A 45,122-nucleotide genomic window follows, 5' to 3' on the forward strand; every position below is an offset into this window, starting at 1 on the left:
GCGCACATTGGGGGATAGAAAATCAGTTGCACTGGCAACTGGATGTTGGTTTTGGCGAAGACTACAATACCACACGCAACAGGCAGGCCGCTCAAAACCTGGCAGTCGTCAGAAAAATAGCCTTAAATATTCTGAAAGCTGATAAAACCAGCAAGGCCAGCCTGAAGGCCAAACGAAAAATGGCTGGTTGGAACCATAAATTTCTGTTAACGCTTATCGCTAATAAAAATTTCTAATGCGTCAGCCCTGAGTAAAAAAATACTTAACCGATAACATCTGGCCCATTATTTTTTATTTCCAAATTCTGCTTATTTTAGGCTGAAGCTTACGACATGAAAAAAACAATACCAAAATGGTTCTTCATAATTAGCAATGCAGTATATGCTTATGTATCGGCATCAATGATAGTTAGGCTGTTAATTTTTTTATTAAAATCATGCTGGGGTGTTTCGGCAAAACTGCTCACCGGCAACGGCATTAACCCGGTAAAACTGATTTTAACATTTGTATTTATATCGTTACTGGTATTTAACTACTGGCTGTTTTCTAAAATAACGCCACGTGTATGGTTAAGGTTTAGCAGGCGATAGTTGCTGCCAATTTATGGCGATGAGTAGAGTTAAAAGCGTCCGCTTTTGTCCGAAATAGAGTGAGGGCACCTGTGCGGACGGACGGCCTCATCGCTTCCGGGTTTTGCGTTAGGGATAGCAGTGGATACCGGCCCGCGCCTAATGCCTGTGCAGTATGAACGGATGAGCCCGGCCCGAAGGGAACGCCATTGTTATTTCGGATGTGGGAATTTCGATTTCGGATTTATTTTGATTTGCGATTACCTATACTTGCGAAGTTCTGAAAACTTCGCAATTTCCCGCTCTTCCATTCTGCTAATTCTTAAATTCTATAAACGGCGTAGCCTTCTTGAACACCATTAAACAAATACTTCTTGAAAAATTCTGATTCAGACAAATTCCGAAATCGAAATTCCCAAATCCGAAATAAACAAAAAAACTATCTTTGCAGCTATTATGAGCAAATCAACCGACGAACTTTTTAAAAATGTTATATCGCATGCCAAGGAGTATGGCTTTGTTTTCCCATCGAGCGAAATTTATGATGGTTTAAGCGCTGTTTACGATTACGGCCAAAATGGTGCCGAACTGAAGAACAACATTAAAACCTACTGGTGGAAAGCCATGGTGCAAATGCATGACAACATTGTTGGTATTGATAGCGCCATATTTATGCACCCCAAAATTTGGAAAGCCAGCGGCCACGTTGATGGTTTCAGCGATCCGATGATTGACAACAAGGACTCGAAGAAACGTTACCGCGCCGATCAGCTTTTGGAGGATAAGATTGACCGTTACGATAAGGATGGTAAAACCGATAAAGCCGAGCAACTGCAGCACGATATGGACGAGGCCCTTAAAAATGAGGACCTGCCCCGCCTTAAAGAACTGATTATTGAACACGAAATTGCCTGCCCGGTAAGTGGTACCCGCAACTGGACAGATGTGCGCCAGTTTAACCTGATGTTTAGCACCCAAATGGGCGCCGTGGCTGATGATGCCGACCTGATTTACCTTCGCCCGGAGACCGCGCAGGGTATTTTTGTGAACTATTTGAACGTGCAAAAATCGGGCAGGATGAAAATTCCTTTCGGTATTGCGCAAATAGGCAAGGCTTTCCGTAACGAGGTTATTGCCCGCCAGTTCATTATCCGCATGCGCGAGTTTGAACAAATGGAGATGCAATACTTTGTACGCCCTGGCACTCAAAAAGAGTGGTTTGAAAAATGGAAAGCTGCCCGTTTAAAATGGCATCTTGCCCTGGGTACCGATGAGGCCAAATACCGTTATCACGAACACGTAAAACTGGCGCATTACGCCGATGCCGCTTTTGATATTGAGTTTAACTTTCCGTTTGGATTTAAAGAGGTAGAGGGCATACACAGCCGTACCGATTTTGACTTAAGCCAGCACGAAAAATTCTCGAACAAAAAGATGCAGTACTTTGACCCCGAGGTTGACCCGGAAACAGGCAAACCTTATGGCAACTATGTGCCTTACGTTATTGAAACTTCGATAGGGTTGGATAGGATGTTCCTGCTCACGATGATAAACGCTTTTGAAGAGGAAGAACTGAGCACCGAAGAGAAACAGGACAGCCGTACCGTACTGCACCTGCACCCTTGCCTTGCACCGGTTAAAGCGGCTATTTTCCCGCTTACCAAAAAGGATGGCTTGCCCGAGAAAGCCCGCGAAATTATGGACCGTCTGAAGCTTGACTTTAACATACAGTACGAAGAAAAAGATGCCATTGGCAAGCGCTACCGCCGCCAGGATGCTATTGGTACGCCTTTCTGTATCACGGTTGACCATCAGAGTTTGGAGGACGATACCGTAACCATCCGCTACCGCGATACCATGGCCCAGGAACGCGTAGCCAGCGCCGACCTTGAAAAAATCATCGGCGACCAGGTAAGCTGGAAGAATTTGCTGAAGTAAGTAAATATATAACTCCTGTCATTTCGACGAACAGCGAGATGGCATGGGCAATGGGGTGAGGAGAAATCTTATACAAGCGACAAGCGAACACGCAAGTCGTAAAAGATTTCTCCTCACCCCTTTCTTTTACCCACCACCTGTTCGTCGAAATGACAGCTATGTTAATTATAGCAATAATCTTACATATTATGTTTTTGTTAAGTAACACATCATAACCGTTTGTTTGTTTAGTTTTGACGTACAATCATTCGGTTATGAAACAAAAGCTACTCATCGGCTTAGCTATTTTAGCATCGTCAGTTACAACATTTGCCCAAACACCCGGCAAAATAGCCCAAACAGGGCAGGTTTTATTACCCAACGGCTGGAAGCTTAGCCCGGCAGGCACATCCCTGCCCCTGGGCGATTTGCCGCTCAACATCCAGCTATCGGCCTCGGGCAAGCTGCTGGCGGTTACCAACAACGGCCAAAGTACCCAGTCCATCCAGCTTATCGACCCAAAAAACGAGAAGCTGCTGGATGAAAAGGTGATAGCCAAATCATGGTACGGGCTTACTTTCAGCAAAGACGAGAAAAGGCTTTACGCATCGGGCGGTAACGATAACCTGATCTATGTTTTTAATATAACCGGCACTAAACTGGGCAAACCCGATACTATTAAACTGGCGCCAAAATCATGGCCAAAAGACAAGGTATCGCCGAGTGGAATAGCGGTCAATAAAAGCGACACCAGGCTTTATGTGGTTACTAAAGAGGATAGCACACTTTATACGGTTAACCCTAACGATGGTAAAACATTACAACGGCTCAAGCTGCCATCTGAGGGCTATAGCTGCATCTTATCGCCAAATGAAAAAACGCTTTATATTTCTTTATGGGGATGCGGCCAGCTTGGTATTTACGATGTAGCTACCCAAACGCTTAAAACCATAAAAACAGGCAGCAACCCCAACGAATTGCTGCTGAATAAAAAAGGCAGCCTGTTGTTTGTAGCCAACGCCAATGATAACTCGGTATCGGTAATAAACACGACAACGCGCAGGGCGCTTGAAACTATTTCTACAGCCTTATACCCTACCCATCTTACCGGCTCAACTACCAACGGCCTTGCCTTATCGGCCGATGAAAAAATGCTGTACATAGCCAATGCCGATAACAATTGCCTGGCCGTGTTTGATGTAAGCAAACCCGGCAGCAGCCGCAGTATGGGCTTTATACCCGTAGGCTGGTACCCTACCAACGTTAAAATATTGGGTAAAAAAATACTGGTTGCCAACGGCAAAGGTTTTACATCAATGGCCAACCCGCAAGGCCCGCAGCCTGTAAAAAAGGCCGATAACAGCGGCTATCAAAAGGGGGCTATCAATAGCAGGGAACAATACATTGGCGGCTTATTTAAAGGCGCACTGTCGTTTATAAATACGCCAAACCTAAATGAGCTTAAGGCTTATACCAAACAGGTGTATGCCAACACGCCTTTTAACAACAAAATAGCCAAAACAGCACCGGGCGAAGAGGGCAACCCTATCCCCCGCCGGATGGGCGAAAAATCGCCTATTAAGCATGTGTTTTACATTATTAAAGAAAACCGCACTTACGACCAGGTTTTGGGCGATATGCCGCAGGGCAACGGCGATACTTCGTTGTGTATTTTTGATAAAAAAGTAACGCCCAACCACCACGCCATTGCCAGCGAGTTTGTACTGCTTGATAACTTTTATGTAGACGCGGAAGTAAGTGCGGACGGACACAACTGGAGCAACGCCGCCTACGCCACCGATTTTGTAGAGAAAACATGGCCAACCAGCTATGGTAGCCGCGGTGGTAATTACGACTACGAGGGCACCCGCAAAACAGCCTACCCCCGCGATGGCTTTATATGGGATTACTGCAAACGGGCCGGTGTAAGCTACCGCACCTACGGCGAATTTGTTACCGATGGCAACCCGGGTAAGGCCAGCCTTAAATCATTAGAGGGGCATTACTGCACGCAGTCGCCGGGCTTTGACCTGGGTGTGAAGGATATTAAACGCGTAGATATTTGGAAACACGATTTCGATTCGTTACTGGCTATTAACGCTGTGCCCCGTTTTAACAGCGTGAGGATTGGGAACGACCATACCAGCGGGCAGCGCAAAGGTGCCCTATCGCCCATAGCGGCTGTTGGGGATAATGACCAGGCAATAGGCCAGTTTATTGAACACCTGTCTAAAAGTCCCATCTGGAAGGAGTCGGTAGTCTTTATTTTAGAGGATGATGCCCAAAACGGGCCCGACCATGTGGATGCACACCGATCGCCGGTGTTTGTTGCCGGGCCATATGTAAAGCGCAACACGGTGATACATGGCATGTACTCCACATCAGGCGTATTACGCACCATCGAGCTGATATTAGGCCTGCCGCCCATGAGCCAGTACGATGCTGCCGCCATGCCTTTATATGATTGCTTTACCAGCAAAGCCGACTTTAGCCCGTACGTGGCCAAAGCCGCACAGGTTGACCTGGAGCAGCGCAACGTTGCCGTAAATGAAAGCAGCCGCCGGTCTGAATTGTTTAACCTGACCAAGGAAGATGCAGCACCCGATATCGATTTGAACGAAGTGATCTGGAAGTTTGTTAAAGGCGAAACTGCGGTTATGCCAGCGCCAAAACGGAGCGCTTTTGTGATATTGGAGCCAAAGAAGGAAGAAGATGATGATTAGTGGCAGATGAAGGAAGTATGAATTAATAGAAATTAGAAAATCTAACTTTGAAGTAATTCCTGAAATTCAAACAAATCCCTAACTTCGGGTTCTGTCAAATTCTAATTGTTATGATTACCATCGAAAACGAATACCTGAAGGCAAGCATCGATACTAAAGGTGCGCAGTTAAGTTCATTAATTGATAAGGCAACCGGCGTTGAACACATTTGGCAGGCCGATGCCGCCATTTGGCCCTGGCATGCACCCAACTTATTCCCGGTAGTAGGTGGCTTAATTGATAACCAACTGGTGGTTGATGGCAGCAAGTACCCCATGGGCCGCCATGGCTTTGCCAGGCAATCGGAGTTTATAACATTAGATGCTGGTGATGTTTCGGCTAGTTTTTCGTTGCCTTATTGTGATAATACTTTAAAGGCATACCCCTTTAAGTTTGATTACCAGGTACTGTATACGTTGATAGATAACGCCCTCAGGATAACCTACAAGGTAATTAACCTTGATAAAAAAACCATCTACTTTTCTGTTGGCGCCCACCCGGCGTTTAACGTTCCATTTAACAAAGGCGAGAAGTACGAGGATTATTACATTGAATTTGAAACGGATGAACACCTGGAAACAGAACTACTATCGGCCGATGGTTTTTTTAATGGCGAAAGTCACCCGGTAGCCACGCCCAAAAACAGGCTTCAATTAACCCGCGATCTATTTAATGCCGATGCGCTGGTGTTTAAAGAGTTAAAATCGAGGATGGTAACCATAAAAAGCGACAAGCACGGCCAAACACTATCGGTTGAGTTCCCCCATTTTAGCTATTTGGGCATCTGGGCCAAACCCGGTGCCGATTTTGTGTGCATCGAGCCATGGTTAGGCTGCGCAGATACCGCAGGCGAGCAAAAAGACATTAAACACAAAGAAGCTATCCAGAAACTAAGCCCGGGCCATGTTTTTGAAGCACCGTTTTTTGTGAGTTTTTAAGGGTAAGCTGTACTATTTTCCTGTCGTTACACTGGGCACCTGTGGACGGACGGACACCTTTGGCAATCATCATAATTGCTACTGATACCGCTGCCTGACGTCGCAATAGATAGCGGGGCATCCCGAAAGTTGCAACCCCATCCGGAACAAACAAACAGCTACGCTACTGCCAGTTTCTTTAGCTCATCCTTGGTTTTGGCAAACCAAACTTTATTGGCTTTGCGTTCCATAGCGCTTAGCTGGCGTTCTTCGTTCAGGATATCGGCAAAAACCTGGTAGGCATCGTCTGGGCGGTTTTGCCTTATCAGGAACAATCCGTATTGATAGCGGGGCTCAAAGTACGAGTAGCGGCCCTTCATCGCCTTAAATTCCTTTTCGGCTAAATCAACCTGTCCCGTGTTTTCCAGGGCTTCTGCATACTTCATATGCGCTTTTGAGCGGGCAAACTGGGGTAGTTTATAAATTTTCTGCGCTATCGGGATAATCTCCTGGTAACGCTGTTGCTCGTAATAGGCAATAATTAACTGGGCAAGTACATGTTCATTCTCGGCAAAGGCCCCCGTTAGGCTGGCCTGGTATATCTCAACAGCTTTATCGGTAAAACCTGCCTCCAGGTACGCATCGGCCAGCTTTACTTTGTTTGCAAAGGTATCTGTAAAGCGCAGTTCATCCTCCAGCCGTTTTAGTTTTACGCCGGGGTTAAGTACTGCGCCCACATCCACTTTAGGCATGYGGATGGCATGGCGGTTGGTTAAAATTTCTTTATAAATATAATAAAGGCAACCTACAACAGGGATAACAATAAGTATCCAAAGCCATTGTTGTTGGGTACCCCTGCGCAGGCAATGAATAATACAAAAGGCTTCTAAAATAAGTACCAAATAATAATAGCTGCCGCCGCCAAAAAGCATATTCATATTGCAAAAGGTATTAGAGTTGTAGTTATCATCAAAAATAAAAAATTGCAGCGTTCTGTTTAACTTTTTTGAACTAAAATAAAGCTTTCGGCACTTTTGAATTGGTTAGGTAAATAGTGTATTGGAAAATCAAACCTACCATTCCTCGCGCCACTCTTCGGTCACGTCGCCATCATAGAACAAGCCGGCTGCTTCGGCTGCCTTTTGGATAAATTCGGCCAGGTCTTCGCGCTCCGTGGTTTCAATAAAGTAATCATGATCAATATTCAGCTGGTCAAAGCCTTTTACAACGGCTTCAATGGCTTTCCAGACAGTTCGTTCATTAGTAGCGCCCTGTAAGGCGGCAATATAATTATCCAGCAATACATCGGCTGCAGTAATGGCCTCTTCGGTAAAAAATTCGCTGCCGTCATCTAAGTGCGCTTTCCAACCTACTGTCGGCCTTTGGGTTTTTATCGGTTCCATAAGGTTTTGTGGATTTATATGGCCTAAGATAGTTTAATGACAGTGCATTTGCAAAACCTAATAAAGGCATGAAGTACAGGGGGTTGAAAGAGGCCCGTTTCAGTGCGCATCGGGAATTTCTACTTTCCCAACTTTAACCTGTTGCTTTTTTTTGATAGTGAGGATAACCAGCGGAATACAGCAGGCATTTAAAATGGCCAGCAGCAAAAACGCGTCCATATAGCTCAGCAAGAAGGTTTGCCTTACCACCAGCCTTTCAAGGGCCTCAATAGATTGGGCAAGGGCGTGCAGGTAGTTGGCACCATGCGCCATAAAATTGCTGATGTATGATTGTTGCCGGTGTATAGTTAAATCGTCGGCAGCGGTTACGTGGGTTATTAAGGCCATCCGGTTGGCGGCTTCGCGGTGGGCAATATAGGTATTGGTGAGGGCGATGCCAAAAGAACCGCCCATTTGCCGCATCATGTTATTTAAAGCAGCCCCCTGGGGTATGTCGGCAGGTTTAAGCTCCGACACTGCCAGGGCGGTAAGCGGCACAATCAATAAAGCAGCACCCAGGCCCCTGAAAATAAGCGGCAGCAGGAAATTGGCGTCGCCGGATTGCAGGCTATTGCGCGACATAAGATAGCCAAACGCAGCAGTTAACCCAAACCCGCAAATAATCAAATACTGCGGCCGGATGCCGCTCTGGATCATCTTACCTAAAAAAGGCGAGATCATGGCAGCCATTAACGTTCCCGGCAACAGGATGGTACCGGTCTGGAAAGCAGTATAGCCAATAATGCGCTGTGTATACAACGGAAAAACAAATAGGGCACTTAGCAGTCCAAAGCCCAGCACAAATGTCATGACGGCCGAAATAGCAAGCGTACTGCTTTTAAGCACCCGGAGGTTAATAACCGGGTTATCGATAACCAGTTGCCGCCATATTAGCAGGAACAGGCTAATAAAGGCAATAACACTTAAGGCAATGATATAGTTGGCGGCAAACCAATCGTCGGTTTGGCCACGCTCTAAAACTACCTGTAAAGCGCCGATGCCAATTACCAATAATATAATGCCCCACCAGTCGATAGCCTTTTGAACGGCCGGCCTGGGTGTTTCCTTGATGAAAATATAGGATAGGAATGCTGCCGCCAGGCCTATTGGGATGTTGACATAAAAAATCCACTGCCATTGGTAATTATCAACAATAAAACCACCCAGCACAGGGCCTATAGAGGGGCCTATAATGATACCCAGGCTAAAAATGCCGCTGGCGACAGGCCTGTCTTTAACAGAAAAGGTATCAAACAAAATAGATTGTGAGGTAGATAGCAACGCCCCGCCACCTATGCCCTGCAAAAACCTGAAGATAACTAACTCCCATAAGTTGGTCGAGAAACCGCACATAACCGATGCAGCCGTAAACAACAGTATCGACCCGATATAGTATTGTTTACGGCCAAATGTTTGCGCCAGGAAACTGGTCATGGGGATAATAATAACGTTGGCGATAGCATAGGAGGTGATAACCCATGCGGTATCCTCAAGGGTGGAGCCAAGGTTACCGCTCATGGTATTAATTGATACGTTCACAATAGTCGAATCAATAAGTTCGATGATTGTTGATGTGATAATGGTGATAACGATGATCCATTTTCTGAAACCGGTTTCCATACGGCATTTTTTTTGAAACAAAAGTAGATGCAGCTTGCAAAAACGGGCTTATAGAATTCAATCAGATAATTATAAAATTCAAATACACACCGAATCCATTTATAGCTAAACACAAACAATCTTACTTTAAATTGACAAAACAAGCACAAATAGAAAACCATGTAAGCTATAAAAATCAAACAGAAATTTGCAATAATAAAGGCAACGCTTTAGCTTTACATATGCTTACAGAAACCCTGCAGGAATTTTACCAGCGCCACCCCGACGGAACCAACAACCCTTTTAGCATGAACAATGCCGGGCAGGGGCATTTCAACGTTTTTTTGCGCAGGGGTTGCGTTAAACGATCTCCGTTTGGGCGGCGGGATTTTTATAAGATAGCCCTGGTAATAGGCACCGGCATTATGCATTACACCGATAACCATGTTATTATTGACAAACCGGCACTGGTATTTTCAGGACCGTTGGTACCATCGTCATGGGAGCAAAACTCCTTGGAGCAAACAGGCTGGTTTTGCCTGTTTACCGAGGCCTTTATCGAATCGCACGAGCATCAACATGCCATCCGAAATTTCCCGTTGTTTAGGCCCGATACCAACCACATTCTATTCTTGGACGATGCGCAGCTCGCCTTTTTATCGGCTGTACTTAACAAAATGATGCAGGAGATGGATTCCGACTATCCAAATAAATACGATTTATTGCGCAGCTACCTTCAAATTATGCTGCATGAAGCTTTGAAGATACAGCCACCACAAACTGCCGAAAAAAACATCAGTGGGGCTGCAAGGATAACCAGCTTATTCCTGGAGCACCTGGAGCGCCAGTTTCCTATTGATTCGCCGGGGCAGTACCTTAAACTGAAAACAGCCAACGATTTTGCCCAAAACCTGGCTGTACATGTAAATCATTTAAACCGATCTGTAAAAGAGATAACCGGCAAAACAACTACCCATCACATTAGCGACAGGATTTTGAAAGAAGCCCATGCCCTGCTGAAGCACACCGACTGGACCATCGCCCAAATTGCCAATGGCCTTGGCTTTGAAGAACCTGCCTATTTTACCAACTTTTTCAAGAAACACACGGGGGCGTCGCCGGGCGTATCCAGGGCTTTGATTGTTTAATTATATTTTATCGGTAACAAAATGAGCTGGTTAGAGTCATAGGTATATTAATACAAATTACTGCAACCTGCAAGTTTTGCTGAATTATTATTAAAAATTAACCCATTAATAACACCTATCATGGCCACAAAAGAATCATTCTCTATAAACGGAGATATCCTGCTTAAAAAAGTAAAAGACCTGATTGCCGAAGGCAACATCAGAAAAATAACTATAACCGATCATTCAGGCAAAGAACTGATGACTTTCCCTTTGGCAGTAGGCCTTGTGGGCATTTTCCTGGCACCTGTATTGGCGGCAGTTGGCGCAGTAGCCGCGTTAGTTGGCGAGTGTACCATTACTGTTGAACGGGAAGAACCTAAAGAAGCGGAAGAAAAAGAAGAAATATAAAATAACTACCGTAATTTGGCGACGAAAAAAAATGGACATGCCTGCACCCAATATTTCGTCGCCAGATTACGTTAACAGCCTTACATTCGATTATATTGAAACCTATTCGTTTCAGCGCGGCGGCGATTACCAGGTACGGCTCAATGTGATCCTTGCCGAACTTGAGGCACTTAAAACCCGTAGCGAAAACCAAACACTCACTTCCGGCGAGACAGAACGACACATCCACTTGAGCAACGTATATCATAAGGTGGGGTCATACATTATTGACGAAAACGGGCAATTTCATCAATCAGCCATAAAAACAACTACTTTTAAACGACAGACCCCTGAAGTTGATCGCTTAATAACGATATTGAATATCCCGGCTGTTAACATCCCCTATTGGATGTGTTCCCCTGTTTACCGCGACGCGGTGGTATTTTATGACAAGGATAGCAATATCATCTCGGCACTAAATGTGTGCCTTGGCTGTGAATACATGGCCATCCAACCATCCGAGGAAATAAATACTGATGCCGAAACCTACACGTTAATACAACAGTTTTTTATCGGTTTAGGGCACCAGGTTCAAGATGATTACCCCACGGCAACCTGATCATGCCGGTTATATACTGGTGTCGAGATCAAAAACAGGCATTTACGCCTTGTGCTTCGATAAAAAGCTAAGCGGCTATTTTATATTACCGGTACTTTTAAGCGCCCAATACACCAGCACAGGCTGAAAAAACAACCGCGCAAATCGTTTACCATTTGTATCTAATCCAAATGCGCTGCGTTTATTTACATATTGCGAGATATTACCGGGGAATATAGCGGTAAAAAAGGCGGCCGCTATTTTACCTGTAGTTGCCTTGTATTTTTCGGGGGCCAGCACCAATGCACTTCCTAATGTTATTTCGGCAATGCCGGAGTATACCACGGTATCGTCTGTTTTTAATGGCACCCAATCGGGTACTTGCGCCTTAAAATCTTTGCGGGCAAATGTAAGATGGCTGATGCCGGCAAATATTAAACCGGCCCCTAATAATAACCGGGCGGCTGTTTTTATGTTCTCGTCTTTCACGGCAGTTTATTTACAATTTGGTTTAACGATACAAATACCATTCCATCTATAAAATATTACCAGCTGGTAATTGCTTTAGCAGCAAAAAGCAATCTTTATCTGCCCGTTGAATCGAATTCGTCAAAAGTCATTTTAACTTGACAGTTTGACGTTAAATCTGTTTATACAATGGCCTTCACTCCCGGCACCTTAACTAACACAGCCGCCAGCAAAAATGAACCAACAACAGCGCCAGGTGCAACAACTAACAATTTAAAGGCAGGATCGACAGCCCATGGTTTCAGCAACACCGATAACGAGATCAATACCAGCGGGTGAAAAATATAAACGCAAAAAGTTAAGCGCGAGAGCTTTTTAAAAAAAGCGGATTGATTGTTCCATCTTTGGCGGGCTATACCCAACAGGGCAACGATGATAAAAATACCTATAAATTGTTCCCAAAAGGCATACATTAATGACTGCCAGTTGCCATGCCCATTGAGGGTTTCGATAGGGCTTTTGCTGATAGTTACCACGGCGTACAATACCGGAAACAATACTACTATCATGACCAACGCCATTATGGCAAAACTTTTACCCAATTGATAATTTACATTATTAAGCCATCTCCCCCTTGAAGCTATAATACCCAAAGCAAATAAAGCCACATACTGCGCAAAATGCCCCAACTGAAAACCAACCGGTTTCAAGATCCAGCCGACGGGAAAAAGCCATCGCACAAAGTAGCTGGCAAGTGCCAGCACCGTGGTAAATAAAATAATCTTCCAGCCACCCGGTGGCATTGGTTTTACTACACCTGGCTTTTTATCAAACCACAATCTTACTACTACATACAACACGCTGAATAACAATAAAGCCGCCACAAACCACAGCACCCCAAAATTTATCCAGGGATGAAAGCCGCCCAAAAATTGCAGATAGGTAATGTTATTCCCCTGGGCAAATCTATAAACAAGGTAACTTAAAACCGGCGAAAGTATAAACGAATAAAATATCAGCGGGATACCAAGACGTTTCAATCTATCGCCCAAAAACTTCAGAGCGCCCTTTTTATTATATGACGATTCGGTAAAGTATGCCGAAAGGAAAAAGAAGAAGCCCATGAAAAACGCCTGGTTGGTGGCTACAAACAAAGTCATGGGGATAAGTGCAGCCTTAAGCGTGGTCTTTTCGGTAAGATACCAGCCTCCGGGCGCTCCATACGTAATAAATGCATGATGCATGATCACCAATACGGTAAGCACTACCTTTAAATTATCTACATAGCCTATTTTGGGGCTGTTGCTATTTGCTGACGCAGGGATACCGGTTTCTGTTTGCATAAAGCTGTCGATAAACTATATTGTGAAACAGACGGCAATTTTGCCCCCTTGTTACAGCACGCTGCAAAATTATCTGCCTTTATTTTTTTATCTGAATGGCTAATAGTGCACTTTTGCCATCGTAATAAGCATCACAACTACCAACGTTTATCCCCATGCAAATAAGGCCGGCTACAAAACAGGATTACAACTCAATTTGGGAAATATTCTCGAACGTTATACAAAGCGGCGATACCTACGCTTTTGACCCGGAAACACCGAAGGCCGATTTAGACAAATATTGGTTTGGCAACCCTATTGAAACTTTTGTTGCCGAAGAAGATGGCAAAATATTGGGCACCTATATATTAAAACCCAACCAGCCGGGCCTGGGCAGCCACATTGCCAATTGTGGCTACATGGTTCATCCGGATACCCGCGGCAAAGGCATTGGCAGTTTGTTATGCCTGCACTCTATCGACACAGCTAAAGAACAAGGTTACCGGGGCATGCAATTTAACTTTGTGATTTCAACTAACCAAAAAGCTGTTAAGCTTTGGCAAAAACACGGTTTCGCCATCATTGGAACTACTCCCGGCGGGTTCAGGCACCGTCAACTGGGCTTTGTAGATACCTATATCATGTACAGAAACCTGTAAGTTAAACTTATTGCTTTCCTAAAACGGGTGTCGAAGTGCTCAGGTTGGTATTTCTTTTATCTGCCGGAATCTTTAAAAACGCTTTGTAACTGATATCCAGATAACTAACAAGGTTAAAAGCAGCACTAAAATAGTATTTTGTTGACGGGGTATACAGGATCAGAAAATCATCCATATCCTTTCCCTTTAGGGGCAGGTACTTAGCCATATTTTCGGCATTAAAAACCTTTGCTATTTCATCCTGTTGCTGTTGGTTTTTTAAAAAGGCGGCTTGTTTAGCTTTTCGTTTTTCGTCCTTTTTAAAATAGTGTAATCTTATAGCAACGCCCCCTTTATAATATTGAGGATATTTTTCATCGGGCTGGTAAACCACCGTTTGATTATGATAATCTGGCGACTGGAACGAGCCTGTGTGCTTGGCTTCGGTTGCAGTAACATCAACCTGTTTAAGCATATTATGTTCCGGTACCAGGAAAATTTCCATTGGTTTATTGTCGGTTAACAGCACGGTATCTGCCCGGTAAAAACTGCCGCTGAATACCAACACCTCTCCCACTTTACCTCCGATGGTAAATGAGCCGCCTTTATCTGTTATGAAAACTTTATGAGTGGCCTGGTTTTCAATTCTGATGCCTTGTAGCGTTACACGCGTTTTATTTTCAAATACAACCCCGGTTTGAATAGTTTGCCCAATGGCCAATGCCGGAATTACGCTGCCCAGTAGTAATAAAAGTAGATGTTTAAGCATGTTTAAAAATAAGCATAAATCCTATCTGTAACTGCAACGAAATTGCATTTTAACTAAAATTAACATTTAACTATAAATACGTATACCTCAGATACTTAAAAGTCATTTTATTGAAAAAAGATAATTTTTAAACTAACTTTTAATTTAAAAAAGTAATTATATTTGATTCCAGTTTTTAAACCAAGTCCCTCTTTACTTTGATTTTGAATACGCAGTTACAAACTTCCGGAACCTTTGCTGAGGGCAAGTCATTAGCTGTTCATAATCTGTATAATAACTACGCAGCCATGCTATTGGGCTATATATTTGAGGTTGTAAAAAACCGATCAGAAGCCGAGCAATACCTCATTGCTGTTTTTACCGATGCCCAAAGCCAGATTGACGAATTTTATAAACCGGGTGTAAATGCGTTTTGCCGCCTGCAGCTGATGGCCCGTAAAAAGCTGGCAGATTTTTTTTTAAGTATCGGGGAATGTAACATTGGTGGCAGCCAACACCAGCAGCCGTTTACAGGTAAAAATAAGTTTATCCAACAGATGGATACCCAACAACAATTTGTTTTTTGTGGGTTGCACTGGCATGGCAAAACGATTGGTAAAGTTGCAGCAGAATTAAACAAGACTGAAAACGACATCAGAAAAATATTGAAGGAGTGTTTTACGATTATCAGGAACAGTAAATGAGGATTGAGGATTACATAGAGAGCGGAATACTGGAAACCTTTGTAACGGGCGCTGCATCTGACGATGAGGTTAAGGAACTGATGTACATGAAAGCCATGTTCCCGGAGGTTAATGAAGCCTTGCTACAACTGGAACTGGATATGGAGCGTATAGCTCAAAACATGGCCATTACGCCTCCGGCTGATACCTGGAATAAAATAGAGCAGGAAATAAGCGATATTATTTTACGCGAAGCCACCCAACCCGAAAAATACGCCAGGCAAAGTAGTGAAGAGAAATTCGATGGCAACAAAAATTACAACAACAAACATCATTATATAGAAGTAGAAGCCGAAGCCGAATCGAGTCACATAAAAATACACAAAAACTGGAAATGGGTTTTTGCAGCAGTTTTTGTATTGGGCAAGATATTTTTAGGCTGCGCTATTTATTTTTATTTGGAGAACAGGCAGGCACAACAACAAATACAAGAGTTGAAAACCGAGCTTAAACAGGTGAAAAAATAATACCAACTTGCTGGTATATGATGATGTTGGCTGATGTAATATATTTGACCTCCTTACCTTTATTATGGACCAGCTTATTAATGCTAACTCATTTGAGTACAAGTACGAACGACTTGCAAGCTCAGAACTTATCGCTATTATCCGCAATTCAAGAAACTTTCAGCCTCTTGCTGTCGAAACGGCGTACATCGAACTTCAGCGCAGGGACTTGCCCCCCGAACAGTTTAAAGAAGTAAATGACGAATTTAACCTTTACCTGAAGCGTAAAGTTACCAAACAAACACAGGAGCTAAATTCGCCAAAACCTGAGCAAGCAAAAAAAGTCCCCTTAAATCAGCAGTTCTTTTCGGCAAAACGGGTAATCGGCATCGTTTCGTTAACCGTTTTAGCCGTGTATTTTATTACGCTTGCCCAGGGCGACACCGCCGTTTTACGAATGATTACCGAATCCAGCTCGTACCGCCCGTCCTTTTTGTTTGTAGTAATACCTTATTTAATGTTGCCATTGGGTGCCATTGGTTTTGGTTTGAGAAAACAATTAGGATGGATAATGCTGTCATGGGCCGTAATGTATAACGCGCTCAAACAGGCTTTTTTTTTTAAAAAGGACCTTGATATTAAATTAAACGACCGTTATACCGATATCATATCAACAGACGAAGTTATCCGTAACGCCATTGTTATCGGTTTTTTTGTACTGATATCTGTAATAGTCTGTCTGCCCGGAATCCGTGCCAAAATGAAAACCGGCATACTAACCATGGTGTTAACCATAGTTGCGGCAATTGGCTTTTTAGCATTGCAGGTGATGAAAGTTATTTAGTTTGGTGGAATTAAACACAAATGGCGCATCGAAGGGTGCGCCATTTGTGTTTACATGGATGTTGATTTAAATTTCTTAGCCCTTGAAGCTACTGTGTGTACACATCTTTAAAACAAAAGAAAATGTCATTTCGAACGAACCGGAGGTGGATTTAAGCAGCAGGGTGAGGAGAAATCTTTAACGATTTGCATCAACACAAACATATCGGAATGCGGGGCGTACAAGATTTCTCTTTCGCGCCCCGCTTTTTCCCACTCAAGCTCTATCGAAATGACATTCATATTAAAAAGATGTGTCACACACAGTAGGCTTTTGAAGCGACATGCCGGTTTACCAACTACTCACTACTCACCACTCACTTTTCCGCCACTCATTGCCCCACCTTCTTCATTGGCTTTTTGCAATTTTTTAAGCATTTCGCTGCCAATTAAGGCATCTATAATACCATTGCCACCGCCTTCCTTGCCGCTTACCATTATTTCTGGTACCAGTTTAATACCATTGCTGGCAAGGGCTTCGGCTACACGCACAATGGCGTATTGTTCGGTACCCATGGCTTCGGTTTTTTGTTTGGTAACTTCGGCTTCGGCCATACCTATGGCTTTAATTTTAGCACCTTCGGCCAAACCATTCACTTCGGTGGCGTTTGCATCAGCTTTGGCGTTCACGGTTTTGGCTTCGGCATCGGCCTTGGCAATCGTGATCCTAACTTCGGCATCCGCTTTGGCGTTAATGGTTTTGGCTTCGGCCTCTCCACGTGATGCAGCAACCCTTGACGCAGCCATCTGTGTATTTATCTCAACCTGGCGGGTCGATTTTACAACCTCTGGCTGCATATCGGCACCGGCACGGGCGCTTTCAAATTCCTTACGTTCAATTTGCGCGTGGCGTTGTATCTCGTAAGTTACTTTTTCCTGTTCGGCTATTTTACGGTCGGTTAAGGTTTTCATCAAAGCAGCTGGTGGCACTATATCGCCAATCAGGGTATCTACACCTATTACATTGTAACTTTGCAGCACGGTGCTAATGTGTTCTTTAGCATCGTTTTGCCTTTCAATACGGTTGGCTAAAAAGCCGATAACATCACTCCGTTGGGCCGAGTTACGGAAATAGTTGGCAATGGTGGGCTCCAATACCTGCGATACCAGGTTTTTCATTTTACCAAAACGGGCTATCACTTTTGGCGCTTCGTTACGCGGAACGTGTATAATTTGTGACACATCCAGGTTGAATGTAAAACCATCTGATGACCTTACCGTAATAGTACACAGGTTTTTATCAAGCTCATGTGCTTCGGTACGGCTATCGGCCCAGTTTAGCACGATGTTGGTGGTAGGCACAATTTCAACCGCATGGGTATAAATGTTCACCGGGTGTTTACCAGGGTCAAGCGGTTCGTCCCAAACGCCTTTTTCGTTACGTTTTACAATATTACCATGTTTAAAGGCATCACCGCTGGTATCCTTACCTTCGGGGCCTACAAAGGAGTTAACAACGCCTACATAACCAATGGGTATGTATATCATATCTACCTGCTCTACAATTACAAACCAGGGGTTAAGGTAATAAGTACCGGCCAGGATAACATCCTCCTGCAAGCCCTTGCGGCCGCCGGCGTTAATAAACGCTATAGGATCCTGGTAGTTTTTATGCCCATCAACCGAGTAACCGGCAATCTCGCCTTTTGCCAGGGGCTCACCATCCAGCGTGGTAATAATACCTACTTTGTTTTCCTGTATCTGGGTAATAGGCACCGTTACAATCTCGAACAAGAAAGTATTGATACGGTAACTACCCGGCGTAAGGAAAGCCGCCTGCGGGCCTTTTTGGCCATTGTTGTCAAGGAATGCAATAGCATCCTGGAACTTATCACAGTTTACCGGTTTACCCAGCACACGGCCTGTATCAAAGGATGCACCGTCCTTTGCTTTTACCAGCCCGAGCTTGTTTTGCTCAATAATGGTAAAGGGCTCCATGGTAATACCATACTGCCAGGGCCACATACCCCAGTACAAGCCCGGCGCAAGCGCTTTGGCCTGCATACCGGCCTCGCCATTAGTGGCAATAATCCTGCCATCGGGCAACCGCGACTTACCCGATAGAGTAAACTTTTTAACCACCAGGCCAATACGGTCGTCAGGGACGATCACCATCCCAAAGAATACGCGTAAAACAAATTTGTACAGCACCAATAATAAAATTACGGGCACGGCATAAAAAAGCATAACAATTGATTTGTCCATTTTTTTAAGATTTAGAATTTAATTTTTTTTTGATTTTTTTAACGGAACCCTTAAGGTGCGGGCCCTCACAATACTAAGTAGCATACCTTTTGGAAGGGAGTCCTTGGCTATTTAGTGTCATTTAGACAGTTACGGTTATAGGTTGTTACAACAATTTTAAAAAATATTTTTGGATTTGGGAATTCGGATGTTCGATTTCGGATTTGGCAGGATTTCCCTATCTAATCAATTCCTCAGCGGTCATTTTAAAACCCGCCTTAAAATTGACGGTTGCGATACCTTCTGATATCCCCAGCTTACGTTTTGGCTTGATAAATTGCGATGCAGAAAGGAAATAGCCAATAATTTGCGTGTTATTTCTATCGGCAATTGCAAAACTCAGTCCATCTTTAACTTTCTTCAATATCTCGGCAAAATGAGTTTTCAACTCGTCTACAGTAATTGTTTCTATGTCAGGTTTCATGTTATAATAATACATTTTACTTGTCAGGTTATCAAGCGAATATCCCCGTGATACTTTAAATAATTGTAAACAAATTTCAATCTCCATGAGTTAAGATAGTAACGTTACTAAAACCTCACTATCATGGCAACATCATCATATAGCAAAACCGGACGCAAAAAGGCTGAAGTTAACGCTGCTAAACCTGCGGGCGAAGAATTGAAAACCGACTTCCCTATGAGCGAAAAGGACGAGGTAAAAAAAGCCGAAGAACGAATGAAAAAACAAGCGAAGGGCAAATAATTTTCTGTTTATTTTGGAAGCAATTTTATAGCTTAGGCAAACAATTATCCCCCATCATGATTAAACATAGCTTTTTATTGTTTGCTATTGTATTGCTGTTCATCACCGCGTGCAAGCCCTCGGTTTCGGTTACCACCCTTACCGGTAAATGGAAATATGTAAAGGTAGAGCACCCCAATGCCAGCCCTCCCGATACGATGAAAAAGGCCGATTTGGATGAAGTGGCACCATACATTCAATTTACGCCCGAAATGAAGTTTTTGATTGTGTGGGGTGGTAAATTCCTCTCGCATGGAACTTTCCCGTTAGATGGCGGCAATATGAACATAACCGAAGCCCTGCCCGATGGTAAAACACGCAGCTATGTTTTCACCGTATCGGAACTTACGGAAAACAAGATAATTTTTGAAACTATCGGTGTTGATGGATCAAAGGTAACTGCGTTAAGGGCGAGTAAATTCTGAGGTCAGTTGCCTGTGGCGAGAGGCGTGGTTCGGCTTGTGTGCGGGAGGTTCGGAATACCTGAAAATCATTGAATCTTTTTTCAAAAATTTTTCTTCAAAAAAGGTGATATATCTTCCCTAACTTGCACATAGTAATAAACAGTAAACAATGGATACAGTTAAATTACAGGAGCAGGCGCAGCAAAGACAGGAGCTTTTTGTAGGGCTATATAAACAGGTATTCCCTGCTGTGGCAAAGTACGTGGCCCGCTGCGGGGGCTCATTTGATGAAGCTAAAGATGTTTTCCAGGATGCCTTATTAAGCTATTACGAAAAAACAGCACAGGTCGGGTTATCGGTTAACAATAGCGACGGAGCTTATATTTACGGTACCGCCCGGTATCTGTGGATAAAACGTTATAAAGAAGGCGGCCAAACCTCGCCGTTAAATGAAGCTCTTATAGTTAACACTGCGGAAGAAAACATCAGTTTACCCGATGGTAACAAACTACTCTACTTTTTGGAATCTGCCGGCAAGCGCTGTATGGAACTGCTCCGCTCGTTTTATTATGATAAGCTGCCGATGACCCAGGTTGCCGAAACATTTGGCTTCTCGGGTGTACGATCGGCAACCGTGCAAAAATATAAGTGCATAGAAAAAGTAAGGGAAACAGTTAAACAAAAAGCACTAACCTATGAGGACTTCCTTAAATAACATAGCCCGGATAGAAGCACACCTGCTTGGCAGCCAAAAGCCCACTGATGCTTTACTGTTTGAAGCCATGCTGTTGCTGGATGATAGCCTGCATGTTGATGTATCTGCCCAAAAACAAGTATATAGCCTGGTACAGCAATACAGCCGCAAACAATTAAAACAAGAGATAGAGGCGGCTCATGAGCAACTATTCAACCAACCCGAACATCAGAGTTTCAAACAGAAAATAACCCGGTTATTTTTTAAGTTTTAAGTCGAAAGTTCTAAGTCTTAAGCCCGGAGTCTTGATAGACAAAAAACAGGACTTATGACTTAAAGCTCACTACTCACCACTCACTACTTCAAACCATGAATATTGATAAACAGGAATTCCGCAAATACGCGGTCATGCACCATGCTATTGCCGGTTCGCTGGTAGACAGCTACATCTCAGGAGTCGAAAAAAGTGCATTGCCAACGGCCATGACACCCTATATTACCGAAGAGCGCGAAATGCGCGTAGCCCAGATGGACGTATTCTCGCGCCTCATGATGGACCGCATCATTTTTATGGGCCAGGCCGTTGACGATAACGTAGCCAACATTATCCAGGCGCAACTGCTTTTTCTGCAGTCTACCGATGCTAAAAAAGATATCCAGATGTACATTAACTCGCCCGGTGGCTCGGTATACGCCGGCCTGGGTATTTACGACACCATGCACTTCATCAGCCCTGATGTGGCTACCATTTGTACAGGCATTGCCTTATCCATGGGCGCGATATTGTTATGCGGCGGCGCAGCCGGCAAAAGGGCTGCCTTAAAACATTCGCGCGTAATGCTGCATCAACCATCAGGAGGGGCGCAGGGCATGGCATCAGATATCCAGATAGCAGCACAACAGATATTGCTAATGAAACAGGAATTGTATGAAATAGTTGCTAAACACAGCGGCCAGCCTTACGAAAAAGTTTACCAGGTATCTGACAGGGACTATTGGATGATAGCCGCCGAAGCCAAAGAATTTGGGATAATTGATGAGGTGCTGATGTAGGCAGATGTGCAGATTTCAAATTTCAGATGTGCAGATGGGGGGGCAGATCTTAGATCGGTGGCAATGTTGAGTTGTAAAAAGGGTTGTCATGGTGAGCCTGTCGAACCATAGCGGGCGAAGGTCTGTCCACGCGAGTCTTCGACAGGCTCAGACTGGCAGGCCTCTTCCTTCGAAAAACTTTCAATGCGCCGCCACTGCCGCACCGGCCACTGCTTCCACCTTATTCTTAATAAACCGCTTTCCTACAAATAATACTACAAAAGCCACAACCGAGGATGCTGCCATTACACCGGCCATCGGCAACGTGCCTTGGTTTTGAATAAGTGTGATGCCGTATGATGCAAGCGCACCTATCGCCATTTGCAGCGCGCCCATTAATGCCGATGCCGAGCCTGCGTTTTTGGTAAATGGCGCCAACGACAAGGCGGATGCATTGGGGCTTGAAATGCCCACACAGCACAAAACACCAAATATCATAACGATTGTACCAGCCATACCAAACCAGCCATTTAATGATCCGGTTAAAAATATCGCCGAAATTATAACCAGGCAAACCACGGTAACATTTATAATTCGCTCGCTTTTATAATACCTAACCAACAGGCTGTTTACCTGGCTTGCTCCAATAAAGCCAATAGATAGGCCGCCAAAAACCCATCCGAACGCACCTTTGCTTACCTTAAAAATGCCGATAAAAACAAGCGATGACGATGCTACATAGGTAAACAAACCGGCGAATATAAAAGCGCCGCTTACTGCGTAAGTAAAAAATTGAGGCTCTTTTATAACCGCCCAAAAGTTAGTGATGATGGGTACAGGCTTAAGCGAATAAGTAGGATCGGGTTTGTAACTCTCGGGCAGGAAGAAAAACACGGCAATAAATATCAGTACAGCAATCACAGTAAGTACTAAAAATATCGCCTGCCATTCAAAATGGTTAACTATAGCGGTGCCGGCGGTTGGTGCAAGCATGGGCGAGGCGCCCAACACCAGTATAAGCAGGGCAAATACCTTGGCATTGTCTTTTACCGGGAATAGGTCGCGCACCATGGTCATTGCTGCTACCGTTGCAGCACAGCCTCCAATGGCCTCAAAAAAGCGCATTCCCACAAGCATCGGTAGTGATGTCGAAAAAAAACATCCTACCGAAGCAACGATGTATAAAACGAGTCCGAAATAAAGGGGGCGTTTGCGTCCAAACCTGTCAAGTAACGGCCCATATAATAGCTGACCAGCCGATATACCGATAAAAAAGCTCGACATCGTCAGCGTCATCTGCTCAGGGCTGGTATGTAAATACGCGGCAATGGTATCAAAAGCCGGCAAATACATATCTATTGAAAATGGCGCCAGCGCTGTTAGCGAACCTAATATAAGGATAAGGAAGAAGTATCTTTTTTTAGTCATGTAATTTTGCGGTCAATAGTCGATAAACCATTGTTTATGGATTTTGTTAATCAGAAACCTGTGGGCAAAGATAGTACTAACAACAGATAATGGTTGCCAGGGCATCATTAAAGGTGCTTTTATTACCATAGGATAACATCATAAATTATCAACCAGAGATTACCTGTCTACTAAGACCATCACTATGGTCTATATAGACCATTGACCATAGACGTCTCAACTAAAACGTCTCGCCCAAATTCAGATTAATTGACGAATAGTTACGGCTTACACCATAATCAAGGCTAATATTAGTACCAGATTTTTTATTGAACTTAAACCTAAGGCCGGTGCCCCCCGCGGGATGCCAATAGGTAAATTTATAGGTATCTGGTTCGGTTACCGAGTTCACGTTGGCAAATAAAACAAAACCCAGCAAGCCGTTGCGGGTAATATCGCGGCGGTATTCGGTTTCAAAATAAGCCAGTCGTTGGCCGCGGTAACGGTTTTGTTGAAATCCCCTGCCCGACCGCTGGTACGGCTCCCAGCCTAAACTGGGCAGGTTTAAATAAGGAGTGCCTGGCGTAAGCGATGTCCAGTAATACGTCCAGAATGCCAATACATTTTTGGGGCCCGAATTAGTTAACGAAACATACTTACGCAAATCGATGTATAACGATTGCCAATTGGTATGGCTTCCCAGCACTTTAGTATTAAACCGGTACGACACGTTAGCATAAACCCCGGGCAAAGGGTCAATTGAGTTTCTGCGTGTATCATATAACAAATTCAGGGTGGCTCCCGATGAAAATGCATCCTGGCCAGTTGCGGTACCATACTTGTACTTGGTAAAATCGCGCAGGGTTTGTTCACCCTGGCTATCTATATCGGCATAATAATCAAGATTATACCCCACGCCGGCATAAAAATAAGGCTTTATTCTTTTTAGCACAGTTTGGTAAAGGCGTATGTAATTATAATCAACCAAAAATTTGTCGTGGTTGTTCATATTGCCCCCAAGGCCCCAGGTATATTGGGGGTAAACCAGTAAACGAATATCGCCTATAACGTTCCACTGATTATCTTTAAGCCAAACACTTGAACGAATCGGCAAGCCGTACCGCCCTTTAAGGTTAAAATAAGGGGTAAATACAACGGTAGAAAGATTGGTAGTCTTTTGATCGCCCAGGTAAAAGCCTGCTGTAGTTGAGGTAAACAGTGCTCTGCCTCCGCTCCGGCCGTCAGATGTTGAGATAGGCAGAAAAGAGAAATAAAATTTCTTCTTCTCGGTAACCGATACCTTCCGTGGCTTAACATTAAATACCGACCGGAAAACATCTATCAAGTCCCGCTGCGGAATAGTATCCGTTGGCCTTCTTGCTGTATCGGCATTAGGCCTGCTGGTTTGTGCCATTATAGCAAAAGGTATTAAACAAAACAATAATGCTACAAACGTTTTACCCATTATTTATTCAACGTAATATGTACACCTGCTGTTTGGCATTGTTGCCTGTAAAACCAAACTTTTAAAGAATAACCCGCCTTTAACGCATTTATTAAGCAAATTTTATTTTACACTTTGCTGATAATAGCACTCACTTAAGATAATAAAAAAAGCCCGCGGTTGTAGTTAAACCGGGGCTTTTAAATAAATTTAACTTTTTTTAACCTTTACTGGTACTTAACCGTAGTTACAGTAGTTGTTTTGCTGTATGGATGCGCGTGATGCCTTGGGTGTGCCCTGCGCCACGCAATACGGCGGGCGCGCTCTTTTTTCTCCCTTGCACGGCGGGTTTCATTACCAATAATGTAGCCGCCACCGGCGCCTATAGCGCCGCCAATTAAAGCGCCGCCAACATTATGGCCTATCAGACCGCCTGCAACAGCCCCACCGGCACCACCTATTATAGCGCCCTTACCCTGGTCGCTTATTCCCTTTTTCTTTGTAGTTTGGGCCTGGGTGTTTTGTGCAAACGTTAACAACATCGCAAAAGACAGGCAGGCAAATATGATTAGCTTTTTCATGGTATAATGTATCTGATAAGTGTTAATAATTATCACCTATACAAATAACAGGCCAAGTATTCAGTTTGCAGTAAGCAGCGGGCAGTTTGCAGTAGTAAACTTACTATTTGAGTGGTAGCTTACAGTATTTAGTTTTGGGCGCGTATCCCTGCGGGCCGGGCTCATACTGCACAGGCATTAGGCGCGAGGCCGGTATCCGCTTTTATCCCTTACGCAAGAGTTGTCTGAATCAGGATTTTCAGAATTAAAGAATTAACAGAATTTTAAACACGATTTAGTGATCGTAACAAGATTAACAGGATTTTTAAACTGCAATATTTAACATAATGCCAACTCACAACTCACAACTCACAACTCACAACTCACAACTCACAACTCACAACTCACAACTCACTTAAAAAATTCCATCACACTAGTCGAAAACTGTACCGTTTTTGAGGCAGCGTTATGATCGCCGGGTACATAGCCTAGCTGGGATGTGGGGATCATTTTATGCAGTTCTGTTTCCGATCCGCCGTCATGATCTTCTGTGCCGTTTATCAATAATACGGGTATTTTTACTTTAGCCAATTCCTGCGGACTTGTTGAAGGCTGGTATTTTTGTTGCAACGCCAATGCGGGTACATCAAAAGCCGGGTTACTATGAATATACTTTATCATTCCGTCTACATCATGAAAACTGGTATCGCCCATTAAGGCTTTATAGGCATGAACACGTCTCGGCCATTCGGGATTGGTGTAAGCATCACCCATACCGCCCATAACCAGTTTTTGCACCCGCTTATCCAGCACCAATAGGCGCGATGCGATGATAGACCCGCGCGAATAGCCTACCACATTGTATTTTTTGATGCCCAGGCTACCCACCAAACCAATAATATCTTTAGCCTCGGCATCGTTGGCGTAACCGGCATCGGTATGTGGTTTGTCAGATCGTCCGTTACCCCGCTGGTCAAGTATAATCACCTTATAACCGGCTGCAAGCAAATCGGGGTAAAGATGGCCACTCTTCCAACCCTGGCCCGTGCCCGAAAACCCGTGGATAAGCACAACCGGGAAACCTTCACCTTTAATCTCGTAATAAATTTTTGTTCCATCGGCAGCAGTGTAAAAGCTCCCTGCGGTTTCCTGCGCAAAGCTGGTAAGGCCTATCGTCAGCATTATTACCAATAGCGTAATTGGTTTTACAATTCGTTTCATTGCGGGTAATTACCTTATAAACTGGTTAATAATTAATACCCCAGCCAACCCTGTTAACGAAACCAAAGTTTCCATTAACGACCATGACCTGATGGTATCTTTTATATTGATGTTAAAATACTCTTTAAACAACCAAAAACCCGAATCGTTAACATGCGAGAATGCCAGGCTGCCTGCACCTATCGAAAGCACCATTAAATTGGCATCAACGTGGCTTTTGGTCACCAGCTTTACCAAAATACCGGCTGCCGTAAGTCCGGCCACTGTTGCCGATCCTAAACTAACCCGAATGATGGCCGCTATTACCCAACCTAAAAGCAAAGGTGGCATGTTTAGCGTTTTTAACTGGTCGGCTATCTGGTCGCTTGCGCCACTGGTGGTCAAAACTTCGCTTAGAGCTCCCGAGCCGGCAATAATAAGCAGTATGAGCGCTATGTCTTTAACAGCATCGGTATAGTTTCCTGCCAGGCCGCTCATCTTTTTCCCTTGTTTAATACCTAATGTAAAAGTAGCCACGAGAAGGGCAATCAGCATTACGATAGATGGATCGCCAAGGAAGGCTATCAACTTTACCACAAACACGTTTTTGACACCCAGATAAGGAAATAAAGCCGAAAGCATTAGCAGTATTACAGGCAACAAAGCGGTAAAAAAGCTATTTAAAGCTCCGGGTAATTTTTCGGGCGGTAACTCGTCGGCCCTGAAAGTAGCTAATGGTTCGGAAGGTATTTTTTTTAAAAACCGGGCAAATAACGGGCCGGCAATAATAATGGCCGGTATCGCTATCATCAAACCATAAATAAAGGTTGTAGCCATATTTGCATGAAACATAGCTACCAATGCCGATGGCGAGGGATGTGGCGGTAAAAAGCCATGTGTAACGGATAAAGATGCCAGCATGGGCAAACCAATATAAACAGCCGGCAACTTATACTTATACACTACCGAAAATATAAGCGGCACCATCAATACAAACCCTATTCCGTAAAAAAGCGGAATGCCAATGATAAAACCGGCAGTAACTAAAGCCCATTGTATATGTTTTTCGCCAACTGCTTTAACCAGTACCTCGGCTATTTTTTGGGCAGCCCCGCTAACTGCCACAAGTTTGCCCAGCATAGCGCCCAGGCAAATAATGATGAGCAATTTGCCCATGATATCGCCCATACCTTTTTGTATCGAGGCCATTAACTTATTTATCGGGATGCCCAGTAATAGTCCCGCAGCTATGGCAACAATAAGAAAGGCTACAAAGGGATTTACCTTACCCCAGCTTACCAATAAAATAAGCAGGATAATACAAATAAGAATAATTGTTAATACCATTATATCAAACTGTTAATAGTTGGGCACTTAAGCCAACCCTTGCCCGACTAAAGTAACAACAATATTTGATTTTAAGCTTTTTACAGCCAAAAGCTTTTGGCATCATTTATTGATTTTATTTGGCCTCCCTATGTATTAACTATTTGTTAAAACCTCAAAAAACACAAGTAAGTTCTTTTTTTAAAAAAATGTTAATTAGAACAAAAATATTACTGAATCGTCATCCTTTTGTTCATTCCATTCTGCAAAAAATGTTTACTTTTGTTTGCTGACGTACCCGATAAATAATAGCCCCTACTACTGTTATCTCATAATTATTTCAACATAGTTAGCAACAGTTACTTAAATACATTTCGGCCTTTCAATTTTAATTTTTCATTATGTCAAAACGTATTTTAGTATTGGACGATAATCAGGACATTTTAGAAATTGTTCATGAAACACTCACGTATGAGCAATTTGAAGTGCGCAGTACATCAAATAGTGATGATGTATTACCAATAATAGCAGAATTCGGCCCCGACCTGGTTATATTGGATTATCGTGTTGCAGGTACAAACGGCGGCGAAATTTGCAAAAGCATCAAAGTTCACCCCCAATTTGGCAATATCCCTGTTATTATATTTTCGGCCTATTTAAGTAATGACGACCATCTTTTAAATTACGGTTGTGACGGCATTATCAATAAGCCTTTTGACCTGATTGAACTTGTAGAGAAAGTTAATAACCTAATTAAGTAATTGCCCAGGTATTCGGCCTGCATTTACCTAAAATCCCTCTCATTTTTACCGTTTTTTTTAATAAAGATTAGCAACAATTAAAAAAAAAGATCCTAAAAGGCATTGTATTTTTCAAAAAAATAATTTTCATGCCATAAAAATGATGAAACAACAATAAATAACCTTAGTGGTTGAGATATTGACAATAACCATATCTTTGTTATAGTAAAAATTAAATAATAATTAAATACAATAACCCCCTAATTGTATTATGGTTGTACAAAGTAATCAACAGCAAGACATCAAGCCTTTGCAAAAGAAAAGGCAGGCATGTCCAAGATGTAAAGTAGAGCTCGAAGAGCGGGTTCCGCGAGGTTTTTTTGCTAAGCATTTTTTATTTTTCCTCCCCATCAAAAGGTACATTTGCTATCGCTGCCAACGCAAACGATATGTACTTTATTAATCATTAATTAATTTTACAAACCAAAAGCATACAAATACTGACTTACTGGTAGTATTTATATATAGCTTGATGTTTTGTAGGGGCTATATCGTAAATTGCCCCCTTCTATATAGTATGACAGAAGATCAAAACATTAGCGAAAAACCAAGAACAGTATATTATTGCTCAAAATGTGGCGCTCCCTTCCACTTTAAAATGCGTCGCAGTTGGTTTACCAAAAGGGTTTTGTTTTTTTTACCCATAAAAAAGTATTTCTGTGCCAAGTGTAAAAAAGCAAGTTACATTTTTGCTAAGTAGTGCCCTTATTTAGTAGTATAAATACTCCTTTTTACATAACATTACTTAAATTTAATCTTCACTCCTGATAGGATTTTTGTTCACTTTACTTTAAAATTAAGTATAAACAGAATATTATACTGATTTAAAAGTACTTATCAATGCAATTGGTATAACATTTGCTTATCATCAACGTAAGTTGTTAATTAATGATTAACAGCATTTTTTGAAGATACTAAAATACAATACCATGAGACGGATATTAGCGGTTGATGATGACAAGGACATATTGGAGGTTTTACAATACATACTTGAGGAATCGGGCTATGAGGTTGAAACACTATCGGATGGGCATTACATTTTTGATAGAATCAGAAAACATAGTCCCGACTTGATTTTACTTGATATTATGCTGGGCGGCTTAGATGGGCGTGAGTTATGCAAACACATTAAAACCATGAAAGAGACCAACAATATTCCGGTTATCCTCATCTCGGCAAGCCACAATATTTCTGATCGTTCGCTCCAACATGATGGAGGCCCCGATGATTTTATAGCCAAACCATTTGACATCGACGTTTTATTGCGGAGCGTAAGAGCACAACTTAACCAGGCAGCTTAATTGCAAAATAGCAGGTAATCGCGAGGCACCTGCTATCCAGTTTTGTGAACGCTATGTTTTCAGCACCTGATTGATAACGATTATTCAATATTTACATTAAATGCCTTATCCCTTTTAGCCCGGTTTCGTAGTTTAAAAAACACAACCAGGTTTAAAAAGTGCATACCGCCTAAAATCAAAATTATCCATCCCAGCTTATAGCTCAATACTTCTACTACAACTTGTATACTGGCAATGGTGCCCGTTTCTTTTAGCGCCAGGCTCATGTAACCAATATTAATAAGGTAAAAGCCCACAACAAGCAGTTTATTTACAGAGTCGGCCAATTCATTGTTGCCATGAAAAATATCTACCAAAAAAATACGGCCATTTTTGAATAGTACTTTGGCAACCCAAACAGTTAAGGCGATGCTTACCAGCAGGTAAACAAGGTAAGTTAAAATAAAGTAGTTCATGTTTTTGTGATTGTTTATGTATAATTATTATAGAATTTTCAAGAAATATTGAAATTAAAATTCAAAAAAAATGTTATTTGAACATTTTAAATATCGAACCAAAAAACCAGTTTTCTTCCGCTTTTAGCATAGTGTCTAAAGTTGTGTTTACGTTTTTTGCCAGCTTATTAATATCATTTACCGACGTCTTAAAAGTTTTATAAGCAGGGTCATTTTCGTCACCTTTAACTTCAGTTAACTGGGCAAGAATCTTCAGTACCGGATCAAGCTCGCGTTTTTTACGTTCCTCGGCTACGCGGCGGGCGATTACCCAGGTGTCTTTTTCGGCATAAAAAAACTCTTTACGCTCACCGGTTTTATGTTGTTTTTCAACCAAACCCCAATCAATCAAATCTCGCAGGGTCATATTTGCATTGCCACGGGATATGCTCAACTCGGCCATCACCTCCTCGGTCGTTAAAGCCTCTGGCGATACCATAAGTAAAGCATGCACCTGCGCCATTGTGCGGTTTATCCCCCACTCCGATCCCAACTTGCCCCAGGCCTCAATAAACTTCAGCTTTCCTTCTGCCAATTCCATGCACAAATATAGATAAGTTTTTAAACTTTCAAAAATAAATGAAACAAAAACAGTATCAAGTAGTAAGTATCAAGTAGTAAGACTTTTATTTCCAGCTATGTAGTTTTCAAGTTCACTATATCAAATGATCAACCTTGAATACGGGCTGTTATTATATCCTATCAAAAAATCTTGATACTTACTACTTGATACTATTTCTACTACTTGATACTTAAAAACTCTTTATCTATCTTCTTATTCCACTCCTCCTGTACGCTCTCAATCATCCCGTGATTGGTTTCATCATCGTATTGTTTTTCCAGATCATTCATCTCCCTGAACGAATCCAGGTATTGCATGTTAATGGGGCCGTCATAATTATCAACCGTCAGCTTTTCTTTTAACAAATGTTGTTTAAAATGTTCCATCACCAATTTCACAATGTCAAAATGCCTTTGTTCGTGATTTAAGCTGTAAGGTGTACGGGCGCCGTTCTTTACCCAGCAGGCGCTTTTTGGCAAATACGGTTTAAGACTTATATGAACACAAACTATTCCTTTAACTACCTCAGCCTGTTCCCCGTAAGATATACTTGGGAAAACCTCGGCCTCATATTTACTGGCAGGCGGCTTTTGCTGAAAATCATCCCATTTTAAAGGCCGTTTAGCCGAGTAGTAAATGGTGTCGCCTTCAGGCTTTTCGGTATAGTCGCTAAAAATCAGTTTTACGCCTTTGGCCAATTTTATATTGCTATCGGCCTGCTTATTTATCCAGGTGTTAAAATAAGCCAGTCCTGCCTGTAACGAATTACTTAACAAACCGCCTATATCCATTTGCTGGCCTGTACTCCTGGTATAGCCTGTACCACCGCGGTAATCAACTAAGTGTATATCTTCACCCTCTTTTTTAAGCCAAAAAGATAATATAATGGATGATTTACCTTCAACCCTACCAAAGGTTTGTAATGTTTCATCCACCCTAATCTTCTTAATGTGAATAATTATAGGCTGCAATGTTTTATTGACAGGTACGTTTTTCTCAAAATATTGCTTAACCGCCATTGGCACGCCGCCTTGCAGATCCAGCGACACCCTGGGTGTAGTTGCCTGTGTTGCGGGTAACAACCAAGCTATCGGGCTTCTGTCATCGCGTTCATCAACAACGCCCACTACGTAAAACTCCTTTACCGGCACCAAAATTTTCGGTTCGGTTAAAACAATTGGCCCGTTTGTTTTTTGTGCATTACAAATCAACGGAAAAAACAAAATGAATAGCAGCTTAAGCTTCTTACCAGCAAAAAGATATATCCTGGCTGATATGAAAATCTGGCAACACATGAAAATAAACATATTATCAAACACGCTTAAAGTTTTAAAAAATTGCAGTGGGTTACACTAATTGGTTATTTTTGTCAAGGCCCGGTAGTGCGGATCAGTCAACAATTTTAAAGTTTTCCACACACATATCATCTTTAGTATTACCTTCGTTTTATAAACGTGTTTTCCACATTTGTTAACTACTTGTGTTAATTAGCCCTTTTCGTTTCGCTATTTTAGCACCATCGTTAGTATGCGCTTTATGATCAAAAAAAGATACATCCCCCTGCTAATCCCTGTTTTTATTGCTTCAGCCGCTTTTGCACAGCAAAACCCATCTACCCAGGTTTACAAAACTTACCATGCTGCCGTCGACCTCATGAGCCGGGGGCAATATGCTTCGGCTGCCGAGCAATTTCGACTATTGGAAGCAACCCGGCTTAAAACTACTACCCAGCCCAAGTTTGAATCAGACCTGTCGCTGGTAAAAGAAAACAGCCAATATTACGAAGCCTTTTGCGCCCTTAACCTTAATAATGATGATGCCGAAAGCATGTTTCAGCGTTTCATTAAGGAGCATCCCGAAAACCCGCTTACCAAGCTGGCTTATTTCCAGATAGGTAAATCATATTTTAAACAGGGAAAGTACGAAAAATCAATTGAATGGTTTGATAAAGTACAAGCCGGCGAACTTAACGGGCACGATAACACTGAGTACAAATTCCGTAAAGGTTATGCCTATTTTTCATTGGGCAACTACAAAGACGCACAATTGCTTTTTGCCGAAGTAAAAACCAAGAAAACCGAATTTACCGAAGATGCTACTTATTACTTTGCATACATAGCTTACCTCAATAAAGATTATCACTTGGCATTGGTGAACTTTGAGCGGTTAAAAAAATCAAAGAAGTATGAAAACAGCTACCCTTATTATATCTCGGCAGTTTACTTTTTAGATAAACGCTATGATGATGTAATAAACTACGCGGTACCCATTGTTAACAGCACCCACCAGCAAAACGAGACCGAAATGCTGCGCATAATTGCCGCATCGTACTTTGCCAAAGCCAATTTTGATAATGCGGTAAAGTACTATGGCCGTTTCCAGGACCGGGACCAAGGGCGTACACAAAACACGCAGGACAGTTACCAGATAGGTTATACCTTTTACAAGGTGGGTAATTACGCCCAGGCCGCCAGCGAGCTTGAAAAGCTGGTGGAGCAAAAAGATGTATATAGCCAAAATGGTAACTATACACTTGGTGATGTGTTCCTGAAGATGAACAATAAGCAAAGCGCCCGCAATGCTTTCCTTAATGCATCCAAACTTACTTATGATAAGCAATTACAGGAAGATGCCTTGTATGAGTACGCCAAGCTATCATACGAGCTGGACTTTAACACTGAGGCCCTTGCAGCTACCCGTTTATACCTTAAAAACTACCCTCGCTCACGCCGTAATGATGAGATGAAGGTTTTATTGGGCGAAGAACTGCTAAACTCCCGCAATTACAAAGAGGCGGTAGATATACTGGAGCCCATCCCCAACAAATCAGAAAGCGCCCAGATCGCTTATCAAAAAGTTACCTATTACCGCGGGTTGGAATTTTATAACGAGCGCGCCTTTGAAAACGCCATTGGTATTTTTCTTCGGTCGCTAAAAAATCCTATCGACCCAAAAACAGCAGCCCTTACCACTTATTGGATGGCCGAAGCGATGTACGAGGTACGTAAATACACCGAGTCGGTTGAAACCTTTGAGCAGTTTTTGGACATGCCCGAAGCCAGGGAAACCGAAGTAGCCAACTATGCCAACTACGCCGTGGGTTACGCCGCCTTTTATGGCGAACAGTATAAAAAGGCAGCTAATTACTTTGAAAAGTTTTTAGCTGGTGATGTTAAAGACGAAAGCACGCAAAACGATGCAGTAACCCGTATTGGGGATAGCTATTTTGTATTAAAAAGCTACGGCAAAGCGCTTGATTACTACAACCGCATTATTGCCAGGCATAGCCAGGGCGAAGATTATGCCTTGTTTCAGCGTGGGATGATCCAGGGATTGCAGGGATCGTTGGATACCAAGATAAGCACATTGAATGATGTGCTGAACAAATTCCCGAATTCTGATTACGCCGATGACGCATCATTTGAAATAGCTTACACCTATTTCCTGAAAACAGACGGCGAAAAAGCCAAGACAGGTTTACAGGCGATGATTCAGAAATATCCGCGCAGCAGCTACATTCCGCGTGCGCTGGTTACCATCGGGTTAATTGATTACAATGCAGGTAACGATGATGTGGCCGTTGAATCGTTCAAAAAAGTGATTCAGGATTACTCATCAACCGATGAAGCCAAGCAGGCCCTTAAGCAGATAGAAAAAATTTATACCGATAAAGGTGATGCCCAAACATTTATTACTTACGCGGCAACTACCCCGATAGGTAATTACACGGCTGCCGATCAGGAAAGCATTATGATAACCGCTGCCAACAACCTTTATTTAAAAAATGACTGGCAAGGTGCCCTGGGTGCCGTAAACGCTTATTTTGATAAGTTTCCGGGCAAACAGATTTACGAAAAACAGGCAAGATTTATAAGGGCACAAAGCTTAACCAACCTGAACAGAACACAGGAAGCCGTTGTAGATTACAATCTGATATTAAACGACTGGACAAGCGCTTACAGCGAAAAATCATTAATAGCGATGGCTAAACTCTATATCAGCCAGCAAAAATATAACGAAGCGGTAGTGTTCCTAAAACGCCTTGAAACCAATTCAGAATATAAGGCAGATTATACCTTTGCCATTAACAACCTGTTGCTTTGCTATGCCGAAATGAAAATGCCGGATGATGCCCTTAACTATGTAAAACTGGTTAGGGAAAACGACAAAACCGCACAGGAAGATAAATTCCGCACAGGTTTATATGCAGGTAAGGCTTATTTGCAAAGGGGCGATACAACCACCGCAATTAAGGAATTAAACTACACCATAACCAATACCAAAACAGTTGCCGCAGCCGAAGCAAAATACAATGTGGCACTGGTTGAGTATTTAAAAGGCCGGTACAAAACATCGCAAAAAATGTGTTTTGACCTGGCTAAAGAAATGCCAAACTACGATTACTGGGTAGCCAAAACATATATTTTATTGGCCGACAACTACAAGGCCCTGAAAGACAATTTCCAAGCTAAAGCAACCCTGCAAAGTATTATTGATAATTATAAAGCCGATGATGATATACTGCCAACGGCCAAACAAAAACTGGATGTGTTAAACGGTGGCAAATCAAGCAAAATTGCTGCGCCTGTAGTGCCCGATACCGGCGACAATAAAGCAGCTCCTGCAGATACTACCAAAACTCCAGCTCAAAATTAACAGGATAACGAAGAGTAATATAAAAGAAGACAAGCAATGAAATTAAGATACACCTATACGCTGCTTACCTTAATAATAGCATTATACTTTGTTCCTGCACAAGCGCAAACAAAGAAACCTGCAAAAAAGGCAACAGTAAAAACCACCAAAGCCAAAACGCCGGCTAAGGCGCCTGCAAAAAAAGCCACAACAAAAACCACTGTTAAAAAAACCGATGCCGGTGCAAAAAAACTGGGCGATGTAGTTAGCAAAGCCTACCAGGATACTACAAAAAAAGGCGGTGCCAACGGTAACAACCCGACAAACGGGGGCAGTTTATCAGAAGAGATTGTGGTAACCACTGCTTACAAACCAGTATTAGCCGATGCGGTAAAAATTCGGCGCAACCCCGATCTGGAAGATAAAGTGCCTTTTAAAGCACCATTAGCTTATACCCCGCTGGATAAAAAGCTTGACCAGGATTCGGAAATTAAACGTCTTGATGCTCAAAAACGGCCTGCCGAACAAGACTCGGTATTGCTTAACAACTATGTTAAAGCGGGTGTAGGTAGCATGAAAACCTTGTTTGGCGAAGCATATTTTGGCAATGGCCGCGACCAGGCTTTACAGGTTGGCGGTTTCCTGAAACACTTTTCGCAATCGGGCTCATGGGATAAGCAAACCGAAAGTAAAGATGAGGTTGGCGTGTTCATCAAAAGCATCAATTCAGAGAATACCATCAGCGGCCGCATCAATTATAAACGCCGTGGTGTTTATTTTTACGGTCACCCGGATTCAATCCCCCTAACCTTTACCCCGCAAAAACAATATTTTAATGATATCAGCGGCGAAGTTGAACTGGCCAAAAACTTTAAAGATGTTGAAAACGACTTTACCTACTCGGTAAAACTAAATGGATATTCATTCGGCAATGCCTATAAGGCACGCGAAAGCAATATTGTACTTTCGGGCTTTGTAAACCAAACCATTAAACAGTTTTATACCGGCCTGGGCGCTTCGGTTGACCTGGCCAACCCTAAAGACAGTGCCTATAACTTAAATAACAGCATCCTGCGGTTAAACCCTTATATCAAATTCCAGGGCACCAACTATAAAATTGATGCAGGCGTAACCATCGCTAAAGAGTTTGGCGACTATGACCGCTTTTTTGTTTTCCCGGCTGCAAAACTAGAATACCAGGTAATACCCAAATATGTACGCCTGTTTGTTGAGGCCAAAGGTGATGTAAACAGGGCATCAATACGCGATTTTGCCAATGTAAACCCATACATCAATCAAAATATAAAGCTTCAAAACTCCGTTGATCAGCTGGATATCAGCGCCGGCCTAAAAGGCACACTGGCACCGGGACTTAGCTTTAAAGCAGCTGTATTCCGCAACAGCATAAAAGATATGGCCTTATTTGTAAGCACTCAAACTACCCAAGGTTATAAATTTGATGTTATATATGATAAAGGCCGGTCGCGTGTAAGCGGTTTTAATGGCGAGCTTGACTTTAAAGCAACCGAAGATGTAAACATTTTTGGCCGCGTTGAGTTTAAGGATTATAAAATGGCAACAGAAGCGCAAGCCTGGAATCTGCCTAAGTTTTTGTTAACAGCGGGTACCGCCATACATATTAACAATAAAGTAAGCATAACCGGTTCATTATTGATACGAGGAACTGCCTATGACAGGCCATTTGGCATTGTGCCGGGTCCGTTAGGGACGCCGTCGCCAAATACAAGCCTGTTAACCGAGAACCGCGAAATTGCTTCCTTTGCTGATTTGAATGGTGGTGTTGAATACCGCGTTACACCGGTTATTACTGTATTCGCGCAAGCAAATAACATTTTAAACTCAGGTTATCAAAACTGGGTATACTATCCTAACTACGGATTTAATATCTTTGGCGGCGTTGGTTTCTCGTTTTAAGATTATTGAATTACCATAAAACCGTATTTTAACAAATGGATATAGCCAATTACTTAAGTGAACTACTGGGCCAGCACGGCGAAATAAGTGTGCCGGGCCTTGGCTATTTTGTACATGTACGTGTGGGCGCCTGGTATAACGATGCCGAGCGTAAATTCTATCCACCCGGTTATAAAATCCAGTTTGATCCGCAAACACTTGATGGCGATGATACTTTAACAAAATACATTGCCGAAAAGAAAAAAATCTCGCTGGCATCATCTAAATACTTTACCGATAAATACATTGGCGCCTTAAAACAAGAGGCCGCTTTGCAGGAAGTGCCGTTTGCTGATCTGGGTTGGTTTTTTACGGATAAAGGCAAAATTGCCTTTAAATCAAAGATAAGCAATAGTGATAACGCATCTTTTTATGGGTACGCGCCCGTCAGCATAAAAAAATTAAACCAACCTGCTGCGCCAGAAGTAACTGCTCAAACGGCCGCTCTTGCGCCAGAGCCAGCTGATACGCCAGTGCAGGCAACAGCTGCAATACCATCACCAGAGCCTTTGCCGCTGCCCCCACCAGTAAGGAATATCGAGTTTACAGAAACTGTTAATCAACCTGAAGAATATGTGGATGACGAACCAGAGCCAAGGCGTGGTATAAGCCTATGGGCTATTATATTAATAGTGGTAATCATTTTGGCCAGCGCCGCATTAACTGTTTACAAATTTAAACCACAGTGGCTGCATCTGAACAAGGGCCAGGAAATGCAACTGCAACCGGAGCCAAAGGCAACTCCTGTTACAAAAAGCGATACCGACTCTGTAAAAAAAGCGGCACAGCCTGCTGATACTATTAAAAAGGCAATTTTGAAGCCCGATTCTGCGTTAAGTAAGGCAGTGGCACCCGTTAATGATACCCTTAGTCGTGTACGATATGAACTTTTAGCAGGAGCTTTCAAGAAAAAGGTTGATGCTCAAAATACCATTATTCAATATAAAAAATTAGGCTTTAATGCACATATCCTTCAAAATGTACCAGGTAGACTTATTAAATTGAGTTTAGGAACATATTTCGTACGGGACGAGGCCGTTGATGCTAAACAAAAAATTGTTTCCACTGGGAAAATAAGCGACGATAAAATAACAATACAACCATACAATCCTAAGAAATGACATTATTATTAATACAGGCAGTAACAGATACAGCAAAGCACTTAGTAGATACCGCTAACCATGCAGCCACTCAATTAGCACCCGCAGAAGATTTACGTTTTGGCGACCTGCTGATAAAAGGAGGGTGGGTAATGATACCTATTGGCATACTGGCCGTACTTGGGCTTGTAATATTTTTTGAACGCTATTTTACCATTCGCAAGGCATCCCGCAATGAGTCGAACCTGATGATACAGGTACGGTCAAGCATCCATTCGGGCAACCTGGAATCGGCTATCGCTATTTGCCGTAACAGCAATACGCCGTTGGGCCGTATGCTTCAAAAAGGCTTATTGCGTATTGGCCGCCCTATAAAAGATATTGAAGGCGCCATAGAAAACATTGGCAAGCTGGAGGTATCCAAACTGGAAAAAAATATTGGTATTTTAGGTATCGTAGCCGGTATAGCACCGATGTTTGGTTTCCTGGGTACTATTGCCGGGGTAATCAAAATTTTTTACGATATTTCTAAAACAGATAACATCAGTATGGGTGTTATATCTGGCGGTTTATACGTAAAAATGGTAACATCTGCCGCCGGTTTGTTTGTGGGTATTGTGGCCTACGTGTGCTACCATATTTTAAATATGATGGTTGATAAGGTGATCCTGAAACTGGAAACTGATGCCATTGAATTTATTGACCTGTTAGAGGAGCCAAGCAAATGAATTTAAGAAAAAGACATAAAAGTGCATCAGCCGAGGTACATACATCGGCAATGAACGATATCATGTTCTTCCTGCTTTTGTTTTTCCTCATCGCTTCTACGGTTACCAACCCAAACGTGGTTAAGCTGGTTTTGCCAAAATCATCAAGCGGGCAGTCTATCTCCAAAAAAACAATCAACGTAGCTATTACTAAAGATCTGGTGTACACCGTTGATAAAAAGGTAGTACCGGTAGATAAACTCATGGACGAACTATCAACCTACAAAGCCATGGCTAAAGAACTAACCATTGTTTTATCGGTAGATAAAACCGTAGCCATACAGGACGTGGTACAGGTATTGGATATAGCACAAAAATTAAACATAAAACTGGTTTTAGCAACGGAACCAAAGGGATAGTATCAAGTAGTAAGTATCAAGTAGTAAGATAGCTTCACCTGGTATTTAAAGACATGACATTGAAACGGTGAAAGATTTAAAGAGACGAAGCGTGATTAAAAAGTCTTGATACTTACTACTTGATACTCTTAAACAAGTCTTGATACTTGATACTAACTACTTGATACTAAAATGGAATACAGGGAAGAGCAAAATAACTATCCAAAGGCGTTTTTAGCAACAGGCATTATCATGACCCTGCTGATAGCGGCATGTTATTTTATCGTGTTTCAAAACCCACCAAAACAAGAGGAAGGCACCGGTGGTATCCTGGTGAACTATGGCACCACTGATGAAGGTATGGGTAATGATTATATGAGCACCGAAGAACCTTCGGTTGCCGAGAAAGCTAACCATACCAAGCCCGACAAGGTTACCCCTGCCCCTCCGTCGGAAGATAAACCTACGCCGCAGGCCAGCGAGAAAACCGTGGTAACCCAAAATACCGAAGATGCTCCCGAAGTGGCCGCCCCAACAAAAAAGCCAACAACTGCAGTGGCTACACCACAGCCTACCAAAGCGGTTGCAAAACCCGTTGTGAACCAAAACGCCCTTTACAAAGGCAAAGCCACAACCGGCACGGGCCAGGGTGATGGTACCGGCAATAAACCCGGCAACCAGGGCAAGCCGGAAGGCAGTACCTTAACCAATAATTACAACGGAACAGGATCTGGCAACGGTGGCAGCCTTAACATGGCCCAGCGTAATTTTGTAAGCCGTCCGTCTGTTAGCGATGACAACCGCCAAACAGGCAAAATAATGGTTGATATAAGAGTTGACAAAGATGGCAACGTGATATACGCACGGGCCGGTGCCCGTGGTACAACCATAACCGATGCAGCACTTTTGCAAAAATGCGAAGATGCTGTAAAAAACTCCAAGCTAAATGCCCTTGATTCGGCACCGGATACCCAGGTTGGCACGGTGGTGTTTGTGTTTAAGGTAAATTGATGTCAGTTTTCAGTAGGCAGTTAAAAATTTGCAGTTTGCGCAACCAATAAATAGCTTTACATTTTGTTAGTAAATGCCCACGTGTTAAGAAAACAATTCGGTTTCCGTTCCCAACTACAAATCGCAAACTGTAAACTGCCAACTAAACAAATGAACTACCAGGAAACTATCCAATACCTATACACTCAACTCCCTATGTTTACGCGCGATGGGGCTTCGGCTTACAAAGCTAACCTGGATAACACCATCGAGCTTTGCAAGCGGCTTGGTAACCCCCAGCATAAATTTAAAAGCGTGCATGTTGGCGGCACCAATGGCAAAGGTTCTACATCGCACATGCTGGCGGCGGTACTGCAAACGGCCGGTTATAAAACAGGCTTGTATACATCCCCCCACCTAAAAGATTTTCGCGAACGGATCCGCATTAACGGGCAAATGCTCAGTGAGCAAACGGTGATTGATTTTGTTGAAGATCACATTAAAGATTTTGATGAGATTCGTCCCTCATTTTTTGAAATGACTGTTGGCCTTGCTTTTGATGTTTTCGCAAAGGAGAAGGTAGACATAGCCATCATTGAGGTTGGCCTGGGCGGCAGATTGGATTCCACCAATATCATCAACCCACTGCTTTCCATTATCACCAACATCGGCTGGGATCACATGAATATCCTGGGTGATACTTTACAACTGATAGCAGCCGAAAAAGCGGGGATCATTAAACCCGACATCCCGGTTATTATTGGCGAAAACCAGTCGGAAACGGCGCAGATTTTTATTGACAAGGCCATAAAAGAAGAGACTGACATTTCATTTGCATCAGGTATTTGGGAAATTCAAAAGTCAAAAGTCAAAAGTCAAAAAGAAAACCTGCTCGATTTAACGGCCACAAAAAACTCACAACTCACAACTCACAACTCACAACTCATCCAGCTCGATCTTACAGGCTCATATCAGCTCAAAAATGTAAAGACTGTGTTAACTGCTATTGACGAACTACGTATTCAAGGTTTCAATATTAGTGATGATGATATCGGCACAGGCTTATCGCAGGTAAAAACCCTTACCGGCTTACATGGCCGCTGGGAAACATTAACGGAAAAGCCCTTGACCATTTGCGATACGGGCCACAACCCCGATGGTATACAGGAGGTTTTAAAAAACATTGCATCCGTTAACTACAAACACCTGCACTTTGTAATCGGCATGGTGAATGATAAGGATATCGCCAAGGTTTTAAGCATGCTCCCAAAAGACGCTACCTACTATTTTTGCAAACCCGATATACCAAGAGGGTTAGAGGCTGAAAGCTTAAGGCTAAAGGCTGAAAGCATCGGTTTGCAGGGAACAACATACGCTTCGGTTAAACAGGCCTTACAGGCAGCTCAAAACGCAGCTGGTGCCGACGACCTGGTTTTTGTGGGAGGCAGTACTTTCGTGGTTGCCGAGGTTGTCTGAATCAGAATTTACAGAATTTTAAGATTAACAAATTATAAAATGCTTACTGCCTGATCCTGATAATTCTAAAATCCTGTAAATTCTGATTCAGACAAAATATTCTGATTAAAATTCTATTTTTACTTCTGATACAATCCATCTCACTCATACCTTTTATAAATATGACATACCTACCGTCTGCAAACAGATACCAGAAAATGCAATACCGTCGCTGCGGCAATAGCGGCATTAAATTACCGGCTATTTCGCTGGGTTTGTGGCACAATTTCGGGCACGTTGATGTTACCGAAAACTACCGCAAAATTTTACACCTTGCTTTTGACAGCGGCATTACCCATTTTGATTTGGCCAACAACTATGGCCCGCCTCCGGGTTCGGCCGAAGAAAATTTTGGTCGCATTTTGAAAGAAGACTTCCGTGGCTATCGCGATGAGATGATCATCAGCAGCAAAGCCGGCTATACCATGTGGGATGGCCCTTATGGCGATTGGGGTTCAAAAAAATATTTGGTTGCCAGCCTTGATCAAAGCCTTAAACGTATGGACCTGGACTATGTAGATATATTTTACCACCACCGCCCGGATCCTGAAACACCGTTGGAAGAAACCATGGCGGCGCTTGATCTCATTGTTCGCCAGGGAAAAGCTTTATATGCAGGTATTTCCAACTATCCTGCCGATGTTGCCGCAAAAGCCATTAAAATATTAAAAGAGCTGGGTACGCCGTGCCTTATCCACCAGCCCAAATACTCCATGTTTGAGCGTTGGGTTGAAGGTGGCCTAATGGATGTACTGGGCAACGAAGGTGTGGGCTGTATCCCGTTTTCGCCGCTGGCGCAGGGTATGTTAACCAACAAATATTTACACGGCATCCCCGAAGATTCACGTGCTGCAAAATCAACTGGCTTTTTACAGGCTTCGCAATTAACTGAAGAACGCCTGAGCCAAATAAAAAGGCTTAACGATCTTGCACTGCAACGCGGGCAAACACTGGCACAAATGGCATTGGCATGGTTGCTGAAAGATAACCGCGTTACATCGGTACTGATTGGCGCAAGCCGCGCCGAACAACTGGCCGACTCATTAAAGGCGCTGGACAATATTGTTTTTTCGGCCGATGAACTGGCGCAGATTGAGGTGATATTGTAAGCCCCCTAACCCCCTGAAGGGGGAACAATAGTTAGATTATCAATTAATTAAAAATACAAGTTTCTTAAAAGTCTCCCCTTTAGGGGAGATTTAGAGGGGCAAAGGGGGCTATATGATCAACTGGGGTATAATTGGTTGCGGCGACGTGACCGAACTTAAAAGCGGGCCCGCCTTTAAAAAAGTGGCCGACAGCGATTTATTAGCCGTTATGCGGCGTGATGCAGCAAAGGCAGCCGACTATGCCAGCCGCCACCTGGTGGGCAAATGGTACAGCGATGCTGATAAAATGATGGCCGAAGCCGGTGTCAATGCTATTTATATTGCTACCCCGCCGTCGTCACACCTGGAGTATGCTTTATCTGCCCTGGAAAAAGGTTTTAATGTATATGTGGAGAAACCTGTTACCCGCAATGCCGATGAGGCCAGGGCCATGGCTGCGGCCGTAAAACAAAGCAATGCAAAACTCACTGTAGCGCATTACCGCAGGGCAGTGCCCATGTTTTTAATGGTGAAGGATTTGCTGGACAAACAAAAAATTGGCGAAGTGCGCACGGTGCAAATCAGGATGTGGCAAAGCCGTAAGCCAAAACTGATTGCCGAAAGCGAAACCAACTGGCGGGTATTGCCCGAATTTTCGGGCGGCGGTTATTTTCATGACCTGGCCCCGCACCAGCTGGACCTGATGTTATATTATTTTGGCGAACCGGAAAAATATCATGGCTTCTCGCTCAACCAATCTGCTTCAACACCGGCCGATGATCACGTTTGCGGCGAAATCCTGTTTAAAAACAAAGTGGTTGTTAATGGCTCCTGGTGTTTTAACGTAGCCGAAAGTTTAACGACCGATACCTGCGAAATCATCGGCACAAAAGGGAAAATAACTTTCCCGTTTTTTGGCAATTATGTGAATTGGAAAACAGATACCGAAGATGAAACTGTAACGTTTAAACATCCGCAACACATCCAGCAGCCAATGATTGAAAAAATTGTGGCTTACTTTAAAAACGAAGGCCCCAACCCCTGCTCAATTGACGAGGCTATTGTTTTAATGGACATTATGGATTCATTTATTAAAACTAAATGAGCAATAAATCCTTTATAAGTAAGTTTGAGCAAAAGTACCCTGCTCAATTTATTTAACACTGCTTTAAAATATGAAACAAATTCTATCGCTAATTATAGTTATTACAGCTTTTACACTTACAGCAACTGCACAAAAATATGATGTGCCTATGCACTACGAACTACAAACCGATGCCGACTTTGATATGTACGAGCAACAGGTAATAAACACTGCCGACTGGCTGCAACAAACCGGCTGGAAAGATAAACGTGAAAAAAGGCAGGCAGCCCGCTTATTTATCTTAGCCTGGGTGCAAGGTAGTCACAGCGTGTCCTTGTCAATCAACAAAACCATAAATGATCTTAGCGATCTTAATCCCGAGCTGTTGTTTACCTACACTTCCCAATATGCCAAATTTGCGTTGCAGCATAAAACAGATTTTGACAAGAACACAGCCAACCTGGTGGCACTAAGGGCAGTATTATCCAAATACAGCATGGAAGAATCGCGCAAAAAGGATGAGGACGTTGAAAAACTGATAGAGATTAATAAAGAAGGCAACCTGGCCAGCTGGATAGCCACCGATTTTAAGTAGCTATTTAAAAGATATAATTGCCAAAAATAGTTGGTAGAATATTTGTAATCGACTGTAATAAAGGAATATACATCAAGCAAATTGAAATCGGTTTCAATTTGCTTTTTTTGTTATATGAAATCGTCAAAAAAAGGCGTGTTTGACCTGTAAGAGCACGGATGTAATAAAGTGGGGCAAGCAGAATAAAAAACAGCGATATAAGTGTAAATCATGTGGGCAATTGTTTATTCGGCAGCACGCTGGTGTAAGAGATAA

General features: G+C 42.9%; 46 protein-coding genes. 30 read left to right on the plus strand and 16 right to left on the minus strand.

The genetic code is table 11. From position 1 onward, the window contains the following. The 5 genes from AC1DU2_RS27885 to AC1DU2_RS27905 form a co-directional block, all read left to right on the plus strand. Positions 1-236: transposase (locus AC1DU2_RS27885; protein ID WP_477361537.1), on the plus strand; the 236-nt coding region annotated here is incomplete at its 5' end. A gap of 96 nt (positions 237-332) precedes the next feature. Further along, complete coding sequence (locus AC1DU2_RS27890; RefSeq protein ID WP_477355909.1) at positions 333-590, plus strand: hypothetical protein; 258 nt, start codon at positions 333-335, stop codon at positions 588-590. A gap of 435 nt (positions 591-1,025) precedes the next feature. Further along, positions 1,026-2,507, plus strand: a complete 1,482-nt coding sequence (locus AC1DU2_RS27895; protein WP_477388582.1) for a glycine--tRNA ligase — start codon at positions 1,026-1,028, stop codon at positions 2,505-2,507. 254 nt (positions 2,508-2,761) lie between these two features. After that, positions 2,762-5,209, plus strand: coding sequence for a bifunctional YncE family protein/alkaline phosphatase family protein (locus AC1DU2_RS27900; protein WP_477388584.1), 2,448 nt, complete (start codon positions 2,762-2,764; stop codon positions 5,207-5,209). A 110-nt stretch (positions 5,210-5,319) separates the two neighbouring features. After that, entirely contained in the window at positions 5,320-6,186 is an 867-nt protein-coding gene (locus AC1DU2_RS27905; RefSeq protein WP_477355900.1) for an aldose 1-epimerase family protein, read from the plus strand. A 158-nt stretch (positions 6,187-6,344) separates the two neighbouring features. Here the strand turns inward: AC1DU2_RS27905 and AC1DU2_RS27910 are convergent, their stop codons facing one another. From AC1DU2_RS27910 to AC1DU2_RS27920, 3 genes are all read right to left on the minus strand, one after another. After that, positions 6,345-7,103: a PLDc N-terminal domain-containing protein gene (locus AC1DU2_RS27910; protein ID WP_477388586.1), complete on the minus strand. Its 759-nt coding sequence runs from the start codon at positions 7,101-7,103 to the stop codon at positions 6,345-6,347. Between the two features lie 135 nt (positions 7,104-7,238). Then, positions 7,239-7,568 carry a hypothetical protein gene (locus AC1DU2_RS27915; RefSeq protein ID WP_477388588.1) on the minus strand — a complete coding sequence of 110 codons (330 nt, stop codon included), beginning with the start codon at positions 7,566-7,568 and terminating at the stop codon, positions 7,239-7,241. 99 nt (positions 7,569-7,667) lie between these two features. Next, complete coding sequence (locus AC1DU2_RS27920) at positions 7,668-9,227, minus strand: DHA2 family efflux MFS transporter permease subunit (protein ID WP_477388590.1); 1,560 nt, start codon at positions 9,225-9,227, stop codon at positions 7,668-7,670. Between the two features lie 131 nt (positions 9,228-9,358). Between AC1DU2_RS27920 and AC1DU2_RS27925 the strand changes: the two genes are divergently transcribed. From AC1DU2_RS27925 to AC1DU2_RS27935, 3 genes are all read left to right on the plus strand, one after another. Continuing rightward, a complete protein-coding gene (locus AC1DU2_RS27925) occupies positions 9,359-10,354 on the plus strand; it encodes a helix-turn-helix domain-containing protein (protein WP_477355886.1) in 996 nt (331 codons plus the stop codon). A 120-nt stretch (positions 10,355-10,474) separates the two neighbouring features. Beyond that, positions 10,475-10,744, plus strand: coding sequence for a DUF4342 domain-containing protein (locus AC1DU2_RS27930; protein ID WP_477388592.1), 270 nt, complete (start codon positions 10,475-10,477; stop codon positions 10,742-10,744). A gap of 31 nt (positions 10,745-10,775) precedes the next feature. Next, positions 10,776-11,342, plus strand: coding sequence for a hypothetical protein (locus tag AC1DU2_RS27935; RefSeq protein WP_477388594.1), 567 nt, complete (start codon positions 10,776-10,778; stop codon positions 11,340-11,342). Between the two features lie 75 nt (positions 11,343-11,417). On the opposite strand, the gene AC1DU2_RS27940 is transcribed toward AC1DU2_RS27935, so the two are convergent. After that, positions 11,418-11,810 (minus strand): DoxX family protein, encoded by a 393-nt coding sequence (locus AC1DU2_RS27940; protein WP_477388596.1) that lies wholly within the window; start codon positions 11,808-11,810, stop codon positions 11,418-11,420. Positions 11,811-11,971: 161 nt separating this feature from the next. Then, the gene (locus AC1DU2_RS27945) at positions 11,972-13,132 is read right to left on the minus strand and encodes an acyltransferase family protein (RefSeq protein ID WP_477388598.1); all 1,161 of its coding nucleotides are present in this window, start codon (positions 13,130-13,132) and stop codon (positions 11,972-11,974) included. Between the two features lie 155 nt (positions 13,133-13,287). Here AC1DU2_RS27945 and AC1DU2_RS27950 point away from each other — a divergent pair, with 155 nt between their 5' ends. Next, positions 13,288-13,770 carry an N-acetyltransferase family protein gene (locus tag AC1DU2_RS27950; protein WP_477388600.1) on the plus strand — a complete coding sequence of 161 codons (483 nt, stop codon included), beginning with the start codon at positions 13,288-13,290 and terminating at the stop codon, positions 13,768-13,770. Positions 13,771-13,777: 7 nt separating this feature from the next. On the opposite strand, the gene AC1DU2_RS27955 is transcribed toward AC1DU2_RS27950, so the two are convergent. Continuing rightward, entirely contained in the window at positions 13,778-14,518 is a 741-nt protein-coding gene (locus tag AC1DU2_RS27955; protein ID WP_477388602.1) for a hypothetical protein, read from the minus strand. 203 nt (positions 14,519-14,721) lie between these two features. Here AC1DU2_RS27955 and AC1DU2_RS27960 point away from each other — a divergent pair, with 203 nt between their 5' ends. The 3 genes from AC1DU2_RS27960 (at position 14,722) to AC1DU2_RS27970 (ending at position 16,530) form a co-directional block, all read left to right on the plus strand. After that, positions 14,722-15,201 carry a hypothetical protein gene (locus tag AC1DU2_RS27960; protein ID WP_477355868.1) on the plus strand — a complete coding sequence of 160 codons (480 nt, stop codon included), beginning with the start codon at positions 14,722-14,724 and terminating at the stop codon, positions 15,199-15,201. Beyond that, entirely contained in the window at positions 15,198-15,707 is a 510-nt protein-coding gene (locus tag AC1DU2_RS27965) for a hypothetical protein (protein WP_477388604.1), read from the plus strand. Before AC1DU2_RS27960 ends, AC1DU2_RS27965 begins: the two co-directional genes overlap by 4 nt. A 64-nt stretch (positions 15,708-15,771) precedes the next feature. Further along, positions 15,772-16,530, plus strand: coding sequence for a hypothetical protein (locus tag AC1DU2_RS27970; protein WP_477388606.1), 759 nt, complete (start codon positions 15,772-15,774; stop codon positions 16,528-16,530). A gap of 344 nt (positions 16,531-16,874) precedes the next feature. Here the strand turns inward: AC1DU2_RS27970 and AC1DU2_RS27975 are convergent, their stop codons facing one another. Both AC1DU2_RS27975 and AC1DU2_RS27980 read right to left on the minus strand, forming a co-directional pair. After that, the gene (locus AC1DU2_RS27975) at positions 16,875-18,773 is read right to left on the minus strand and encodes an SPFH domain-containing protein (RefSeq protein ID WP_477388608.1); all 1,899 of its coding nucleotides are present in this window, start codon (positions 18,771-18,773) and stop codon (positions 16,875-16,877) included. A 217-nt stretch (positions 18,774-18,990) separates the two neighbouring features. Next, positions 18,991-19,323 carry a hypothetical protein gene (locus AC1DU2_RS27980; RefSeq protein ID WP_477355856.1) on the minus strand — a complete coding sequence of 111 codons (333 nt, stop codon included), beginning with the start codon at positions 19,321-19,323 and terminating at the stop codon, positions 18,991-18,993. Between the two features lie 36 nt (positions 19,324-19,359). Here AC1DU2_RS27980 and AC1DU2_RS27985 point away from each other — a divergent pair, with 36 nt between their 5' ends. The 5 genes from AC1DU2_RS27985 to AC1DU2_RS28005 all read left to right on the plus strand — a co-directional run bounded on the left by AC1DU2_RS27985 (position 19,360) and on the right by AC1DU2_RS28005 (position 21,708). Continuing rightward, on the plus strand, positions 19,360-19,518 hold the full coding sequence (locus AC1DU2_RS27985; protein WP_477355853.1) for a hypothetical protein: 159 nt from the start codon (positions 19,360-19,362) through the stop codon (positions 19,516-19,518). A 56-nt stretch (positions 19,519-19,574) separates the two neighbouring features. After that, complete coding sequence (locus tag AC1DU2_RS27990; protein ID WP_477388610.1) at positions 19,575-19,982, plus strand: hypothetical protein; 408 nt, start codon at positions 19,575-19,577, stop codon at positions 19,980-19,982. A gap of 148 nt (positions 19,983-20,130) precedes the next feature. Next, positions 20,131-20,676 (plus strand): RNA polymerase sigma factor, encoded by a 546-nt coding sequence (locus tag AC1DU2_RS27995; protein ID WP_477388612.1) that lies wholly within the window; start codon positions 20,131-20,133, stop codon positions 20,674-20,676. Continuing rightward, positions 20,657-20,929 (plus strand): hypothetical protein, encoded by a 273-nt coding sequence (locus AC1DU2_RS28000; RefSeq protein WP_477388614.1) that lies wholly within the window; start codon positions 20,657-20,659, stop codon positions 20,927-20,929. Before AC1DU2_RS27995 ends, AC1DU2_RS28000 begins: the two co-directional genes overlap by 20 nt. 95 nt (positions 20,930-21,024) lie before the next feature. Continuing rightward, complete coding sequence (locus AC1DU2_RS28005) at positions 21,025-21,708, plus strand: ClpP family protease (RefSeq protein ID WP_477355841.1); 684 nt, start codon at positions 21,025-21,027, stop codon at positions 21,706-21,708. Between the two features lie 180 nt (positions 21,709-21,888). On the opposite strand, the gene AC1DU2_RS28010 is transcribed toward AC1DU2_RS28005, so the two are convergent. The 5 genes from AC1DU2_RS28010 to AC1DU2_RS28030 form a co-directional block, all read right to left on the minus strand. After that, on the minus strand, positions 21,889-23,115 hold the full coding sequence (locus tag AC1DU2_RS28010) for a multidrug effflux MFS transporter (RefSeq protein WP_477388616.1): 1,227 nt from the start codon (positions 23,113-23,115) through the stop codon (positions 21,889-21,891). A gap of 220 nt (positions 23,116-23,335) precedes the next feature. Continuing rightward, positions 23,336-24,508 (minus strand): BamA/TamA family outer membrane protein, encoded by a 1,173-nt coding sequence (locus AC1DU2_RS28015; protein WP_477388618.1) that lies wholly within the window; start codon positions 24,506-24,508, stop codon positions 23,336-23,338. Between the two features lie 257 nt (positions 24,509-24,765). Beyond that, positions 24,766-25,119, minus strand: coding sequence for a hypothetical protein (locus AC1DU2_RS28020; protein ID WP_477388620.1), 354 nt, complete (start codon positions 25,117-25,119; stop codon positions 24,766-24,768). A gap of 390 nt (positions 25,120-25,509) precedes the next feature. Beyond that, entirely contained in the window at positions 25,510-26,319 is an 810-nt protein-coding gene (locus tag AC1DU2_RS28025; protein WP_477388622.1) for an alpha/beta fold hydrolase, read from the minus strand. Between the two features lie 9 nt (positions 26,320-26,328). Next, the gene (locus AC1DU2_RS28030; RefSeq protein WP_477388624.1) at positions 26,329-27,645 is read right to left on the minus strand and encodes a GntT/GntP/DsdX family permease; all 1,317 of its coding nucleotides are present in this window, start codon (positions 27,643-27,645) and stop codon (positions 26,329-26,331) included. Between the two features lie 380 nt (positions 27,646-28,025). Between AC1DU2_RS28030 and AC1DU2_RS28035 the strand changes: the two genes are divergently transcribed. Together AC1DU2_RS28035 and AC1DU2_RS28040 are read left to right on the plus strand one after the other, a co-directional pair. Further along, complete coding sequence (locus tag AC1DU2_RS28035) at positions 28,026-28,385, plus strand: response regulator transcription factor (RefSeq protein WP_477355823.1); 360 nt, start codon at positions 28,026-28,028, stop codon at positions 28,383-28,385. 968 nt (positions 28,386-29,353) lie between these two features. After that, positions 29,354-29,725, plus strand: a complete 372-nt coding sequence (locus AC1DU2_RS28040; RefSeq protein ID WP_477355820.1) for a response regulator transcription factor — start codon at positions 29,354-29,356, stop codon at positions 29,723-29,725. An 80-nt stretch (positions 29,726-29,805) separates the two neighbouring features. Here the strand turns inward: AC1DU2_RS28040 and AC1DU2_RS28045 are convergent, their stop codons facing one another. The 3 genes from AC1DU2_RS28045 to AC1DU2_RS28055 all read right to left on the minus strand — a co-directional run bounded on the left by AC1DU2_RS28045 (position 29,806) and on the right by AC1DU2_RS28055 (position 32,076). Beyond that, positions 29,806-30,180, minus strand: coding sequence for a hypothetical protein (locus AC1DU2_RS28045; protein WP_477388626.1), 375 nt, complete (start codon positions 30,178-30,180; stop codon positions 29,806-29,808). Between the two features lie 73 nt (positions 30,181-30,253). After that, positions 30,254-30,760, minus strand: a complete 507-nt coding sequence (locus tag AC1DU2_RS28050; RefSeq protein ID WP_147052884.1) for a GbsR/MarR family transcriptional regulator — start codon at positions 30,758-30,760, stop codon at positions 30,254-30,256. Between the two features lie 200 nt (positions 30,761-30,960). Next, the gene (locus AC1DU2_RS28055) at positions 30,961-32,076 is read right to left on the minus strand and encodes a hypothetical protein (protein ID WP_477388628.1); all 1,116 of its coding nucleotides are present in this window, start codon (positions 32,074-32,076) and stop codon (positions 30,961-30,963) included. A 241-nt stretch (positions 32,077-32,317) separates the two neighbouring features. Here AC1DU2_RS28055 and AC1DU2_RS28060 point away from each other — a divergent pair, with 241 nt between their 5' ends. The 11 genes from AC1DU2_RS28060 to AC1DU2_RS28110 all read left to right on the plus strand — a co-directional run. Then, positions 32,318-35,437 (plus strand): tetratricopeptide repeat protein, encoded by a 3,120-nt coding sequence (locus tag AC1DU2_RS28060; protein WP_477388630.1) that lies wholly within the window; start codon positions 32,318-32,320, stop codon positions 35,435-35,437. A 36-nt stretch (positions 35,438-35,473) separates the two neighbouring features. Then, entirely contained in the window at positions 35,474-37,351 is a 1,878-nt protein-coding gene (locus tag AC1DU2_RS28065) for a TonB-dependent receptor domain-containing protein (RefSeq protein WP_477388632.1), read from the plus strand. A 35-nt stretch (positions 37,352-37,386) separates the two neighbouring features. Further along, the gene (locus AC1DU2_RS28070; RefSeq protein ID WP_477388634.1) at positions 37,387-38,511 is read left to right on the plus strand and encodes an HU domain-containing protein; all 1,125 of its coding nucleotides are present in this window, start codon (positions 37,387-37,389) and stop codon (positions 38,509-38,511) included. Continuing rightward, a complete protein-coding gene (locus AC1DU2_RS28075) occupies positions 38,508-39,218 on the plus strand; it encodes a MotA/TolQ/ExbB proton channel family protein (RefSeq protein WP_147052889.1) in 711 nt (236 codons plus the stop codon). Before AC1DU2_RS28070 ends, AC1DU2_RS28075 begins: the two co-directional genes overlap by 4 nt. After that, positions 39,215-39,616 carry an ExbD/TolR family protein gene (locus AC1DU2_RS28080; protein WP_477355799.1) on the plus strand — a complete coding sequence of 134 codons (402 nt, stop codon included), beginning with the start codon at positions 39,215-39,217 and terminating at the stop codon, positions 39,614-39,616. Before AC1DU2_RS28075 ends, AC1DU2_RS28080 begins: the two co-directional genes overlap by 4 nt. A gap of 171 nt (positions 39,617-39,787) precedes the next feature. After that, a complete protein-coding gene (locus AC1DU2_RS28085) occupies positions 39,788-40,606 on the plus strand; it encodes an energy transducer TonB (RefSeq protein ID WP_147052890.1) in 819 nt (272 codons plus the stop codon). 150 nt (positions 40,607-40,756) lie between these two features. Next, positions 40,757-42,061 (plus strand): bifunctional folylpolyglutamate synthase/dihydrofolate synthase, encoded by a 1,305-nt coding sequence (locus AC1DU2_RS28090; protein WP_477388636.1) that lies wholly within the window; start codon positions 40,757-40,759, stop codon positions 42,059-42,061. A 161-nt stretch (positions 42,062-42,222) separates the two neighbouring features. Continuing rightward, a complete protein-coding gene (gene mgrA, locus AC1DU2_RS28095; RefSeq protein ID WP_477355790.1) occupies positions 42,223-43,209 on the plus strand; it encodes an L-glyceraldehyde 3-phosphate reductase in 987 nt (328 codons plus the stop codon). Between the two features lie 112 nt (positions 43,210-43,321). After that, the gene (locus AC1DU2_RS28100; protein ID WP_477388638.1) at positions 43,322-44,293 is read left to right on the plus strand and encodes a Gfo/Idh/MocA family protein; all 972 of its coding nucleotides are present in this window, start codon (positions 43,322-43,324) and stop codon (positions 44,291-44,293) included. A gap of 70 nt (positions 44,294-44,363) precedes the next feature. Further along, entirely contained in the window at positions 44,364-44,867 is a 504-nt protein-coding gene (locus AC1DU2_RS28105) for a hypothetical protein (protein ID WP_477355784.1), read from the plus strand. A gap of 139 nt (positions 44,868-45,006) precedes the next feature. Next, a partial coding sequence (locus AC1DU2_RS28110; protein WP_477387629.1) for an IS1/IS1595 family N-terminal zinc-binding domain-containing protein occupies positions 45,007-45,122 on the plus strand: 116 nt, incomplete at its 3' end.

The sequence above is a fragment of the Mucilaginibacter sp. P4_C11 genome (genome assembly GCF_056402115.1).

What these genes read in the sequence shown, in the direction of transcription:
- AC1DU2_RS28065 (WP_477388632.1), top strand. Translation starts at nt 35,474, where the DNA reads ATGAAATTAAGATACACCTATACGCTGCTTACCTTAATAATAGCATTA.
- AC1DU2_RS28070 (WP_477388634.1), top strand. Translation starts at nt 37,387, where the DNA reads ATGGATATAGCCAATTACTTAAGTGAACTACTGGGCCAGCACGGCGAA.
- AC1DU2_RS28090 (WP_477388636.1), top strand. Translation starts at nt 40,757, where the DNA reads ATGAACTACCAGGAAACTATCCAATACCTATACACTCAACTCCCTATG.
- AC1DU2_RS27950 (WP_477388600.1), top strand. Translation starts at nt 13,288, where the DNA reads ATGCAAATAAGGCCGGCTACAAAACAGGATTACAACTCAATTTGGGAA.
- AC1DU2_RS27895 (WP_477388582.1), top strand. Translation starts at nt 1,026, where the DNA reads ATGAGCAAATCAACCGACGAACTTTTTAAAAATGTTATATCGCATGCC.
- AC1DU2_RS27905 (WP_477355900.1), top strand. Translation starts at nt 5,320, where the DNA reads ATGATTACCATCGAAAACGAATACCTGAAGGCAAGCATCGATACTAAA.
- AC1DU2_RS27990 (WP_477388610.1), top strand. Translation starts at nt 19,575, where the DNA reads ATGATTAAACATAGCTTTTTATTGTTTGCTATTGTATTGCTGTTCATC.
- AC1DU2_RS28085 (WP_147052890.1), top strand. Translation starts at nt 39,788, where the DNA reads ATGGAATACAGGGAAGAGCAAAATAACTATCCAAAGGCGTTTTTAGCA.
- AC1DU2_RS28075 (WP_147052889.1), top strand. Translation starts at nt 38,508, where the DNA reads ATGACATTATTATTAATACAGGCAGTAACAGATACAGCAAAGCACTTA.
- AC1DU2_RS27930 (WP_477388592.1), top strand. Translation starts at nt 10,475, where the DNA reads ATGGCCACAAAAGAATCATTCTCTATAAACGGAGATATCCTGCTTAAA.
- AC1DU2_RS28035 (WP_477355823.1), top strand. Translation starts at nt 28,026, where the DNA reads ATGTCAAAACGTATTTTAGTATTGGACGATAATCAGGACATTTTAGAA.
- AC1DU2_RS27995 (WP_477388612.1), top strand. Translation starts at nt 20,131, where the DNA reads ATGGATACAGTTAAATTACAGGAGCAGGCGCAGCAAAGACAGGAGCTT.
- AC1DU2_RS28105 (WP_477355784.1), top strand. Translation starts at nt 44,364, where the DNA reads ATGAAACAAATTCTATCGCTAATTATAGTTATTACAGCTTTTACACTT.
- AC1DU2_RS27980 (WP_477355856.1), bottom strand. Translation starts at nt 19,323, where the DNA reads ATGGAGATTGAAATTTGTTTACAATTATTTAAAGTATCACGGGGATAT.
- AC1DU2_RS28030 (WP_477388624.1), bottom strand. Translation starts at nt 27,645, where the DNA reads ATGGTATTAACAATTATTCTTATTTGTATTATCCTGCTTATTTTATTG.
- AC1DU2_RS28100 (WP_477388638.1), top strand. Translation starts at nt 43,322, where the DNA reads ATGATCAACTGGGGTATAATTGGTTGCGGCGACGTGACCGAACTTAAA.
- AC1DU2_RS28040 (WP_477355820.1), top strand. Translation starts at nt 29,354, where the DNA reads ATGAGACGGATATTAGCGGTTGATGATGACAAGGACATATTGGAGGTT.
- AC1DU2_RS27920 (WP_477388590.1), bottom strand. Translation starts at nt 9,227, where the DNA reads ATGGAAACCGGTTTCAGAAAATGGATCATCGTTATCACCATTATCACA.
- mgrA (WP_477355790.1), top strand. Translation starts at nt 42,223, where the DNA reads ATGACATACCTACCGTCTGCAAACAGATACCAGAAAATGCAATACCGT.
- AC1DU2_RS28000 (WP_477388614.1), top strand. Translation starts at nt 20,657, where the DNA reads ATGAGGACTTCCTTAAATAACATAGCCCGGATAGAAGCACACCTGCTT.
- AC1DU2_RS28025 (WP_477388622.1), bottom strand. Translation starts at nt 26,319, where the DNA reads ATGAAACGAATTGTAAAACCAATTACGCTATTGGTAATAATGCTGACG.
- AC1DU2_RS28015 (WP_477388618.1), bottom strand. Translation starts at nt 24,508, where the DNA reads ATGGCACAAACCAGCAGGCCTAATGCCGATACAGCAAGAAGGCCAACG.
- AC1DU2_RS27970 (WP_477388606.1), top strand. Translation starts at nt 15,772, where the DNA reads ATGGACCAGCTTATTAATGCTAACTCATTTGAGTACAAGTACGAACGA.
- AC1DU2_RS28050 (WP_147052884.1), bottom strand. Translation starts at nt 30,760, where the DNA reads ATGGAATTGGCAGAAGGAAAGCTGAAGTTTATTGAGGCCTGGGGCAAG.
- AC1DU2_RS27915 (WP_477388588.1), bottom strand. Translation starts at nt 7,568, where the DNA reads ATGGAACCGATAAAAACCCAAAGGCCGACAGTAGGTTGGAAAGCGCAC.
- AC1DU2_RS28055 (WP_477388628.1), bottom strand. Translation starts at nt 32,076, where the DNA reads ATGTGTTGCCAGATTTTCATATCAGCCAGGATATATCTTTTTGCTGGT.
- AC1DU2_RS27965 (WP_477388604.1), top strand. Translation starts at nt 15,198, where the DNA reads ATGAGGATTGAGGATTACATAGAGAGCGGAATACTGGAAACCTTTGTA.
- AC1DU2_RS27955 (WP_477388602.1), bottom strand. Translation starts at nt 14,518, where the DNA reads ATGCTTAAACATCTACTTTTATTACTACTGGGCAGCGTAATTCCGGCA.
- AC1DU2_RS27935 (WP_477388594.1), top strand. Translation starts at nt 10,776, where the DNA reads ATGGACATGCCTGCACCCAATATTTCGTCGCCAGATTACGTTAACAGC.
- AC1DU2_RS27890 (WP_477355909.1), top strand. Translation starts at nt 333, where the DNA reads ATGAAAAAAACAATACCAAAATGGTTCTTCATAATTAGCAATGCAGTA.
- AC1DU2_RS27985 (WP_477355853.1), top strand. Translation starts at nt 19,360, where the DNA reads ATGGCAACATCATCATATAGCAAAACCGGACGCAAAAAGGCTGAAGTT.
- AC1DU2_RS28010 (WP_477388616.1), bottom strand. Translation starts at nt 23,115, where the DNA reads ATGACTAAAAAAAGATACTTCTTCCTTATCCTTATATTAGGTTCGCTA.
- AC1DU2_RS28080 (WP_477355799.1), top strand. Translation starts at nt 39,215, where the DNA reads ATGAATTTAAGAAAAAGACATAAAAGTGCATCAGCCGAGGTACATACA.
- AC1DU2_RS28005 (WP_477355841.1), top strand. Translation starts at nt 21,025, where the DNA reads ATGAATATTGATAAACAGGAATTCCGCAAATACGCGGTCATGCACCAT.
- AC1DU2_RS27945 (WP_477388598.1), bottom strand. Translation starts at nt 13,132, where the DNA reads ATGCAAACAGAAACCGGTATCCCTGCGTCAGCAAATAGCAACAGCCCC.
- AC1DU2_RS28020 (WP_477388620.1), bottom strand. Translation starts at nt 25,119, where the DNA reads ATGAAAAAGCTAATCATATTTGCCTGCCTGTCTTTTGCGATGTTGTTA.
- AC1DU2_RS28060 (WP_477388630.1), top strand. Translation starts at nt 32,318, where the DNA reads ATGATCAAAAAAAGATACATCCCCCTGCTAATCCCTGTTTTTATTGCT.
- AC1DU2_RS27975 (WP_477388608.1), bottom strand. Translation starts at nt 18,773, where the DNA reads ATGGACAAATCAATTGTTATGCTTTTTTATGCCGTGCCCGTAATTTTA.
- AC1DU2_RS27900 (WP_477388584.1), top strand. Translation starts at nt 2,762, where the DNA reads ATGAAACAAAAGCTACTCATCGGCTTAGCTATTTTAGCATCGTCAGTT.
- AC1DU2_RS28045 (WP_477388626.1), bottom strand. Translation starts at nt 30,180, where the DNA reads ATGAACTACTTTATTTTAACTTACCTTGTTTACCTGCTGGTAAGCATC.